The sequence below is a fragment of the Streptomyces sp. LZ34 genome (assembly GCF_053890475.1).
Map to the genome: position 1 here is coordinate 11,982,151 of NZ_CM132680.1, position 56,888 is coordinate 12,039,038.

A 56,888-nucleotide genomic window follows, 5' to 3' on the forward strand; every position below is an offset into this window, starting at 1 on the left:
GCAGGCCACGGCCGCCACCAGGGCCGCGTACAACGGGGTCTGCGGCAGCGGCTACAAGGTGGTGAACTCGGCGCCGATCGGCCAGAAGGGCACCGTCTACCTGACGTACAACTCCGCGAAGGGCAAGAACTGCGTGGTCACCGTCAGGAACGCCTCGGGTTCCGCGGTCCCGATGTTCGCCTACCTCTATGCGTACGATGGCGAGTACCAGGAGGACGTCGGCGAGTACACGTCCTACGCGGGCCCGGTGTACGTCTCCGCCCGCGGCAAGTGCGTGGATTGGGCCGGCGGCATCGACAACCAGGCGACCTGGACGTACGGGAGCAACTGCGGGTCGCTGAAGGAGCACCGGGTGACCAAGGGCTGGTGACCGGCGGCTGGTTCGCCGCCAGGGACGATGCCTCGCGCAACCGCGCGGTCGGGTGGGTGGTACGTTCCGACCGGGCACCCCGTGTGGTGTCGCACCTGCTTCCTGTGGAAAGGCTCTGACTGTGGCGGCCAGTCTCTCGGACGGCTTGAAGAAGTACCTCGATGAATCACGCGCCTTCGCGACCGTGGCGACCATCTCACCCGACGGTCGCCCGCATCTGACGGTCGTCTGGGTCATCCGCGACGGTGACGACCTGCTGTTCTCCACGACCGTGGACCGGCTGCAGGGCAAGAACCTCCGCCGTGACCCGCGGATAACCGTGATGATCAACCCGCCGGAGGACCCGTACCTCTACGCCGAGATCCGTGGCACCGCCACCGTCACCCCGGACAGCGACAAGGAAGTGCTGAACAAGGTGTCGCTGAAGTTCACGGGCAAGGAATACGCCACCTTCAACCCGTCCTCCAAGGACGACGGTGAGCGGGTCGTCGTACGGGTCACCCCGACCAAGGTCGTGGGCCGGCTCTGAAACACCGCACCCCCCGCGTCCCGCCGGGCGGCCCAGCGCCGATCGGGCGGGACGCGGGGGGTGTTCGGCTGCTCAGCTTCCCCGCAGGGCGGCCAGTGTGGCGTCGAGGTCGGCGGGGCGGGGCCGGTTGTGGGGGAGCCTGGCGAGAAGCGCGGCCATGCCGCAGGTGTCGGTGAGCGCCGAGAAGACCAGACCTCCCGCGATGCCCGCCGAGACCAGCTGCCAGGCCGGGTGCAGCAGCCCGAGGCCCAGACCGGTCAGCACGACGGCCCCGGCGGTGAAGCGGACCTGACGCTCCATGCTCCAGGCGGCGCGGGAGGCGGCCCTGGGGTGGTGCAGCTCATGGCCGCGGTCCGCCCAGGCGCTGGTCCCTCCGGTCAGGGTCGCGGCGGTCACCCCGTGTTCGGCGAGCGTCTCGCACGCCTTCGCGGAGCGTGCGCCGGACGCGCAGACCAGGAGTATCCCGCCCCTCCCGGCGGCCTCCTCGATCGCGGGCAGGGCACGGCCGAGCTGGTCCAGGGGGATGTTGTGGGCGCCGGGGAGATGCCCCGAGGCGTACTCGCCCGGCGTGCGGACATCGATGACCGTGAGGTCGTGCAGACGGGCGCGGGCCTGGTCGGCGGTGCAGGCGTGGGGAGCGTTCATGGTGGTGCACATCCAGAAGGTTGTCGACGGTGCCCCATGCGGGGGGTAAATTACCCCGAGGGGTATTGTGTGGAGGTGTTTTCGTGGAACTGGATCTCGCCGGCGCGGAGCTGAAGGCCGTCCTGAACCGGCTGCGGCGTGCCCAGGGGCAGATCTCCGGCGTGATCCGGATGATCGAGGAGGGGCGGGACTGCGAGGACGTCGTCACTCAGCTCGCCGCCGCCTCGCGCGCCTTGGACCGGGCGGGCTTCGCCATCATCGCCACCGGGTTGCAGCAGTGTCTGACCGACACCGCGGCGGGCGGAAACGCGGACGAGGACCGGGAGCAGATGCGCGCCAGGCTGGAGAAGCTGTTTCTCTCCCTCGCGTGACGCTCATACGATCACGTCGATCAGCATAAGCGCCGCCACCGCCAGCAGCACCGAGGCGAAGACGCGCCGGAGCACGCCACCGGAGACGTTGGCCGCGAGGCGTTTCCCGTCCCAGGCGCCGAGGATCGCGGTCCCGGTGAAGGGCGCGAGGACCGCCCAGTCGATGCCGTGGGCGCTGCCGCCGCGGGCGACCAGCGCGGCCAGCGAGTTGGCGGTGATGACCAGCAGGCTGGTGCCGACCGCGGCCCGCATCCGCAGGCCGAGCGCGCCCACCAGGGCCGGTACGGCGAGGAAACCGCCGCCCACGCCCAGGACGCCCGTCACGGCGCCGAGACCGGCCCCGGCCCCGGCGGCCCGGCCCGGTCGCACCGGGCGACTGCCCTCCCTTTCAGGGGTGTGCCGGAACATGCGCAGCGACGCGGCGCCCGCGACGAGCGCGAACGCCCCCGTCAGCAGGGCCGGCGGCAGATGGCCGGCGACCAGCCCGCCCAGGGCCGCGGGCGGCAGGCCCGCGGCCGCGAAGAGCGCTCCCGTACGCCAGTGGACATGGCCGTCGCGCGCGTGTGCGTACAGCGCGGTGGCGGACGTGGCGGTGACGATGATCAGACTCGCGGTGGTGGCCGCGGCGGGGGTGAAGCCGAGCAGATAGATCAGAGCGGGGACGGCCAGTACGCTGCCGCCGCCCCCGAGGGCGCCCAGCGCGAGGCCGATGACGGCCCCGGCGGCCAGGGCGAGAAGCGGTGTGCTCACGCTGTCCGGCCGCCGTCGCCCGGGCCGTCCGCCATCGAGCCGCCCGCCACCGCGCCGCCGTCGCCCGGGCCGTCCACCACCGGCAGGCCCGCCTCGGCCCAGGCCCGCCTCGGCCCAGGCCTGCATCCCGCCGCCGACGTCCACCGCGTCGATGCCACGCCCGACGAGCAGCTCGACCGCCTGCCGGGAGCGGTTGCCGGTACGGCAGATCACCACGAGCGGGCGGTCCTGGACGCCCTGGGGCAGCGGCGCCCCGGCGGTCAGCGCGGACAGCGGCGCGAGGACCGCGTCGGGTGCGTGTCCGGCGACCCATTCCTCCGGCTCGCGCACATCCAGCAGCACCGCATCGCCATGAACTCCGGTGCGGGTCCGGGCCCGCTCCGCGGTGATCCGCTCAGGACCGCGGCTGTAGAGACCGGAGACGCCGGAGAGGCCGGAGACGACCGGCAGGCCGGCCTTGCGCGCGGCGTGAACACGGGCATGCTCCCTTCGTGCGTCATTTACCCCCCGGGGTATATGGCCGACCCTAGCAGAATTACCCCCGGGGGTATCTGGGGGAGGTGTGAGAGGCAAGAAAGCGCTGTCCCTTGCTGCGATGGCAAGACCCGGGAAACGGCCACCGTCGGGTGCAATGTGTCGATGAACAAGCGGTGTTCGGTGCAAGGCGTGCGTGATGCCTTGACAGGTGACGTTGACAGCGCTTTCTATGACTCGGCCGCAGCGCGGCACCCATCCCGAGGAAGGGGTCGATGATGACACCTATGCACCCAGCCAGACGCGCCGGACACGGCCGGCTGCTCGGCCCGCTCGTCGCGGTCACCCTGGGCGCGCTCGCGCTGTTCGGGCAGCCCGCCACCGCCCGGGCAGCCGACTCGCCGGGCGGAACCACGTACTACGTGGATTCGGGCTCGGGGAACGACGGCGCTTCGGGCACCAGCGCCGCCAATCCCTGGCGGAGCCTCGACCAGGTCAACCGGACGACGTTCCGGCCCGGTGACCGCATCCTGCTCAAGGCCGGGGGCTCATGGCAGGGGCAGCTGTGGCCCAAGGGATCGGGTGAAGAGCACCGGCCGATCGTGATCGGCGACTACGGCAAGGGGCCGAAGCCGAGGATCCAGGGGGAGGGGCGCGTCGATGACGCGGTCCGTCTGTTCAACCAGGAGTACTGGGAGATCCGCGACCTCGACGTCAGCAACGCGGTCCCCGTCACCGGCACGCCCGGCGAGAACCTGCGCGACCTGCGCGGCATCCATGTGTCGGGGGACGACTCGCGACGGCTCGACCACTTCGTCATCGAGCGGGTGGACGTCCACGACGTCACGGGCGAGGTGAACTGGATCAGCGGCAGCGTCTCGAACAACGCCCCGGGAATCCACTTCAAGACGGGCTGGGACGGCTCGAAGAAGACCGGTGGCATCATCTTCGACACCACCGTGCCCGACATCACCGCGCCACCCGCCGCCCCGACCGTCCTCAACGACATACAGGTGCTCCACTCCACGGTGCGCAACACCTCGTTCGCCGGAATCGTGGTGAAGCAGTACACAGGTGACGGGAAGGACGCGAACGGCGACACCATCGCCACACCGACCGGCTGGGGCACCCGCACCTCGGCCGGCGACACCACCTTCACCCCGCACACCGATGTCACCATCCGGGACAACTACATCACCCAGGCCGGCACGGCCTACGGATGCAACGGGGTGTATCTGACCAATGTGCGGGGCGCCCTGGTCGATCACAACGTGGTCGACGCGACGGGGACCTCGGGCATCGAGACGTACTACTCCGACGACGTGGTGATCCAGCGCAACGAGGTGTACCGGACGCAGCAGAAGGCCGGGGGCGCCGACTCCAACGGCATCGACGCGGACAAGGGCACCACGCGGGTCGTCATCCAGTACAACTTCGTGCACGACAACGGCGACGGCGTCCTGCTCTGCCAGTTCGCGTTCGGCGATGTCGTGGTCCGCTACAACATCGTCAGCGGAAACTCCCGGTACCCCTTCTATCTGCACTCCGACAAGGCGGCCTCCGCGGAGATCTACAACAACACCGTGCACAACACCACGAGCCGCTACGTGGCGTACGGCTACGGGTCCTCCCTCGCCGCCCGGTACGACCTCCACGACAACGCCTTTTACTCGTCGGTGGCCGACGCGTCCCTGACCACCAGCCCCACCATCACCTACGACCGCAACTTCTACGGCGGCGCCACGCTGCCCGTCCCCGCGACCGACACCGCCGCCCGCACGGGCGACCCGCTGTTCCGGGACCCGGCCGTATCGGGCCCGTACGGCACGGCCGCCACCGGACCGCAGCTCGGGACGGCCCTGGGCTTCGCCCCGGCCAAGGGCTCACCGCTGATCGACAGCGGCGCGGCCACCCCGGACAACGGCGGCCGTGACTACATCGGCACCCGGCTGTACCAGGGCGCCCCGGACCTCGGCGCCGTCGAGTACCGGCGGTGACGGCCGTGCCCGGCCGGGGCGGCGGGACCACCGGCCGGGCACGCCACACCGGGTGCTGGTAGAGAGGGGAAGGTGACCCATGACCACCCCGAATCCGCCCCACGCGTCCCGCCCGGCCGGACCCGCGACCAGTGGCGCTCCGTACGAGCGGACCTGAACCGGCGGCGGTCCGACCTGACCGCCCGCGCCGCCGAGGCATTCCCCGCCCACCGGCGCGTGGCCGGCACCCCCCTTCTCGCCCGGCCGGGGTGGATCCCCGACCGGCCCCTTCCGCTGGAGCGGGTGCGCCTGGTGTGGACCGGCGACAGCCCCGCCACTCCGGTGGACGGGCACAGTCCCGCGCTGGACCCCATCCGGCCGCTGCGCGACGACGGCACACCGTATGCCTCCTACGCCGACGCCGTCGGTGAGCTGGCGCGCCCCCGCCTGTTCGAAGACCGCGCGTGCTACCGGCTGCTCCAGGTGAGGGGCGGTGGCGCGCCCACGCTCACCTTCGGCCGCGGCCGCTACTTCGACGTCATCGACATCTGCGAGGCCGCGGCGCATGAGTTCGCCGCGGCGGCCACGCCCGGCGGCGACCGGGCCCCGGACCCGGCCGGGACGCCGTTCCGCGCCCTCATCGGCGACCCGACCGATCTGAACCGCCGCCCGGTCATGGCGGCCGTCAGCACCCTCCTCCTGCGCCACGACCCGGGCCGCGCCCGGGGCTCCGTCCCGGAAGACAGCGCCGCCGAGTTCATCCTCCACTGGCGCGATCCGGCGAAGGTCGCCACCGGGGGAGGGCTCCACCAGGTGACGCCGGTCGGCATGTTCCAGCCGTCCCACGACGCTCCCTGGAACGAGGCCAACGACTTCGGCCTGTGGCGCGCGGTCGTCCGCGAGCTCAGTGAGGAACTGCTCGGCACGAGCGAGGACTACGGCAGCGACACCGCCCCCATCGACTACGACGGATGGCCCCTCAACCGGGCCCTGGGCGAGGCCCGCGCCTCCGGCGCGGCGAGTGTCCACTGGCTGGGGCTCGGCGTGGACCCGCTGACGTTCGTCACCGACATGCTCACCGTGCTCGTCCTGGACGCCGAGGTCTTCGACGAGCTCTTCCGGCACCTGGCCGCGACAAACGACGAAGGGCATCTCGTCGGTGTCGAGGACGGCACCGGCCGCTCGATGGGCGTGCCCTTCCGGGCCGACCACATCGAGCGGCTCACGACCGTCGAACCCATGCAGCCCGCCGGTGCCGCCCTGCTCAGGCTCGCCTGGCTCCACCGGGACGCGCTGCTGGGACGGGCTTGAGGCGGCCCGGCCCAGCAGACATCAGTGCCCGGCGGACATCAGCGGCGCAGCGTCAGCCAGTCGAGGGCGGCGACCCGGGGGCCGCCGGTGGCGACGAGATGGACATCGTGTGTGCCGGTGACGGTACGGGGGAGGGCCACCGACCGTTCCCGCCAGGTGTCGGTGGAGCCGGTGTCCGGCACCGGCAGGGTGGCGGCCACCCGGCCGTCCGGGGCGTCGAGCCGCAGCTGTAGCGAGCAGCCCCGTCCGCACCCGGCGGAGGCCAGCCGTACGGTCAGCTTGTCCGCGCCCGCGCCGAACCGCACCCCGCGGAAGCCGATCCGGTCGCCCGAACCGAGCACTCCGGTGGCCGCGTCGCCCCGCTCGGCCCCGCGCACCGAGGTGGCCTGTTCGGCCTGGAGGGTGGCCGCGGCGTCCGGGCCGTCCGCGTAGAGCCGGATCTCGTTCACCGCCCAGGGGACCTCGCCCGGGGCCGTCAGCTCGACGCGCAGATAGCGGGCGGTCTGCTGCGGGAACACCGCGTCCTGGGTGAAGGAACGGCCGCCGACCCGGGCCACGGGAGAACCCCAGTGGCTGCCGTCGTCGCTGACGGAGACGGCGAAGCCGTACGGGTGGCCGGTGGCGTCCATGCCGGCGTCGATCGACAGCCGGTCGAAGGTCTTCGCCGCGCCGAGGTCGAGCGTGAGCGACTGGCCCGGGCCTTGAGTGGCCGCGCCCTTCCACTGGGTGGTCTGGACGCCGTCCACGGCGGTCGAGGCGTCGGTGCCGTCGGAAGCAGTCGCCTTCCAGCCGTCGTTGCGGACCCGCGACTGGCAGCCCGGCAGGTTGCAGCCGGACGACCAGATCGGCGCGCCGTACTCATACGCACCCTGGTCGGGGCCCGCGCCCCGGACACCGGTGGTCACCCCGTCCACGGTCTCGCCGGCGTCGATGGCGGGCGAGCCCTCGCGCGGCCACAACTCGCCGTTGCGCGCGTCGGTGTAGCCCGGGTCGGCGGGCGGCAGCAGGTTGCTGCGCACCACCGGGGCCGGGTCGCCCGGCCCGCTGATCTCCATCGGCCCGAGCGCCACGTCGTTGCTGACGTAGGTGCCCGAGGCGTCGGTCGCGCCGCTCAGCCGGACGGCGGTGGAGACACCGAGGCCGTAGGAGGAGTTGTGGTCGCGGTTGCCGAGGCTGACGCTGCTGTGGCCGTTGAAGAAGGTGCCTCGGGAGCCGGTGTTGTACGCCACGTTGTGGTGCAGCAGGAAGTTGCCGGAGGAGTTGTCGATGTAGTAGCCGACCTGGCCGTCGGCGTCGTGGACGGTGTTGTGGTCGACGCTGGTGCCCTTGGCGTCCAGGTTGCAGCACACATAGAACGGGCTGCCGTCACGCGAGGTGCGCATGGCCTCGGACAGGTCGTTGTAGGCGATGCGGTTGTCGTGGAAGGGCACCCCGTTGAGCTGCCAGGCGGTGTCGATGCTCGCCCGGCCGGTGCGCCGGATCGTGTTGTGGGTGACGGTCTGCCCACTGCCGTTGACCTCGATGCCGGGCGTGTAGCTGCCCATCCAGCCGATGTCGTGGATATAGGTGTTGGTCACGGTGTTCTTGCTGCCGCGCAGCAGCACGCCGGTGCCCGCGGAGTACGCGATCTCACTGTCGCGCAGGGTGTTGCCGCTGCCGCGGATCTGCACCCCCGAGCCCAGCACCCGGGCGGCGACGATGTGCCCCTCGAAGGGCGGGATGGCCAGCTCGTCGTCGCGTGGCATGGGCAGGGTCGAGAACTCGGAGATATAGCGGGCCCGCAACCCCTCGACGAGCACACCGGTGCTGTCGTCGCCGGTGCGCAGCGAGGTGCCCCACAGGTCGAGCCCCCGGACGGTGACATACGAGCTCCCGGAGAGGTCCACGCCCCAGCTCTCGTACTTCGCGGTCACGGTGTGGCCCGCCAGGCCCCCCTTGGGCGGGACCAGGTACAGCCGCTTCGCGCCCTTGTCGTAGTACCACTCGCCCGGCTGGTCGAGGGTGGACTTGGCGCCGACCAGGTAGTAGTTGCGGTAGTTCTGGTCCCCCATGCACAGCGGGGTGCAGCGGTAGTTGCCACCCTTGAAGTCGAGCGCGCCGGAAGCGGTGGTGGTCACCGTGCCGGTCTGCTGGCTCCAGGGGTTGGACCCGGCCCACAGATGGACGGTGGCGCCGGTGAAGTCGCCGGCCGGCAGGTCGGGGTCGTCGATGTGCTGGTCGGTGGAGGTCCGCTCGGCGACGGCCCACGACGGGTTGAGCGGGTCGGGCCCCGAGTTGGGCCAGCGGCCCTCCATGGCGCGCTCGCCGTCGACGAACAGGGCGTTCTCGCTGGGGTCGAGCGGCAGGTCCACCTCGGTGGCGACCAGCCCGTCCCCCGCGTCCCGCCAGCCCGCCACGGTCCTGGTGCCGTCGACGGTGACGGTGCCGTCCCCGTACGCGGCGATGGTGATCGGCGCGTCCTTGGTGCCCGAGGGCGGGGCGACGCGCTCGCGGTAGCGGCCGCGGTGGACCAGACAGGTGTCCCCGGGCCGGACCAGCTCGGTGCAGCGGCCGATGGTGCGCAGCGGACGCGCCGCGCTGCCGCTGTCCCGGTCGGCGCCCCAGGTGGCGACGTGGTACGTATGGCCCCGGGACGAGCCGGCCGCGGTGTCGGCCACCGCGGCCCCCGGGAGCGACGTCGTGGCCAGGGCCGCCGCTGCCGCGGCGACCACGGACACGATCCTGAGCGCGGATCTCATGTACAGCCTCCAGTGTTGGGGTGTGCGGGTGGGCGCCTCCAGGCGGCCTCGCCCTCCGGCCCCGCGACGGTGCCGAGGACGGCGCAGCGCAGCCAGTGCTCGCCGGGCGCCAGGTGTCCGGTCAGCGTGGGCAGGGCGGTGCGCCGGGCGAGCACATTGGTCCCGGGCAGACAGTCGACGACCTGCCCGGTGCGCTGTCCGTCGCTGTCGATCAGCCCGGTCAGCCCGGCCGGCCCCCAGGCCCGGGCCCGCCCGGCGCAGGCCTGCCGGGTAAGGCCCGGGTCGCGGTCGACGGCGAAGCCGCCCTCGGCGGTGTGCAGGGCGCGCCCGGTGCGGATGCGGTGGGTGCGCAGATGCCAGGGCGGGGCGGCGGTCAGCCAGGTGGTGATCTCGACGTCCGGCCAGGGGTGCCAGGTGCAGCGGACGGTGTCCCCGTCCATCTGCGTGGCGGCGGGCTCCTCGCGGACGCGGTAGTGGGTGCCGTCGTCGCTGAGGGCGAGCATCGAGTCGTACGCCCCCTGCTCCAGGCCCAGCGGACCCGAGGGCAGGCTGAAGCCGAACCGGGTCGAGTAGGCGAACTTGGCGTACTTCTCCGCGCCGTGCCGCACCCACGCGTGGTGCTGCCGGCCGGCCAGCAGCGTGACCTCGCCGCCCGCGCGCATCAGCACCGCGCCGGCGTGGGGTTGGGGGCTGACCGGGGCGAGAGCGGGGGCGGGCAGCTCCGGCGCGGTCCAGAAGGGATGGCCCGCAGGGAGCGCGAGGGGCAGCAAGGACTTCATCGCCCAGTACGGGGAGCCGGGGGCGTTGTACTGCTCGGCGAGCGCGGGCTGCGGATAGCCGTAGCCGATGGACAGCAGGCCGTCGCCCACGGCCTCCGGGCGCCGCTGCCACCAGCGCAGATGGCGCAGCAGATGCCCCTTGACCACACCCCATGGCAGCGCCTCGACCCCGGCGTACGGCAGCGCGGCCCAGAACGCGGCCTGCGCGAAGCGGTAGGTGAGGCTGCGGCCGTACGGGACGGCGGCCCCGTCGTCCGCGAACCAGTGCTGGAGGTCCTTGGCGAACAGCGAGGCGCGCATCCGGAAGCGCACCGCGCGCTCGGGGTTGCGCTCACCGGCGAGCGCCGCGTACAGCAGCCCGTAGAAGTGCATCGCCCAGGGCACGTAGTAGTCGCGGCGTTCGGTGGGCCCGTCCGCGTACCAGCCGTCGCCGAGCGCGAAGGACTCCAGCCGGTCCAGTCTGGCCCGGATCGGGACGGGGTCGTAGGACACGCCGACCCGGTCGAGGCCGAGGCTGATCAGGACGGGGAAGAACAGCCAGTTGTTCTCGGTGGTGGGGCGGTCGAGGGCGGAGCGCAGCCAGCGCGCGACCCGGTCCCGCTCGGGCCCCTTGAGCGGGTCCCACAGCCGGTCGGGGGCCAGCGCGAGGGCGAAGCCGATGGCGGCCATCTCGACGATCCGCTGGTCGTGGGGGCCGGGTTCGCCCCAGTACTCGGGATGGTCGGGGTCCGTGCCGGCGGCCAGGCCCTGTGCCCAGTGGCCCCAGTGCTCGAAGGCCCCGCCGCCCGCGGCGAGCGGCGCGAGCCCCCACAAGGGCCGGGCGAAGGACTCCAGTTCGGCGGCCGTGTCGTCGTGGATGGCGGTGTTGACGCCGAGCCTGAGCCTGGCCCGGCCCTCGCTGAAGCGCGGCAGCAGCGGCTCGGTGAGGTGGCGCGCGAACCCCTGCAACGCGTTGCGGTCGGTCATCCCTTCTCGGCTCCCGCCATGAGTCCGGAGCGCAGAAAGCGCTGGGCGAATACGAATGCGATCAGGGTGGGCACGACATCAGCCCGAGCTGCAGGGTGAAGGCCCGGTCGGTTCATCGAAGACCACCTCAATGCCGGGGAGCTGGTGTTGCGATAGTTTTCGCAACACCGAGATCGCCCCGAAAGGTAGGAGAAACATCGGATGGGGTCAACGGCTGGGGACAAAATGGCTGGGGCGACTTTGGCCGAGATAGCGAAGGAGGCGGGCGTTTCGGTCTCTACCGTCTCAAAGGTGCTGCATGACAGATCCGATGTATCTTCAAAGACCAGAGCCAAGGTCCAACGGCTTCTGGAGCGGTACGGCTATCTCGCCCGGCACCGCCCCGCGGCCTCGGCGGTGCTGCGCGGCGGGCTGATCGACTTCGTCATCAACGAACTCGACAGCCCCTGGGCGGTCGAGCTGATCCGCGGCGCCGAGGAGGCCCTGCACGGCGTCGGCATGAGCCTGGTCGTCTCGGCCACCCACGGGCGCAGCCGGCTGGCCCGTCAGTGGCTGGGCTCCCTGGCCACCCGGCCCACCCGCGGCGCGATCCTGGTCGTACCCGAACTGACCACGGCGCAACACGAGGAGCTGCGCCGGCTCTCCATCCCCTTCGCGCTGGTCGCCCCGGTCGACGAGCCCGCGCCCGGCGTGCCGTGGGTGGGCGCCACCAACTGGCCCGGCGGGCTGGCCGCCACCCGCCATCTGATCGAGCTCGGCCACCGCCGAATCGCCATCATCAGTGGCCCGCGCCGCCGCCTCACCTCACGCGCCCGCGCCGACGGCTACCGCTCGGCGCTGGAGGAGGCCGGGCTGCCCTTCGACCCGGAGCTCGTACGCTACGGCGACTTCACCCACGACCTCGCCCACCGGCACGCCCTGGACCTGCTCGCGCTGGACCGGCGGCCCACTGCCATCTTCGCGGGCAGCGACCACCAGGCCCTCGGCACCTTCCGCGCGGCCGCCACCCTCGGCCTGCGCATCCCCGAGGACCTGAGCGTGGTCGGCTTCGACGACCTGCCCTTCGCCGACTGGGTGACCCCACGGCTGACGACCGTGCGCACCCCGCTCGCCGACATGACCGCGCTCGCCGCCCGGATGGTCCTCCAACTGCTCGCCGGCGAACAGCCCGAGACGACGCGGGTCGAGGTCGCCACGGAGCTCGTCGTCCGCGAGAGCAGCGGACCGCCGGGCGGCATCAGCCGTCGGACAGTTTGAAGTCGTAGTAGTCGGCCGGACCGGTCAACACGGCCTGGAAGTACAGCGGTTCGCCGTCGGTGTCCAACGGGACCTCATGACCGGCCACCCGGGTGAAGCCGAGGGAGAGCCCGGGCACATACGCGTAGCAGGTCTCGTCCAGCACCGTCAGGCCCAGCGCCGCCAGCCGCCCCAGCACCTCCCGGGCGGGGGTGCGGAAGACGTCGATGCCGCGGAAGTGGACCCGGAAGTCCTCGGAGCCGGGGCGGGGGATCCACACCTCCGCGGCGCCGAGGGTCTTGCCGTCCTCGAGATGGAAGACGATCTCGAACCGCGGGTGCAGCGCGAGCACCTTCATCGAGCGGAACTGCACCGCGGAGCCGTCGTTGGAGACCTTGATCCTGCCCAGCTCCGCGGCCGCGGCCTTGAGCTCCTCCGCCGGCATGCCGAGGGGGAAACCCGTGATGCCGTTCGGCGGGTCCAGCTCGATGTCCATGGCCCGCATCCTATGAGGCGGCGCCCTCGACGAGTTGCCTGACCCGCTCCGGCGCGTAGATGCCGTCGGTCAGCAGCTGGGACAGCCCGAGGATGCCGGCGTGCGGATCCAGTTCGCTGCGGACGATCTGGAGGTTGCGGGTGGCCAGCGGCAGCGAGCGGCCGTACACGACTTCCCGGATGCCGGCGAACAACTGCTCATCCGTGTGGGCGAGTTGACCGCCGATGGCGATGACCCGGGGGTTGAACATATTGACCGCGTCGGCGATGGCACCGCCGAGGATGCGCGCGGCGCGGCGCGCGAGCCGTACGGCGGTGATGTCGCCGGAGCGGATGAGCCGTACCGCGTCGTCGACCGTGGCCACCTCGTGACCGGCCTCCCTCAGGTCCCGGACCAGGGCCCAGCCGCCGGCGTAGGCCTCCACGCAGCCGGTGTTTCCGCAGCGGCAGAGCGGAGGTTCGGCGACGTCCTCGACGGTCACCTGGATATGGCCCACGTCCCCGGCCGCGCCGTCGGCCCCCCGGTGGATCCGGCCGCTGGCGATGATGCCGGTGCCCACGCCGGTGCCGATCTTGACCATGAGCAGATGGGCGGTGTCGGGATAGCGCAGCCGGTGTTCGCCGTACGCCATGGCGTTGACGTCCTTGTCCACCAGCACCGGGCAGTCGTAGCGGGGGGCGAACCAGCCGGGGATGTCATACCGGTCCCAGCCGGTCATGATCGGCGGGCTGACCACGCGCCCGGTGCCGAAGTCGACCGGGCCGGGCACTCCGAGGCCCACGCCGAGGACGTCCGTCTCGTCGTGTCCGGTCTCCTTGAGCAGCCGGCCGAACAGCTCGTCGACGAGGGCCAGAACGGCCGTCGGCCCGGCGGTCACATCCGAGGAGGCCTCGCGCTCCGCCCGTACCTCTCCGCCCAGGTCGCACACGGCGGTGCGCAGGCCGGTCGCGCCGATGTCGGCGACCAGCAGCACCCCGCGGTGGCGGTTGACGACGAATCGGCCTGCGGGGCGGCCGCGGGTGCGCGCGTCCTCCGGTGCGGGCACGAGGAGCCCAGCGCCGAGGAGGCTGTCGAGACGCTGGTTGACGGTGGTCCGTGAAAGGCCCGTCAGCCGTACCACATCCGCCTTGGTGAGGCCCTCGTCGACATCGCGGAACAGGGCGAGAACATCGCCGAGAGCGATCCCGGTCCGGAGAGCGCCTGCGTTGATGGTGTCCACTCGCACACTGTAGCCATGGGGGTGAGTGGACGGAAGATGGCACTCTTGTGACGGAAAAAGTTGAAAGAAGGGTTGCTCGAACTCGGAAATGGGGGCTACTTTCAGCCGAACCATCATCGGAAGGGACGCCTGATGCGGAGAAAAGCCACCGTGAGAAGAGGGGGCGTTGTCGCCACCGCTGCCGCCGTCGTGGCCGGAGCCCTGGTCCTGAGCGGCTGCGGATCCGGCGACACGGGCGCGTCGGGCAGCACCAAGGTCGCCGCTGTGATCAAGGGGCTGGACAACCCGTTCTTCCAGACCATGCGCCAGGGCATCGAGACCCAGGCCAAGTCGGGGAAGATGTCGACGACCGTGCAGGCCGCGAACTCGATCACCGACACCACCGGCCAGGCCGACAAGTTGAACGGCCTGGCGGGCCAGGACTACGGCTGCTTCATCGTCAACCCGATCTCCGGCTCCAACCTCGTCCAGGGGCTGGCCAAGCTCGCCGCGAAGAAGAAGACCATCGTCAACATCGACAACCCCGTCGACGCCAAGGCGGCCAAGGCGGCGAACGCCACCCCGGCCACCTACATCGGCACCGACAACGTGGCGGCCGGCGAGATGGCCGGCAAGCGGATGGCGGAACTGCTGCCCAAGGGCGGCAAGGTCGCCGTCATCGGCGGCATCGCCGGCGATGTCACCAGCGGAGCCCGCGTCGAGGGGTTCAAGAAGGGCGTCAGCGGCAAGCTGGAGGTGGTGCAGACGGTCGCCGCCGACTGGGACCGGCAGACCGCCCTCACCAAGGCCACCGATGTGATGCGTGCCAACAAGGACCTGTCCGGCTTCTTCGTGGCCAACGACGACATGGGCCTGGGCGTCTCGCGAGCCATCGCCAACGCGGGCAGGACCGGCAAGGTCAAGGTGATCAGCGTGGACGGGGTCAAGGACGCGCTGAAGGCCGTCGAGGCCGGCACCCTGGACGCCACCGTGGCCCAGTACCCGTACGCCATCGGCGTGATGGGCGTCGAGGCGTGCCAGGCGGCCGCCAAGGGCAAGAAGCTGCCCGCCGACGTCAAGGCCCCGGTGGAACTCGTGACCAAGGACAACGCAGGCAAGGCCCTGGCCGCCACGCCGAAGCCCTTCGGCACCTACGACGACCCGTTCAAGCAGCTCCTTCGCTAGGGCCGCCCCCAGCGGCGACGAATCCGGCGGACGGGTGACGTGCCACGCCACCCGCCATCGCCAGGAGGACACACATGGCAAACGCAACGCTCGCGGCACCCGACCGCGACACTTGGCCCACGCGCCTGCGTGACATCGGTTTCTGGGCCGACTGGGCGGCCCTGGTCGGGCTCATCGTTCTCGTGGTGGTCTTCCAGGCCGCCAACCCGACCTTTCTGAGCACCGGCAACATCCAGTCCATGCTGGAGGCCGCCGCGATCCTGATCATTCTGGGGGTCGGACAGACCTTCGTCATCGCCACCGCGGGCATCGACCTGTCCATCGCCTCCATCATGACCCTGGGCGCGGTCGGCTTCGGCCAGGCGTACTCGGCCGGCTGGGGGCTCGCGGCCTCCTGCGCCGTCGCTGTGGCCGCCTCGACCCTCGCCGGTCTGCTGAACGGCTTCGTGGTGGCCCGCGGCAAGATCACCGACTTTATCGTCACGCTGGGCATGCTGTCGGCGGCCTCGGGGCTCGCCCTCATAGTCTCCAACGGCAAACCCGTGACCGTCATCGAACCGGCCCTGCTGAAGCTGTCCACCAACGGGGTCGGGATCCTGGGCTGGATGTTCATCATCGCCGCGGCCGTCGCGATCGTGGCCCATGTGGTGCTCTTCCACACCCGGTTCGGCACGCATCTGCTGGCCACCGGCGGGTCGCCCGAGTCGGCCACCGCGATGGGCATCAGCACCGCACGGATCAAGATCGCGGTGTACGCCGTCGCCGGACTCCTCGCCGGCCTCGCCTCCATCCTGCTGGTGGCGCGGGTCGGGGCCGCCGAGCCCGCCGCCAACACCTCGTTCCTGCTGAACTCGGTCGCCGCCGTGGTCCTCGGCGGGGTCAGTCTGTTCGGCGGCCGGGCGACCGTCATCGGCCCGGTCATCGGCGCACTGCTGCTGACCGCGCTGGTCAACGGACTGACCCTGCTCGGCGTCTCCCAGTTCTACCAGCCGCTGTCCGTCGGCATCGTCGTGGTGCTCGCGGCCTTCCTGATGAGGTTTCAGCGATGACGACCGTCAAGTCCGAGGCCCAGCCCGCGGCCACCGCCTCGGAAGAGTTGCTGCGCTGCGAGGACGTCTCGCTGTCCTTCGGCAGCGTGCGCGCCCTCGTCGATGTCTCGGTGAGCCTGCGCCGTGGCGAGATCACCGCGCTGGTCGGCGACAACGGCGCGGGGAAGTCCACCCTCGTGCGGTGCGTGTCCGGAATCCACCGCCCGGACAGCGGCCGCATCCTCTTCGGCGGATCGCAGGCCGACTTCGGCTCGCCGGAGGACGCCCGCGAGGCGGGCATCGAGACCGTGCACCAGAACCTCGCGCTGGTGGAGGACCTCACCGTCTGGCAGAACCTGTTCCTCAACCGCGAGATCGTCCGCCGCTTCGGGCCGGTGTCCTTCCTCGACCGCAAGGCCATGCAGGCCCGCGCCCAGGAGATGGTCTCCACCCTGGCGGTGAACGTCCCGGCGGTCACCTCGCGGGTGCGGCGGCTGTCCGGCGGCCAGCGCCAGGCCGTGTCCATCTGCCGGGCGGCCGGATTCAGCTCGCAACTGGTCATCATGGACGAGCCCACGGCGGCCCTCGGTGTCCAGGAGACCGCACGCGTCGAGGAGCTCATCCTCAAGCTGCGCGACGAAGGCCACGCGGTGCTGCTGATCAGCCATAACTTCGCGCAGGTCATGCGGCTCAGCGACCAGGTCTGGGTGATGCGGTCCGGCCGCTGCGTCGCCGGCCGCCGGACCGGGGAGACCACGGGCGAGGAGATCGTCGCGCTCATCACCGGGGCCCAGGCCGCCTAGCCCCTGGCCACCCACCCGACCAGCCACGCAAAGGAACACCGTTCATGACCACCGTGACCCAGGCCAACCCGATCGGCGTGCACGCCCTCGTGTGGGCGGGCGACACCTCCCCCGAATCGCTCGCGTACGCCATCGACAAGACCAAGGCCACCGGCTTCGACCTCCTCGAACTCTCGCTGCACGACTCGGACTCGCTCGACGTCCCCGCCGCGCGCCGCCGGCTGGAGGACGCCGGACTGAAGGTCGCCTGCTCCCGCGGCCTCGCCTTCGACGCCGATGTCTCCAGCGAGGACCTCGCCGTGGTCGAGCGCGGTGAGCAACTCCTGCACAGCTCCCTCGCCGTGACCCACGGCCTCGGCGGAACACACTTCACCGGCGCGCTCTACAGCGCGCTCGGCAAGTACGCCGGCCCGCTCACCGCGGCCGGCCGGCACAACGCGGTCACCGTGCTGAAGCGGCTCGCCCAGGAGGCGGCGGGACTCGGCATGACGCTGGGCCTGGAGATCTGCAACCGCTACGAGACCAATGTCATCAACACCGCCCGCGACGCCCTCGCGCTGGCCGATGACATCGGTGAGGACAACGTCCTGATCCACCTGGACACTTACCACATGAACATCGAGGAGGACGATCTCATCCGGCCGGTGCACGAGGTCGGCGAGCGGCTCGGCTACGTCCACATCGGCGAGAACCACCGCGGCTACCTGGGCTCCGGACACCTGGACTTCACCGCCTTCTTCCACGCGCTCGCCGACATCGGCTACCGCGGCCCGATCACCTTCGAGTCCTTCTCCTCCGCCGTGGTCGCCCAGGGCCTGTCCAACGACCTCGCCGTCTGGCGCGACCTGTGGTCCGACGGCGAGGACCTGGCCCGCCACGCCCACACCTTCATCACCAACCAGCTCGCCGTGAGCGGCCGCGCCCGATGACGCCGACGACGCCGTCGACGACGATCGAGGAACTCGCGGCGCGCGCCCGCGCCCTGGTGCCGCCCGGGCGGCGCGCCGTTCTCGGGATCACCGGAAGCCCCGGGGCCGGCAAGTCCACCCTCGCCGAGCACCTCCTGACCGCGCTGCGCGACGGCCCCGCCGAGGAGGGGGGAGACGGTGCCGGCGACTGGGTCGCCCATGTACCGATGGACGGCTTCCACCTCGCCGACATCGAGCTCGACCGCTTGGGCCGCCGCGACCGCAAGGGTGCCCCGGACACCTTCGACGCGGCGGGCTACGCCGCCCTGCTGCGCCGGCTGCGCCAGGACGAGGACGAGGTGGTGTACGCGCCGGGCTTCGAACGGGAGCTGGAGCAGCCGATCGCGGGCAGCATCCCCGTATTGCGCGCGGCCCGGCTGGTCATCACCGAGGGCAACTACCTGCTGCACGACGAGGGGGACTGGGCCCGAGTACGGCCGGAGCTCGACGAAGTCTGGTACTGCGAGCTGGACGAGGCCGAGCGGTTGCGCCGGCTCGTCGCCCGCCACGAGCGGTTCGGCAAGGACCATGCCGCGGCGGTGGCCTGGAGCCTGGGCACGGACCAGCGCAACGCCGACCTGGTGGCCGGCACCCGGCACCGCGCGGACCTCGTCGTCACCGGGGATGTCGGGGGCGTCGCCGCCGCAGGGTGACGGCCACGCCCGCGCCGACGGCGAGCACCGCCGCGCCACCCGCGTACAGCGCCAGCGGGGTGTCGTCGGCGCTGTCCCCCTTGCTGCCCGCCTTGCTGTCCGTGTTGTTGTCCGTGTTGTTGTCCGCGTTGCCGGTACGAGCCGTGCTGCCGGTGTTGTCGGCACCGCCCCCGCTGCGAGCGCTCGGTGTGCTGTCACCGGAGCCGCCGGCGCTGTCCGCGCCGGCGAACACCACATCGGAGCAGGAGTAGTAGGTGTCCGGGGTGCTGGTGTTCCGCCAGATGGTGAAGAGGAGCTGACGGCCGGTCCGGTCGGACGGCAGCCTGGCCTCGATGTGATAAGCGTCGTCGGCCAGGGCCGGGTCGGTGGCCGTCGCGAACGGCTTCGCCTCCAGGTCGGACCACTTCAGCGGCCGCGTGGGGTCGTAGCCCTCCTTGGTGAGGTACAGCTCGAACGTCCCGGTGTGGGGGATGGTCGAACGGTAGGTGAGCGTGAGGTCCGCACCCGCGGTCAGCCGTGTCGAGGGCCAGTCGGCGCGGGCCAGGTCAAGGCCCTTGTACGCGTCGAGCCCCCCGCTGCACAGCTTCCCGTCGGGAATCCGCTGCCGGTCCTTGCCCGCCACCCCGGCCACCCGAAGATTGTCCCACTCGTCCGGGACCCCACCGGCGGCGACGGCCGCCCGGCACGCGGCCGACCGGGAGTTCTCGCCCCCCTCGGGGGAGCAGGCCACTGTCCGGCTGACCGGGTCCGTCGGTGCGCCATGCGCCTGGGCGGGCCCGGCGGCCAGCGCCGTGAGCAGGACCGGGGCCGCCCCGAGGAGGGCGGCCACGGCGGTGGTGCGGTGTGCGGTCATCCGACGCGATCCTCCTGGCCCTGGCGGCGGGCCGATGCGCCCGCGCCATGGAGTACGTCGCGCACCGGCGACGCGTTCAACGCCCCTGCCCGGCGGCGTGAGAGCCACGCGAGCCACCCGGCGAGCGCGGCCACCGGAACCGTGGTGAGAAGCATGGTCGCGATCGCGCCGAGGCCGTCGGCCCCGCCGCTCAGCAACTCGCCGGTGAGCAGGAAGAGCACCATGTTGTTCCCGGCGTGCGCCAGGCTCGCCACCCAGACGGTACCGCTGCGCAGATACAGCCACGCCAGGACGGCTTCCTGGCACAGAAGGGACACCGTCCAGACCAGCAGGCCGAGCGCCACGTTCTCGAAGTCGGCATAGCCGATGAAGGCGAGCGGGTAGTGCCACATCGCCCAGATGACGCCCGTGGCCACGACGGACGGCAGGGCGCGGCCACCGAACAGCCGCGGCCTGAGATAGCTGGTCCATCCGAACTCCTCGCCCCAGTACACCGGGGTGAGCAGCGGGACGACGAGCATCAGGACGAGCAGCGCCGGCCACCTCGCCACCCCCGGTGCGAGCTCGTCGAGCGGGGACAGATCCGGTCGCCACACACCCAGGACGGCCGCGAGCGCCATGGTCACCGCGGCCAGTGCGAGCGGGCCGAGCCAGGCGGCGAGGTAGTACGGCCAGGCGGCCCGCAGGCGCGGCCTGAGTCCCGCGTCGGCGAAACCCTCCCGGGTGACCCAGCGCCGTACGACCAGGGCCGCGAGCCCCGGCATGCAGAAACCCGGCAGCTGGAGCAGCGGGTTCAGCGCCGACAGCCCCAGGACGCCGTGGGCCACCCACAGCCACAGCCACGTACTGGCGAAGGACAGGGCGAGAAACGCCACGACCCCTCTGTTCCTCTTCGTTTTCGACATACGCGCCTTTCCTTCGCGACCGAACCTGCGCACCAACGTGTCATTCGCCGGTACGGGCCCACATCGCTGCGCGGAGCGAAATCCGCTTCCCCCGGTGGCGGGAGGTGACACTGGCTCGTACGGGGGAGGCGCCAGGGCCGGTAATTCGGTCGGTGTCCAGGGCCGTCGTCGTTACAGTGGACGCGTCCAGGTGCACAGGGGGAAATACTCATGGCTCGCTTCAACACCCGTGCCGCGCGCCCGGTGGCCGTCTCGCCGATCGCCACCACCGGGGAGCGGACGGCCACCCATGAAGGTGCGACGGGATACCTCCGCGACGACAAGAGCGAACTCTTCCTCCTCGCCGTGTCCAACATGGTCGGCACCGACACCTTCTACGAGCAGGGCGACGACCGCGACGACCGCTATCGCCGCCTGGTGCGGAAGCTGGCCGTCGAGGACCCGGAGTGGACCGCCCGGCTGCTGGGCTGGCTCCGTGGCGGGGGCAATATGCGCACCGCGTCCCTGGTGGGGGCCGCCGAGTACGTCAAGGCCCGCTTGGACGCGGTGGTGTCCGGCCACTCGCGGCAGGTCGTGGACTCGGTGCTACAGCGCGCGGACGAGCCGGGGGAGCTGCTCGGCTACTGGATCGGCCAGTACGGCCGGGCGCTGCCCAAGCCCGTCAAGCGCGGCATCGCCGACGCCGTCCGGCGCCTCTACGACGAGCGGTCGCTGCTCAAGTACGACACCGCTTCCAAGGGTTTCCGGTTCGGCGATGTGCTCAATCTCGTACACGCCCGGCCGGCGGACGACAAGCCGTGGCAGGGTGACCTGTTCAAGCACGCGCTCGACCGGCGCCACGGCCGGGACACGGAGATCCCGGAGCGCCTGACCGTGCTGCGGGCCGCCGCGGCGCTCTCCGCGCTCCCGGTCGAGGAGCGCCGGGCGTATGTGCTCGACCCCTCGCTGGTCACCACCCCGGGCGGGCTGGCCGGCGCCGGGTTCACCTGGGAGCGGCTGGCAGGCTGGCTGCGGGGGCCGATGGACAAGGCGGCCTGGGAAGCGGTCATCCCGTCCCTGGGCCTCATGGGGCTGGTGCGCAATCTGCGCAACTTCGACGAGGCCGGTGTCTCGGACGAGGTCGCCGAGCGGGTGGCCGCGCGCATCGCCGACCCCGCGCAGGTCGCCAGGTCGCGCATGTTCCCGTTCCGGTTCTGGGCGGCGTACAAGCACACCCGGTCGCTGCGCTGGGGCCACGCCCTGGAGAAGGCGCTGAACGCTTCGCTGTCCAACCTGCCCGCCCTGCCCGGCCGGACGCTGATCCTCATTGACCGTTCGCCGTCGATGTTCCCCGGCTACGGGTACTCCACCCCGAACACCTCGGACATCTCGCTCGCCGAGCAGGCCGCGGTGTTCGGCGCGGGCCTCGCGGTACGTGCCGAGGCGCCGACGCTGGTCGAGTTCGGCATGAGCAGCCGGCGGCTCGAGGTGCCCAAGGGCGGCAGCGCGCTGCGGCTGATGGAGGAGTTCGGGCGGATCAACGGCACCGACATCCCCTCCGCGGTCAAGGAGCACTACTCCGGCCACGACCGGATCGTCATCGTCACCGATGAGCAGACCCGCCCCGGCTGGCTGCCGTCGAACTGCCACGGGCAGTGGGGCGGTATGCCCGAGACCCACATCGACGACCTGGTGCCCGCCGAGGTGCCGGTCTACATGTGGAACATGGCGGGCTACCGGGCCGGGGCGATGCCCTCGGGTGGCGGCAACCGCCATGCGTTCGGGGGCCTGACGGACCACAGCTTCCGCATGATCCCACTGCTGGAAGCCGGCCGGAGCGCCCGCTGGCCCTGGGAAGCCTGAGGGCCGGCCCAGGCGGCGCAGCCGACCGTGGCCCCGGGGCTGTTCGCCCCGGGGCTTCTTTCTGGCCCCGTTGGGCGGCCTCTCGCGCATTTATATAGGTGTGTGATACAAGTGAATGCGTGGTCGATGCAGATATAGAGCACGGGAACCCGGTCGGCCGCGAGAGGCGCGAGGAGATCGCCGACGTCCTCGAGCAGTTCGCGGTGCTGGCGGTGCGTCAACTCGCCAAGCGGGACATCAGCATGACCGCCGCCTCCGCCCTCGGTCGGCTGGCCCGCGAGGGTCCCACCCGGCTCACCGCCCTCGCCGCCGACGAGGGAGTGAGTCAGCCCGCCATGACCCAGCTGGTGCAGCGCCTGGCCAAGCAGGGGCTGATGGCCCGGGGCGCCGACCCGGACGACGGCCGGGCCGTCCTCCTGTCCATCACCGACGCAGGGCGGCGGCTGCTCGCCGAGCGCCGCCGGGACCGTGTCGCGCGGCTGTCCGATCTGCTGGCCGCGCTCCCGCCCGAGGATCAGGCGACGCTGGCCGCCGCGGTCCGCTCGGCCGCGCCCGCCCTGCGGCGCCTCGTGGCGACCGCGGCGGCCCCGGGCAATCAGCCCGTGGCGCCAGCCATGTGACGGGGCGTCATGCGCGACCTCGCCACCTGCCGTCACTCACCCCCGCCCCATCCACCGCGAGAGCGCATTCGAAGAACATTCGACCTGGAGTACACCTTGTCCGCTCACGTCAGCGCCCCGAGTCCGTTCCGGCAGCCGAAGGCCGTATGGGCCGTGGCCTTCGCCTGTGTGATCTCCTTCATGGGCATCGGGCTCGTCGATCCCATCCTGCCCGCCCTGTCCAGCCAACTGCATGCCACGCCGAGCCAGGTGTCGCTGCTGTTCACCAGCTACCTGGTGGTCACCGCCGTCGCCATGCTGGTCACCGGCTTCGTCTCCAGCCGCATCGGCGCCAGGCGGACCCTGGTGGCGGGCCTGGCGATCATCGTGGTGTTCAGCGCGCTCGCGGGCGCGTCCGGGAGCATCGGTGGCATCGTCGGCTTCCGTGCGGGCTGGGGCCTGGGTAACGCCCTGTTCATCGCCACCTCGCTCGCCGTGATCGTCGGATCGGCGAGTGGCGGCTTCGCCGGGGCGATCATCCTCTACGAGACCGCGCTCGGCGTCGGCATCGCCGTCGGCCCGCTGCTGGGCGGCGAGCTGGGCGGGATCAGCTGGCGCGGGCCCTTCTTCGGCGTCGCCGTGCTGATGGCGATCGCGCTGATCGCCACGCTGGCCCTCGTCGAGCCGACCCCGACCCCCGCCCGCCGCGCCTCGCTCCTCGACCCGCTCAAGGCGCTCCGCCACCGCGGGCTGCTCACCATGGGTCTGATGGCGCTCTGCTACAACTGGGGCTTCTTCACCGTCCTCGGCTACTCCCCGTACCCGATGGAGCTGGGCACCCACCAGCTCGGCTACGTCTTCACCGGCTGGGGCGTGCTCGTCGCCGTGTTCTCCGTCTTCGTGGCGCCCTGGCTCCAGGCCCGCTTCGGCATAGCCCGCGCCCTCTACCTCAACCTGGCGCTGTTCGCCCTGGACATCCTGGTCATCGGGTTGTTCACCTCGTCCCGGACGACGCTGATCGCCGCGGTGATCGTGGCCGGCGCCTTCATCGGCGTGAACAACACCATCACCACCCAGGCGGTCATGACCGTCTCCCCGGTCGAGCGCTCGGTGGCCTCCGCCGCCTACGGCTTCGTCCGGTTCATCGGCGGCGGCCTGGCGCCGTACGCCGCGGGCCGGCTGGCCGAGCACTACGACGTGCATATGCCGTTCTACGTCGGGGCGGCGGCGGTCCTGGTCGGTCTGGCCGTCCTGTCGACCGGCCACTCCCTGCTCGCCGACGCCGAGAAGGCCCAGGCGGCCGAGGCGGCGCTGCACACGCCCGCCGAGAACCGCGAGGAGCGCCTGGAGCGGGACGCGCTCGCCGAGGACGTCGGCTCCGCGAGCTGAGGCGGATTGTGGCAGACGGTAACATTTCACGTTCGGTGTCATATGAATCCGGGTCGCAAGGGGTGCGCCGTATCGTGTCACCCGTTCGGCGGTCCCCGTCCCGCCCCCGCGCGGCCTGGTGCGCCGCGACGCGGGCCGGTGGCCACCGGCCCGCGGTCCCGGGACGGCGTGTCCACTCCTTGGGAATCAACGCGCACGGCGTTCTGGATCTCGTTAACCTGGCGACACATCCGGTTCAGCCGACACTAGGGAGTGTGCGGTGACCCCCGAGAAGACACAGAGCGACGATTCGCCGACCAGGGGCCGCGAGAGGTTCGCGGAGCCGTCGGAGGTGGGCAGCCTGGAAGTCTGGGCGAGATCGGCCCCGATCCGGCTCGCCGGGTACGAGGACGACCTGGCCGAGCCGCATATCCTCCAGAGCGTGGACTGACGCGGCGAGCACCCCTGAACTCACGCGCCCGGCGCGGCAGTACGAGGCTTTTCCCTCTTGTGCCCCCTTTCGCCGCTCACGCTCCTCAACTGATGGTTAAGTCCGTCCCGGCCACGATCGGCCGGGGGCGGGCTGGTGTGCTGCCCGATGCCCATGGCAGGATGCATCGCGCGGCCGAGTCCGCCTTAACCATCCGTGAGTGAACGCGCCGTGACCAGCAGGAGGGGGTGCAGATGGCAGTGGGGACCCATGGGTCGCCGGACGCCGACGGCAGCCCGCTGGCGCGGCGGCTCAACTACCTGTTCGCCGCCATGCACCCGCCGGGCGCGCCCTATACCAACGCCCATGTGGCCGAGGCCATCAGTGGCGGCGACGAGTACGGCGGGGTCCGCCTGACCGAGCAGTACCTGTCCATGCTGCGCAACGGCAAGCGCACCAACCCGAGCCCGGACGTGCTGCGGGCGCTGGCCAAGTTCTTCGGCGTGCCCGTCGGCTATCTGCTGGGGGACCTGTCCCCGTCGCAGGCCGAGCGGGTCGAGGAAGAGGTGCGGTTCCTCGTCGCGATGCGCGACAAGCGGGTGCGCGGCATCGCGCTGCGCTCGGTGGGCCTGCCACCGGAGGTCCAGGACAGCCTGACCGCGATCATCTCCCAGTTCCGACAGCAGATGAACCTCCCGCCCGACCCGGCCGACGCCGGCGGTCCGGGCGACCCAGGGGATCCCGACAACGGGACGCCCAGTGGCCGACGGTGACCAGGAGCGGCTGTTCTACTCCTGGCAGCGGATCGGATACGAGGACGGTGCGGGCATGCGAGTGGGGCGGATACGGCGGCGGTGCAAGCAGCTCATCAAGGAGCTCGGGCTGCCGGCCACGACCGATCTGCGGGGGCTGTGCGACCTCGTGGCGGGCCGTGTGGGCCGTCCCGTCCACTTGGTGCCGATGAGCCTGGGCGGCGTGGTCTCGGGCATGACGGCCAGCACCGACGAGGGCTTCTGGATCTTCTACGAGCTGCGGACGTCCCCCTGGCACCAGACCCACATCGTGCTGCACGAGGTCGGGCATCTGCTGCTCGGCCACGACCAGGATCCCGCCGTCACCGAGGACGCGCTGCGCATGTGGGCGCCGTCGGTCGATGTCACCACCGCCATGCGCCGGTTGGGGATGACCGCGGACTTCGCGCGCCACCACTGCTACGACGACCTGACCGAGCGTGAGACCGAGGTGCTGGGCACCCTCCTCATGGAGCGCGTGGTGTCGGCCTCGCCCGACGACGGGCTGCCGCTCGAGGGGCGGGCGGCCGAGCTCGCCACCGCGCTCGGGCCCGCGCTGCGGCATGTCCGCGGCGCGCGGTCGGGCGGGGCGCAGGGCGGCGCCGAGAGCGGTGGAGGGGGCGGGGGCGAGCGTGTTTGACGTCGTCTACCTGTGCTTCGGCGCCGCCGCGTGGGCGATCGTCGCGTACAAGGCCCGCGCCTGGTTCCGCGACCGGCAGAACGCCGACCTCGGCCTGACCTGCGTCATGACGGCCGGTGTGGCGAACGTGTTCCTGCTCTCCGCCCCGAGCGTCTACCGCTGGTTCGACCGCCTGGTGGGCGTGGCCAACCTGGCCATGGTCTTCCTCTACTCCTCGGTCGTGGTGTTCGCCACCGGCGCCCTGGTGCTGATGCTGCGCTGGACCGGGTCGGCGGTGCGGCCCCGTACGGTGGTGACCGCCGTCGGCGCGGCGTGGTCGGTCGCCGTCGTCGGCTTCGCCGTCGGCCGCCCCGATGCCGTCGAGCACCCCCGCGACTTCTCCACCGCCTACGCGGACGCGCCCGGCGTTGTCACCTTCCTGGTGCTGTATTTGGCCATTTTCGGTTCGGGCTTGGCCGGGCTCGGGGTGCTGTGCCGGCGCTACGCGTCCACCCTGCGCGGCTCCTGGCTCGCCCGGGGGCTGCGGGTGTTGGCCGCCGGGTGCTGGCTGGGTCTGGCGTACTGCGCCTGCAAGGTGATCGGCTTTCTCTTCTCCTGGGCGGGCCGGGACCTGCCCTGGCTGTCCAACGGCGTGGCGCCGCTGACCGCCTCGGTCGCGGCCCTGCTGGTCCTGGCCGGGTTCGCCATCCCGGCGCTCGGGCCGCGCGCCGCCGCCTGGCGCAGGCTCCGCCGGCTGAACCCGCTGTGGCGGGAGGTCACCGCCCAGGCGCCCGAGCTGTCGATGGCGACGTACATGGGGCGCCGCCGCTGGACCGGCTGGTGGCCTTTCGCCGACCTGGAGTGGCGGGCCAACCGTCAGATGGCGGAGATCCGGGACGCACAGCGCGGCGTCCGCCGCCATGTGGAGGCGGACGCCCTGGAGATCGCCCGTGTCAAGGGGCGTGCTGCCGGACTCGGGGATTGGCAACTTGTTGCATTCATGGAGGCGGCGGCGCTCCGACGCGGTTTGCTGAACCAAGCGGCCGGGCGCGTGCCGGTGCCCGGCGCTGACAGCGTGGTGGTGGAGACGGGCGCCGGGCCGGGCCAGGAGCATGAGCACCTGGCGCGCGTCGCAGACGTGTACCACCTGCCGCTCGTCGACGAGGTGCTTGAGGAGCTGGGCGAACGGACCGCCGCCCAGCGGCAGTGAAGGGGGACCGAGAGCGAGGTGGCCCTGGACGGGGGTCGGGGCCGCCCGTGGCACAGGGCGGCGCCGGGGAGATTCAGCCCCGGCGCCGCCTCTCGGCCACCATCCGGCACACTGCCCGGACCGGGCTCGGAGGCCGGTGTCGAGAGACCGGCTCCGACCGGCCGGGGCTCACGGATCGGGGCCTAGAGTCGGGAGCCATGCAGAACTCCGCGAACACCGCTGATCCCGGCCCGCCCGAGCCGCTCGACACCCGTGCGCTGCTGGAGGATCCGCACGCCGCGTACGCCGAGCTGCGCGAGGCGGGCCCCGTCCACCGGATCTCGGGTCCGGACGGGCAGCCCGCCTGGCTGGTGACGCGCTACGACGACGTGCGGCGGGCGCTCGCCGACCCCCGGCTGTCCCTGGACAAGAGCAACGCGCTGCCCGGCAACTTCCGCGGCTTCGCCCTGCCGCCCGCCCTGGACGCCAATCTGCTCAACATGGACCCGCCGGACCACACGCGGGTGCGCCGCCTGGTGGCCAAGGCCTTCACCCCCGGGCGGGTCGAGCGGATGCGGGAACCGGTCCGGCGTGCCGCGGACGCACTCCTCGACGCCGTCGAGCCGGCCGGCCGAGCCGATCTGATCGCCGCGTACGCCGGACCGCTGCCCATCACCGTGATCTGCGATCTGCTCGGCGTCCCCCCGCGGGACCGGCGGGACTTCCGCGCCTGGAGCGACGCGCTCATCGCCCCCGATCCGGCGCGGCCGCACCTGGCGAAGGAAGCGGTCGGCAGCATGCTGCGCTTCTACACCGGCCTGATCGCGAGCAAGCGCGAGGAGCCCGGCGACGATCTGCTCTCCGACCTGATCGCGGTACGTGATGACGCAGGAGACGGCGCCGGTGGCGACCGGCTCACCGAGGACGAACTGACCTCGCTGGCCTTTCTGCTGCTGCTCGCCGGGTACGAGAACGTGACCCACCTCATCGGCAGCGCGGTGCTCGCGCTGCTCGACCACCCCCCGCTGCTGCGGGAGCTGCGCGAGCGGCCCGCCGGCATCGCGGCGGCGGTCGAGGAGTTCGCGCGCCACGACGGCCCGGGGCCGCTGGCGATCCGCCGCTTTCCGCTCGAGGACGTGGAGATCGGCGGGGTGACGGTCCCGGCGGGGGAGACCGTGCTGCTCTCGCTGGCCTCCGCCAACCGCGACCCCGGCCATTTCAAGGAACCGGACCGACTTGATCCGAATTTTGGCCGATTGGGACATCTTGCCTTCGGCCACGGAATCCACTATTGCCTTGGCGCCCCGCTGGCCCGTCTGGAGGCCGAAACGGCGCTGGCCACCCTGTTGAGCCGCCTCCCGGGGCTGCGTCTCGACATTCCGCGCGCACAGCTGCGCTGGCGGCCGACGATTCGTGCACGTGGCTTGTTCTCGCTTCCTGTCGCGTGGTAGCGGGGAAAAGCGAACAAGCTTTTGATGCATAACTGCGCTTCGATGCGGTAAAAAGGTCCTGAGCCCGCCCGGTGTGCATCCCCCGTCGCACCGGGCGGGCCTTCGCCGTCACAGGGCCGGATGGGCTAGAGATCGAGCTAGAGAGCAAGGTCACAGAGGGAGACACTGCTGTCGCTTTAGACCGTCGCACTAGCCTCCTCCCATGACGGTCCTGCCTGACGACCTGCCGCTCGCCGCCGACTTCCCGGAGGCGACCCGAGACCAGTGGCACCACCTCGTCGAAGGAGTGCTGCGCAAATCCGGCACTGTGGATGCCGTGGGCGCGCAGGCCGCGGCGGCGCTCGCCACCGTGCTCGAGGACGGAATCTCCGTCCGCCCCCTCTACACCGCCGAGGACGCACCCCCCGACCCCGGCTATCCCGGGTTCGCGCCCTTCGTTCGCGGCGGGCGGGCGCAGGGCTCCACGGTGTCCGGCTGGGACGTACGCCAGCGCCACGCCCACCGGGACCCCGGCCACACCAACCGCGCGGTGCTCGCGGACCTGGAGAACGGGGCCGGCTCGCTGTGGCTGGCGGTCGGCGCGGCCGCCCTGCCCGTGGAGGCGCTGCCCGAGGCCCTCCAGGGGGTCTATCTCGACCTCGCTCCCGTCGTCCTGGACGCGGGCGCCGACTTCGACGCCGCCGCCCGCGCGCTGCTGCGGCTGTACGCCGACCGCCAGGTGCCGCCGCGCGCCGCCCTCGGCAACCTCGGTGCCGACCCGCTGGGCCTGGCGGCGCGCACCGGTGACCACACCGGCCTCGCGGCCCACCTGTCCGCCGCCACCGAGCTCGCGGCGGTCTGCGACCGCGACCACCCGGGGGTGCGGGCGTTCACCGTGGACGCCCTCCCATACCACGAGGGCGGCGGCTCCGCGGCACAGGAGCTCGGCTGCTCGCTCGCCGCGGGCGTGGAGTATCTGCGCGCGCTGACCGACGCCGGGCCGCTGTCGGCCGGAGCGGCCTGCGCCCAGCTGGAGTTCCGCTACGCGGCCACCGCCGACCAGTTCCTCACCATTTCCAAGCTGCGCGCCGCCAGGCGCCTGTGGGCGCGCGTGGCGCAGGTGTGCGGGGCGCCCACCGAGGCGGCGGCCCAGCGGCAGCACGCGGTGACCTCCCCGGTGATGATGACCCGCCGCGACCCCTGGGTGAACATGCTGCGCACCACCGTCGCGGCCCTGGCCGCCGGGGTGGGAGGGGCCGACGCCGTCACCGTGCTGCCCTTCGACTCCGCGATCGGCCTGCCCGACGACTTCGCCCGCCGGATCGCCCGTAACACCTCCACGATCCTGCTGGAGGAGTCGCACCTGGCGCGGGTGATCGACCCGGCCGGAGGCTCCTGGTACGTCGAGAGCCTGACCGACGACGTGGCCAACGCGGCCTGGGCCTTCTTCCAGGAGATCGAGCGCGCCGGGGGGCTGGCGCGGGCCCTCGCCTCCGGTTTTGTGGAGCGGCAACTGGCCGCCACCTGGGAGCGCCGCGCGAAGGATCTCGCCCGCCGCAGGGAGCCGATCACCGGCGTCAGCGAGTTCCCGAACCTCGCGGAGCAGCCGGTGGAGCGCGAGCCCGCCCCCGTACCGCCGGGCGGCGGCCTGCCGCGGGTGCGCCGCGACGAGGCGTACGAGGCGCTGCGCGCCCGCGCCGACGCCCACCTGGCGGCGGAGGGGACCCGACCCCGGGTGTTCCTGGCCGCGCTCGGCCCCGCGGCCGCGCACACCGCGCGCGCCGCGTTCGCCGCCAACCTCTTCCAGGCGGGCGGCATCGAGGCGGTGCACGAATCCGCCACGGTCGACGCGGATTCGGTCGCCGAGGCGTTCGCCGTCAGCGGCGCCCGCGTGGCCTGCCTGTGTTCGAGTGACAAGGTGTACGAGCAGGAGGCGGTAACCGTGGCAGAGCGGCTGAAGGCCGCCGGAGCACTGCGCGTCTACCTGGCGGGCAGGCCCGGTGAGCGGCGCGGGGAGTTGCAGCGGGCCGGGGTGGACGAGTTCGTCTTCGCCGGCTGTGACGCGGTCGGGGCGCTCACCTCGGCCCTCGAGACGATGGGGGTGGCGTGACCGTGAGCGGGATTCCTGACTTCTCCACGGTCGACCTCGGGACACCGGACGAGGTGTCCGGCGCGGCGGGGGCAGCGGCGTGGACGGAGGCGCTGCAGAGCGCCACCGGCAAGGACGCCCTGGACCTGGTGTGGGACACCCCCGAGAGCATCGGGGTCAAGCCGCTGTACGGCGCCGAGGACCTGGCCGGGCTCGACTTCCTGGGCACCTACCCGGGCATCGCGCCGTATCTGCGCGGCCCGTACCCGACGATGTACGTCAACCAGCCCTGGACCATCCGCCAGTACGCGGGCTTCTCCACCGCCGAGGAGTCCAACGCCTTCTACCGCCGCAACCTCGCCGCGGGCCAGAAGGGCCTCTCGGTCGCCTTCGACCTGCCCACCCACCGCGGCTACGACAGCGACCACCCCAGAGTCACCGGCGACGTCGGCATGGCGGGCGTGGCCATCGACTCCATCTACGACATGCGGCAGCTCTTCGACGGCATCCCGCTGGACCGGATGAGCGTGTCGATGACGATGAACGGCGCGGTGCTGCCCGTACTCGCCCTCTACATCGTCGCCGCCGAGGAACAGGGCGTGGCGCCCGAGAAGCTGGCCGGGACCATCCAGAACGACATCCTCAAGGAGTTCATGGTCCGCAACACCTACATCTATCCGCCGCAGCCGTCGATGCGGATCATCTCCGACATCTTCGCCTTCACCTCGCAGCGGATGCCGCGCTACAACTCCATCTCCATCTCCGGCTACCACATCCAGGAAGCGGGCGCCACGGCCGACCTGGAGCTGGCCTACACCCTCGCCGACGGCGTGGAGTACCTGCGGGCCGGGCTCGACGCCGGGATGGACGTGGACGCCTTCGCGCCCCGGCTCTCGTTCTTCTGGGCGATCGGCATGAACTTCTTCATGGAGATCGCCAAGCTGCGGGCGGCCCGGCTGCTGTGGGCCAAGCTGGTCGGCCGGTTCGACCCCAAGAACCCCAAGTCGCTGTCGCTGCGCACCCACTCCCAGACCTCCGGCTGGTCGCTGACCGCCCAGGACGTGTTCAACAACGTGGCCCGCACCTGCGTGGAGGCCATGGCCGCCACCCAGGGCCACACCCAGTCGCTGCACACCAACGCCCTCGACGAGGCCCTCGCGCTGCCCACCGACTTCTCCGCGCGCATCGCCCGCAACACCCAGATCCTGCTCCAGCAGGAGTCCGGCACCTGCCGGGTGATCGACCCGTGGGGCGGCAGCGCGTATGTGGAGCGGCTCACCCACGACCTGGCCCGGCGCGCCTGGCAGCACATCCAGGAGGTCGAGGCCGCCGGCGGCATGGCCAAGGCCATCGACGCCGGCATCCCCAAGATGCGCGTCGAGGAGGCCGCGGCCCGCACCCAGGCGCGGATCGACTCCGGCCGACAGCCGGTGATCGGCGTCAACAAGTACAGGGTCGACAGCGACGAGCAGATCGACGTCCTCAAGGTCGACAACTCCGCGGTCCGCGCCCAGCAGTTCGAGAAGCTGCGCCGGCTGCGCGCCGAGCGCGACGAGGCCGTCTGCCAGGACGCGCTGCGCGCGCTCACCGCGGCCGCCGAGTCCGGCCAGGGGGCCGGCCTGGAGGGCAACCTCCTCGCGCTCGCCGTGAACGCGGCCCGCGCCAAGGCGACCGTCGGCGAGATCTCCGACGCGCTGGAGAAGGTGTACGGGCGCCACTCCGGCCAGATCCGTACGATCTCCGGTGTGTATCGAGACGAGGCCGGACCCTCCTCCGGCGTGGACCGCACCCGGGCGCTGGTGGAGGAGTTCGAGCGCGCTGAGGGCCGCCGCCCGCGCATCCTGGTCGCCAAGATGGGCCAGGACGGGCACGACCGGGGCCAGAAGGTGATCGCCACCGCCTTCGCCGACCTGGGCTTCGACGTGGACGTCGGCCCGCTCTTCCAGACGCCCGAGGAGGTCGCGCGGCAGGCGGTCGAGGCCGATGTGCACATCGTCGGCGTCTCCTCGCTCGCGGCCGGCCACCTGACGCTGGTGCCCGCGCTGCGCGAGCAACTGGCCGAGGCCGGGCGGGAGGACATCACCGTCGTGGTGGGCGGGGTCATCCCGCCGCAGGACGTGCAGACCCTGCACGAGGCGGGCGCCGCAGCGGTGTTCCTGCCCGGCACGGTCATCCCCGACGCCGCGTACGAGCTGGTGCGGACGCTGGCCGCGGACCTCGGCCACGAGCTGTAGGCCCATGCCGGCGAAGAAGAGACCAACTGCCCCCCGAGTCGATGTCGACACCTACGCCAAGGGCGTGCTCGACGGCTCCCGCGCCTATATCGCCCGCGCGATCACGCTCGTCGAGTCCACCCGCCCCGACCACCGCGACCTCGCCCAGCGGCTGCTGATCGAACTGCTGCCGTACGCGGGCGGGGCGCGCCGGGTGGGCATCAGCGGCGTGCCCGGGGTGGGCAAGTCCACCTTCATCGACGCGCTCGGCTCGCTGCTCACCGGGCTCGGCCACAAGGTCGCGGTGCTCGCCGTCGACCCCTCCTCCAGCCGCACCGGCGGCTCCATCCTGGGCGACAAGACCCGGATGGAGCGGCTGGCGGTCGACCCGGCCGCCTTCGTCCGTCCCTCGCCCAGCGCGGGCACGCTGGGCGGGGTGGCCCGTGCCACCCGCGAGTCCATGGTGGTCATGGAGGCCGCTGGCTACGACGTGCTGCTGGTCGAGACGGTGGGCGTGGGCCAGTCGGAGACCGCCGTGGCCAACATGGTCGACTCCTTTCTGCTGCTCTCCCTCGCCCGCACCGGCGACCAGCTCCAGGGCATCAAGAAGGGCGTCCTGGAGCTCGCGGACGTCGTCGCCATCAACAAGGCCGACGGCCCGCACGAACGCGACGCCAGGTCCGCGGCCCGCGAACTCGCGGGCGCGCTGCGGCTGCTGCAACCCCCGGACGCGCCCTGGAACCCCCCGGTGCTGACCTGTAGCGCACGCGAGGGCACCGGGCTCGACGGAGTGTGGGAGCGGCTGGAGCAGCACCGCCGGGTGCTGGAGGCGACCGGCGCGCTGGACGCCAAGCGGCGCGACCAGCAGGTCGACTGGACCTGGTCCATGGTCCGCGACCAGCTGCTGACCCGGCTGCGGGAACACCCCGAGGTGCGGCGGCTCGGCCCCGCGCTCGAACAGCAGGTGCGCGACGGCACGCTGACGGCGACGCTGGCCGCCGACCGGCTGCTGGAGGCGTTCGGGACGCCGACCCGCGCCGATGGATGACAAGCCGCCGCCGGCGGCCGAGGTGGGGCCGTTTTTCGCCCTGCGCACCGACCCCGTCACCGGCGATCCGCGCGAGCAGGGTTACGCACCGCGCGAGCAGGGTTACGCGCTGATCGGCGGGGCGTACCGGCTGACGAGCGAGGGGGCCGCCGCGCCGCTGCTGCGCGCCCGCGTCGAGACGGTGGCCGCGACGCTGGGCACCGATGAGCCGAGGGTCGCGGCGTCGCTCGCCTTCCAGGGGTTGGCCGCCCGGGTGTGGTCGCTCGCCCTCGGTCAGGCGGTCCTCTCCGGCAGCGTCTCCCGCCTCCGCTCCGACGGGCTGTGGTGGAATCCCGCGCGCACCGCCCCCGACGACCTGTGGTGGCCCGGCGTGCCGTCGGTCATGGGCGAACCCGGAGGGCTCGCCGGCCAGGTGGGCGACGCGGCGTACACGCATCTGCTGCCGCTGCACGCCGCCGTCGCCCGGGCGTACCGGGTCTCCGGGCGGCTGCTGTGGGGCAACGCCGCCTCGGCGCTGGCCGGTTCGCTGCGGGTACTGCACGACTGGTGCCAGGCGCACGGCCATCCTGAGGCGGCGGAGCGGGCCACTGAGCTGGCCCGCGCCCAGCTGGCCCACCCGCCGCTGCGCGACGCCGGCACCCTGACCTCCGCCCCGCCCGCCTTCCGGCGCCGCAGCTGCTGCCTCTACTACCGCGTGCCGGGCGGCGGCCTGTGCGGCGACTGCGTCCTGCGCCCACCGGCCCCCCGCCGCTGACCCGGGGCGGGGTCCCGCCGCAGGTCACAGTAGAGTTCCGGGCGTCGCCTTGCCCACCGAAAGGTCGCTACGCCGTGAACCCCGCTCACCCCCCGGTCACCGTCGTAGGGCTGGGAGCGGACGGCTGGGACGGGCTGGCGGCGGCGGGGCGCGAGGCGCTGCTGGCGGCCGAGGTGGTCATCGGCGGTCCGCGCCAGCTGAACCTGCTGCCCCCCGGCTGCACCGCCGAACGCGTGGCGTGGCCGTCGCCGCTGCGCCCCGCCGTGCCGGGGCTGTTCGCGGCGTACGCCGAGCGGCGGGTGGCCGTGCTGGCCAGCGGCGACCCCATGTTCTTCGGCATCGGCCGCGCCCTGGCCGAGGAGCTGGGCCCCGACCGGCTGCGGGTGCTGCCCCACCCGTCATCCGTGTCCCACGCCTGCGCACGGCTGGGCTGGCCGGTGGAGGAGACCGAGGTGACCAGCCTCGTCGGACGGCCCACCGCCTCCCTGGCCCGCGCCCTGCACGCCCGGCGGCGGCTGCTCGTCCTCAGCGCGGGCGCCGCCACCCCCGCCGAGGTCGCCGCGCTGCTGCGCGACCGCGGCTTCGGCCCCAGCCGGATGCGGGTCCTGGAGCAGCTGGGCGGCGGGCGCGAACGGCATCTCGAAGGCACCGCGGACCACTGGCACCACGCGCCCGGCGACCCCCTCAACGTCATCGCCGTCGAGTGCGCCCCCGCCGCGGACACGCTGCGCCTGTCAGCCGTCCCGGGCCTGCCGGACCAGGCGTACGAGCACGACGGCCAGCTGACCAAGCGCCATGTGCGCGCCGCCACGCTCGCCGCGCTGGCCCCCGCCCCCGGAGAGCTGCTGTGGGACGTCGGCGGCGGCTCCGGCTCGATCGCCGTGGAGTGGATGCGTACGCACCGTGGTTGCGCCGCGGTGTCCGTCGAGCGGGATCCCGTACGGGCCGAGCGCATCGGCCGCAACGCCGCCGCGCTCGGGGTGCCCGGGCTGCGCGTCGTCACCGGCGCCGCCCCGGACGCCCTGGCCGGACTGCCCACCCCCGACGCGGTGTTCATCGGCGGCGGCCTGACCGCGCCCGGCCTGCTGGAGGACTGCTGGAGGGCGCTGCCCACCGGTGGGCGGCTCGTGGCGAACACCGTGACGCTGGAGTCGGAGGCGCTGCTCGCCGGCTGGTACCGGCGGCACGGCGGGGAGTTGGTCCGGATCGCCGTCGCGCACGCCGCCCCGGTGGGCGGCTTCACCGGGTGGCGGCAGGCGATGCCGGTCACCCAGTGGGCGGCGGTCAAACCCGCGGTCGAACCCGCGGTCGAACCCGCGGTCGAACCCGCGGTCGAACCAGCTGCCGAACCCGGGGCCGAACCAGCGGTCGAACCCGCCGAAGGAGAGACTTCCCCATGACCGTGTACTTCATCGGCGCGGGCCCCGGCGCCGCCGACCTGATCACCGTGCGCGGCGCCCGCACCCTGGCCCGCTGCCGGGTGTGTCTGTACGCGGGCAGTCTGGTGCCGCGCGAACTCCTCGCCGAGTGCCCGCCGGACGCCCGCCTGGTCGACACCGCCCGGCTCAACCTCGACCAGATCACCGACGAGCTGGTCCGGGCCCACCAGGCGGGCGAGGACGTGGCCCGGCTGCACTCCGGCGACCCGTCGGTGTTCAGCGCCGTCGCCGAGCAGATGCGGCGGCTGGACGCACACGGCGTGCCGTACGAGGTGGTCCCCGGCGTCCCCGCGTTCGCCGCTGCCGCGGCCGCGCTGGGGCGCGAGCTCACCGTGCCGACCGTCGGCCAGACCGTCGTCCTCACCCGCGTCGCCCAGCAGGCCACCCCGATGCCGGACGGCGAGGACCTCGCCACCCTCGGCCGCAGCCGGGCGCTGATCGTGCTGCACCTGGCCGCCCGATATGTGGACCGGGTGGTGGCCGAACTCCTGCCGCACTATGGCGGCGACTGCCCGGCGGCGGTGGTCGCCCGGGCCAGCCGCCCCGACGAACTGGTGCTGCGCGGCACGCTCGGCGATATCGCGGAGCGGGTGAAGGAGGCGGGGGTGGTGCGCACCGCGGTCATCATGGTGGGCCGCACGCTGGGCGCGGAGCAGTTCCGCGACAGCCACCTGTACTCGGCGCGCCGCGAGCGGACTTAGATGACCCGGGCCTGGTCCTCGGCCGCGATCGGGGCGTCCCGGCCGTCGCCGAACGGGAGCGGCAGTGTTGCGTCCAACTTCTTCGACGACTCGTGCATGACGACTGCTCCAGGGCTCGGGCCTCAGACTTGGGCCATACCGCCGTCGACGCTCAGGTCCATGCCTGCGCAGAAGCTGCTCTCGTCGGATGCGAGGAAGAGGGCGGCCGCGGCGACTTCCTCGGGACGTCCCATGCGCCCGAGGGGGATGGCCGATGCGAAGGCTGCTCTGATCGCGTCCGCGCCCTCCTTGGAGTCTGCTTGGCTGTCCATGATCGGCGTGTCGATCGGGCCGGGGCTGAGGGTGTTGACCCGGATGCCGCGGTCCTTGAGCTCCTTGGTCCAGGTGCGGGCATAGGAGCGGACGGCGGCCTTGGTGGCGCTGTAGGTGGTGTACCCCTCTTCGCCGGTGTAGGCGGCGATCGATCCGACGAGGATGATCGAGCCGCCGTCGTTCATCAGTGGCAGCGCTTTTTGGGCGGTGAAGAGGGTGCCACGGGCGTTGAGGTCGAAGGTGCGGTCGAAGCTCTCCTCGGTGATCCGGCCGAACTCCTGCGGTTCGACCAGACCCGAGTTGGCGACGACGACGTCGATCTTCCCCTTCTCCTTCTCGACGGTCTGGAAGAGCCGGCCGAGGTCGGCGGAGACAGTGACATCGCCCTGAACTGCCGTGACGTTCCTGCCGATCTCGGCCTTCGCCTTGTCCAGTTCGGGCTGGCGCCGCCCGGTGATGAACACATAGGCGCCTTCCTCCACGAACTTCTGCGCGATCGCGAGTCCGATACCGCTGCTGCCGCCGGTGACGAGGGCGACCTTGCCGTCCAGCCTGTTCATGGCTGTGACCTTTCATGTGTGAGTCGTGGGAGATCTGGTAGCCGGTCCCCGTGGGCCTTTTGCCTGCTCCGGCCTCGTACCACTTCGCCGAGGGGCGGCCCCGCCCGGGGCGAGGGCGACGAATCCGGGGCGCGCGCCCGAGGCGACGTCCCTGCCGAGTACCTCGGCCCGGAAGCGGGCGGGTTTCTCGGCGTCGGCGGCGTCGACGCTCAGGCTGTACACGGCGTCGCTCATCAGTGTTGTGTCCTCCTATGGCAGGCAGGTTCAGATGGCGGTGCGGCCGCCGTCGACGGCGATGGTCGCGCCGGTGATGTAGCCGGCCTTCGGCGAGGCGAGGAATGCGACGGTCTCGGCGACCTCGGCGGGCTGGGCGGCGCGCTTCATGGCGGTGGTCTCGGCGAGCGCGTCGAACAGGTCGCGGGCCTCGGGCCGGGTGTAGACCGGACCGGGGGCGACGGTGTTGAAGCGGACGCCGCGGCCGCTGTACTCGGCCGTCCAGCCTCGTGTCAGTGACGCCAGTGCGGCCTTGGTCGCGCCGTAGGCGGCGCCGTTGGCCAGGCCGAGGCTGCCGGCCATGCTGCCGATGTTGATCACGCTGCCCGATCCCTTCGCCGCCATCGCCGGGGCGAATGCGGCCACGAGGAAGAACGGTGCACGGACGTTGGCGGCGAACATCGCGTCGTAGTCGGAGACCTTCATCTCCTCGGTCGGAGCCCAGACGGCGTGCCCGGCGTTGTTGACCAGGACGTCGACTTCGCCGATCTCCGCGGCCAGCCGGTCGATGCCGGCCGGGTCCTCCAGGTCCGCCTCGACGAACCGGGCGCGGCCACCGGCTGCGGTGATCTCGTTGACGGTCTCGGCGCCGCGCTGGGCGTTGCGGCCGGTCACGACGACGGACATGCCGTCGGCAGCGAGTCGCTTGGCGACCGCCCGGCCGATGCCGGAAGTGGCCCCGGTGACCAGGGCGGTCCTGGGATGCAGGGTGAGGTGGTCTTCGCGCTCCAGAGACATGGGACGTACCTTCCGGAACTATTATCCAGACCGGTCTGTCTGTCTATATCTCCAAGCTAGGCAGGCGTGTCTGGATATGTCAATGATCACAGATGGTCATTGAAGACAGACAGACCTGTCTGTTATCTTGCAGGCATGTCTGCGAAAGTGCTCTCACCGCGGGAACGCAGCGCGGCCGCGCGGGCGAGGCTCCTGGCCGCCGCCGACGAGCTGTTCTACGCCGAGGGTGTCCAGTCGGTCGGGATCGACCGGGTCATCCAGCACGCCGGGGTCGCGAAGGCAACGCTGTACAGCGCCTTCGGCAGCAAAGACGGCCTGGTCCGCGCCTATCTACAGGCACGGCACGCCGCGACCGTCGAGCGCATGACACGCGAGCTCGAAACACGTTACGAGACCCCGAAGGAGCGCCTGGTCGGCGTGTTCGAGGTGCAGGGGCTTTCGTTCATCGAGCCGGGATTCCGTGGCTGCGCGTTCATCAGCGCGAGCGCCGACGCCTCACCCGGCGGCGTCGTCGAACAGGCTGCGAACGACTACCGCACCTGGTTGCGCGAACTGTTCTTCGGCCTCGCCCAGCAGGCAGGCGCCAAGGACGCGAAATCACTCGCCCAGCAACTGGTACTGCTCTACGACGGCGCTGGGGTCAGCGCCTGGCTGGATCGCGACCCCAGCGCCGAAACAGCCGCCCGTACCGTAGCCGCCGGCCTGGTCGACGCCGCCATCCCGGACTGAGCCGGAGAGCACTGCCCGCAGCGGCCTCGCAGGGCGGAGCGTCGCCCTCGTACTGGGCGCCGCGGTCGATTTACCGCTACCGCGGCGTGGGGGCGATGCGACAACGCAGCCGGGGGCACCTCCCAGCGGTAGCTGGGGGCGCCGCCCGCCGCGGTAGCGGCTGATGTCACTGCGGCGTCGGGAGCAGGGCGCCCCCTTTGACGACAGGCCCTAGCCCGAGAGCGCGTCGGGCGACCGCTCCCGAGGCCCGCGCGCCGCCGCGCGGCCGACGATCGTGCCCGCGCGGTCGATGCAGATGACGTCCACAGCCACCGGCGCCCCGCGCAGCACCCCGAGCGCCGTCTCCCGGGCCGCCGCCGCGACCAGATCGCCGAGCGGCACCCCGCGCGCCGCGCACAACTGCACCGTCTCCAGACCGGTGTTGGCCGCCGCCACCGCCGCCGCCAGCTCCTCGTCGGCCCCGCCGCGGCGGGCGAGGTCGGCGAGGAAGGCCTTGTCCACCTGCGAGCGCGAGGAGTGCAGATCCAGATGGCCCGCCGCGAGCTTGGAGAGCTTGGCGAAGCCCCCGGCGACGGTCAGCCGGTCCACCGGATGACGGCGCAGATACTTCAGCACCGCCCCCGCGAAGTCGCCCATGTCCAGCAGCGCGTCCTGCGGCAGCCCGTGCACGGCCACCGCGACCTTCTCCGAGGTCGACCCCGTACACCCCGCCACATGGGTGCGCCCCGCCGCGCGCGCCACGTCCACGCCGCGCCGGATGCTGTCGATCCACGCCGAGCAGGAGTACGGCACCACGATGCCCGTCGTCCCGAGGATCGACAGCCCGCCGAGGATGCCCAGGCGCGGGTTCCAGGTGCTGCGGGCGATCTCCTCGCCGTGGTCCACCGCGATCTCGACCTCGACGTCGCCGGTGCCGCCGAGCCGGGCCGCCACCGAGGCGATGTGATCACGCATCATCTGCCGGGGCACCGGGTTGATAGCGGGCTCGCCCACCGCGAGCGGCAGACCGGGGCGGGTCACCGTGCCGACGCCGGGCCCGGCCCGGAAGACCACACCGCTGCCGGGCGGCAGGAGCCGCACCGTGGCGCGCACCACCGCGCCGTGCGTGACGTCCGGGTCGTCGCCCGCGTCCTTGACCACCGCGGCCATCGCCCGGTCCGCCGTCAGCTCCTCGCCCGCGAGCGCGAACGCGGGCCGCTGCCCCTTGGGCAGTTCGATGGTCACCGGGTCCGGGAACTCGCCGCACAGCAGCGCGGTGTACGCGGCCGTGGTCGCGGCCGTCGCACACGCCCCGGTGGTCCAGCCGTGCCGCAGTCCCGAACGCTCCAGCTGCGCACCGCGCCCGCCGGCCGCCTTGGTCGTCGTCTCCGCCTCAGCCACGGGACGCGCCGCCCCTCGCCCACGCGCCGCCCCCGCGCCGGGCACGGCCTGGGAGCCGCCCGGCGGCGCTCTCCCCTGACCCGCCCCTTGCCGCGGTATCGATATGCGGCTCCGCCGCGCGGGGGGCTCTGTCCCGGACTCCGGGCCCTGGGCCCGGCGCCGGGTGGCCGCCCACGCTCATGGCAGGGTTGACCGGGCGCGGCCGGCCGGCCGCGGACCGGCACGGCACCACGCACCACGGGAGGCACCCCATGACACCGACCCCGGCGGAGGCCGCCCCCGGGACCCTGCCGCACCCGCCCCGCCATGTGCTCATCCTGGGCGGCACCACCGAGGCGCGCCGATTGGCCGCCGAAGTGGCCGACGCCCCAGGGCTGCGCGTCACCAGCTCGCTGGCCGGGCGTGTCGCCGAGCCGCGGCTGCCGGCCGGGCAGGTGCGGATCGGCGGGTTCGGGGGGCCCGAGGGCCTGGCTCGCTGGTTGCGCGAGCAGCAGGTGGACGCGGTCATCGACGCCACCCATCCTTTCGCCGGCACGATCAGTTTCAATGCGGCCCGGGCGGCCGCCACGGCCCATGTTCCCCTGCTCGCCCTGCGCCGCCCCGGCTGGGTGCCGGGCCCGGGGGACCGGTGGCACTGGGCCGGGTCGCTGGACGAGGCGGCCGGGCTGCTGCCCGCCCTGGGGCAGCGGATCTTCCTCACCACCGGGCGGCTGGGCCTGGCTTCCTTCGCCCATCTCACCGAGCGGTGGTTCCTGGTCCGCTCCGTCGACGCGCCCGAGCCACCGGCCCCGCCGCAGATGGAAGTGCTGCTGGACCGCGGCCCGTTCACCGTGGCAGGGGAGGCGGAGCTGCTGCACCGCCACCGCATCGACGTCGTGGTCACCAAGGACAGTGGCGCCAGTGCCACCGCCGCCAAGCTCACCGCGGCGCGCGAGGCCGGGCTGCCGGTCGTCGTCGTCCGGCGCCCCGCGGCCCCGGACGGCGTGCCCGTCGTGCCCGACCCGGCGGCCGCGCTGGCCTGGCTGAGCACCACTCTCGGCTGACCCGCTGACCCGCTGACCCGCTGACCCGCTGACCCGCTGACCCGCTGACCCGCTGACCCGCTGACCGTCCGCGCCGCGGGTCAGCGTTCGGGGTAGCGGCGCGGCGTCCAGACGACCTCGGTGCCGTCGCCGCGCCGGGCCGTACGGGTCTGGGAGGAGCCGACCAGCAGGATGGTGCGCATATCGACCAGGGCCGGATCGAGATCGGCCAGCCTGACGATCCGTATCCGCTCCTCGGGGCCGCCCACGTCCCGGCCGAGCACGACGGGCGTGTCCGGCGCGCGGTGCTCGAGCAGCAGCTCCCGCGCCTTGCCGACCTGCCAGATCCGGCTGCGCGAGCCGGGGTTGTACAGGGCGAGCACCAGGTCGGCCGCGGCCGCGGCGCGCAGCCGCTCGGCGATGACCTCCCAGGGCTTGAGCCGGTCGGACAGCGAGATCACCGCGTAGTCGTGGCCGAGCGGGGCGCCCACGCGGGCGGCGGCCGCGTGGGCCGCGGTCATGCCGGGCACCACCCGGACCGGCACCTCGCGGTACGGGTCCTGGCCCGCCGCCTCCAGCACGGCCGTGGCCATGGCGAACACGCCCGGGTCGCCCGAGGAGACGACGGCGACCCGCCGCCCGCGCCGGGCCAGGTCGAGCGCGAACTCGGCGCGCTCGGCCTCCACCTTGTTGTCCGAGGCGTGCCGCCGCTGCCCTGGGCGCACCGGCACCCGGTCCAGGTAGGTGGTGTAGCCGACCAGATCCTCGGCGGCGGCCAGCTCGCCCCGCGCCTCGGGGGTCAGCCACAGCGGGCCCGCCGGGCCAAGACCCACCACCACGACCTCGCCCCGGCCGGCCGGGGCCTTCGCGTCGATCCGGCTCGGCAGCACCGCCACCGAGAAGTAGGGCACCGACTCGGGGTCCACCTCGGCCAGTGGCGCGATGCGCTCCGCGCCCATCGTGGCCCGCTCCACGTACTGGGCCTCCGCCAGCCGGCCCGAGCGCTCCAGCGCCCGCCGCACCGCCGGGAAGGTGCGGCCGAGCTTCATCACGGCGGCCGCGTCGGTCGTGGCCAGACGAGCCGTCAGCTCCTCCTCCGGGAGCGTGCCGGGCAGGACGGTCAGCACCTCCTCGCCCTCCACCAGCGGCGCCCCGATCCGGGCGGCGGCCGCGCTCACGGAGGTGACGCCGGGGACGACCTCGGTGGGGTAGCGGTCGGCCAGGCGCTTGTGCATATGCATATACGAGCCGTAGAAGAGCGGGTCGCCCTCGGCGAGCACCGCGACCGTGCGCCCCGCGTCCAGATGGGCGGCCAGCCGGGCCGCCGCGTCCGCGTAGAACTCCTCCATCGCGCCGCGGTAGCCGCCGGGGTGGTCGGTGGTCTCGGTGGTGACCGGATAGACCAGTCGCTCCTCGATGTGGTCGGGCCGCAGATGGCGCTCGGCGATGGAGCGCGCGATGCTGCGGCCGTGCCGGGCGCTGTGATACGCGACGACATCGGCCTCGGCGATGACCTCCACGGCGCGTACGGTCATCAGTGAGGGATCGCCGGGGCCAAGACCCACGCCGTAGAGCCGGCCCGTCTGCTGCTCGCTCACTCTTCCTCGCTCGCAATCGCGTTGACCGCGGCCGCGGCGATGGCGCTGCCGCCACGCCGGCCGCGCACCACCAGGTGGTCGAGCGCGGCCGGATGCCCGGCCAGCGCCTCCTTCGACTCGGCGGCGCCGATGAAGCCGACCGGTACGCCGATGACGGCCGCCGGGCGCGGCGCGCCGGCCCCACCCTCTTCGATCATCTCCAGCAGGCGGAACAGCGCGGTGGGCGCGTTGCCGATGGCCACCACCGCGCCCTCCAGCCGGTCCCGCCACAGCTCCAGCGCGGCGGCGCTGCGCGTGGTGCCCATCCGGCGGGCCAGTTCGGGCACCGCGGGGTCGGACAGGGTGCACACCACGTCGTTGTCCGCGGGCAGCCGCTTGCGGGTCACGCCGCTGGCCACCATGTGCGCGTCGCAGAGCACGGGCGCGCCGGCGCGCAGCGCGGCGCGGGCGCGGGCGACCACCTGGGGGGTGTACGCGAGGTCCTGGACGAGGTCGACCATCCCGCAGGCGTGGATCATCCGCACCGCGACCTGGCTGACGTCGGCGGGCAGACCGCCCAGGTCCGCCTCGGCGCGGATGGTGGCAAAGGAGGCGCGGTATATGGCCGCGCCGTCCTTCTCGTAGTCGAACACTGTGCCCTCGATCATGTCGTTCCACGGGCCGCCGCCACGGCGCCGGCCAATTGCTCTGCTGTCACGTCCACGCCCCGCGCGGACCCTGCGGCACCTCGTACGGTGACCTGGTAGCCGTCGCCCGTCGCCAGCACGTCGACCCAGCGGCCGCCGGGATGGCCGCAGCGCCGCTCGCAGCCGGAGAGATACACCGGTAGCCGGCCCGGCAGCGGGCCCGGGCCGCCCTCGGCGGGCGCCTCGCCCGCCACCGCGCGCGCCGCGTCGGCACGCACATCGGCCAGGGACTTGGCGCAGCCGGGACGTCCCGTGCAGGCGCCGACCCCGAGCCAGGGGGAGTGCGGCGTGGTCACGAGCCCGGCGTCGGCGAGCTCGCGCAGCGAGGCCCGGGCGCCGCCGTGGGAGAAGCCGGGCAGCACCACGCCGCGCCAGGGTGTCACACGCAGCTCGCCCGAGCCGCCCCGGGAGGCGAGCTCGGCGAGCAGCCGCCACCGCGCGGCGGTGAGCCGCCCCAGCGGGACGGCGACGGAGACCGCGCACCGCTCGTCCGGCCCCGTGATCAGCCCGGTCGCGGGCGCGGTGGGTTCAGGGGAGGGCGCCGATCGCGCCCGCGGTGGCACCGGCGGGGTGGTGTCCGTGTGGCGCTCGCCCGGCCGCGGGTCCGGACCCAGCGCGGGACCGGCTGATCCGCTCGCGCCGGAAGTGCCGGGCCGTCGCCGGGTTTCGGCCGTTTCCGTGGTGGCCGCCGCGGCTTCCGCCGGTGGTACCGGCGCCGGGGGCCGGTCGCTCGGCCGGGGGCCGGGCTCAGGTCCGGGGCGCGCCGCCGGGATTCCGGCCTCCGCGAGCCGCCGGGCCAACGCGTCCGCCGTCACCGCGTGTCGCGTCGGCAGATCGCGAACCCGCCACGCCCGGGTGTCGCTTGTGCGCGCCGCCTCCAGAAACGCCAGCGCCGCCACCGCGGCGGCGCGCGGCGCGTCGTCGGCGCCGACCCGCAGCTCGGCGCCCGGCGCGCCCACCGGCCCGGCCGGAGGATCCGGGCGGCTCAGTGGCCGCGTGGCGCCCGGCGTGTCGTCACCGCCCGCCGGGCCGCCCCGCCGCGCCGGGCCGTCGCCTGTGCCCCGGGGGCCTGCCACGCCGGGGCCGTCCGGCGCCGGCGGCGCACCGGATTCCGGCCCTGCCTCAGCGCGCGGCCGTGCCCGCTCCCCGCCGGAGCCGAGCCGCAGCACCGCCTCGCCGTCCGGCGCTGCGATCAATGTCACATCCGCGCCCAGCGCCGCCACATCGCCGCGCCCGTCGTCGAGCGCGAACAGGAACCGGCCCGACAGCCCCGCCAGTTCGGCGAATCCGGAACCCGCGGGCGCGTCGTCGCACAGCAGGGCGTCCAGCTCCCTCGCCCACGCCGGGACATCCGCGTACCCCGCCCCGTCCAGCCCGGACAGCGGGGACGCCACGATGTTGCGCACCCGGTCGTGCCGGTCCGACGGGAGCAGCCCGGCCGTCCGCAGCCGGGCCGCGAGCCCGGCCCCGCACTCCGCATCGAGGCCGCGCAGTTGCAGATTGCCCCGGGAGGTGAGGTCCAGCCGGCCGTCTCCCAACTCCTCGGCCGCGAGCGCCAGCACGAGTGCCTGACGTGCCGTCAGGATCCCGGCGGGCAGCCGCACCCGGGCCAGCGCGCCGTCGTCCGCCGGGTGCAGGCGCAGCGCGCCGGGGCAGGCGTCGGCGCGACCGCGCACGGGGGTTTCATCCCCTGGTGGGGCGGTTGTCGGGGGGAGGGGCATGGCGGCGAGCATACCGACGATTGCCTTCGGCTCACCGCCCCGCGGCAGGTCAGGAACGCCTACTATGCTCACCGGCGGGTCGGTCCCGACCCGCCACCACACACGACGGCAAAAAGGGTAGGAAGCCGGTGGAAATCCGGCGCGGTCCCGCCACTGTGAGCGCGGCAGCCGGTATGCGACGGCCGCGCGAGCCAGGAACTCCCGCCGTCTTCAACCCGCCCGGGGCGCGGACCCCGAGGAAGGCCTGCCGTCGCATGATCCTTTTGCTGTCGACGTCCGACACCGATCTGCTCAGTGCCCGCGCGGCACAGACCCCGGTGCCCTACCGGCTCGCCAACCCGGCCCGGCTCCCGCTTGACGACCTCCCCGCGCTCCTCGACGGCGTCGAACTCGTCGTCGTACGGCTGCTCGGCGGGGTGCGCGCCTGGCAGGAGGGGCTCGACACGCTGCTCGCCGGGGACCGCCCGGTCGTCGTGCTGACCGGCGAACAGGCCCCGGACGCCCAGCTCATGGAGGCCTCCACGGTCCCGGTCGGGATCGCCGCCGAGGCCCACGCCTATCTCGCGCACGGCGGGCCCGGCAACCTCGGCCAGCTGGCCCGCTTCCTGTCCGACACCGTCCTGCTGACCGGCCACGGCTTCGAGCCTCCCGCGCCCGCGCCCTCGTGGGGCCCGCTGGAGCGCACCGCACGCGAGGGCGTCACCGGCCCGCGGGTCGCCGTGCTCTACTACCGCGCCCACCACATGAGCGGCAACACCGCCTTCGTCGAGGCGCTCTGCCGGGCCGTCGAGGACACTGGGGGCCGCCCGCTGCCGCTGTACGTCGCCTCGCTGCGCGCGCCCGAGCCCGAGCTGCTGGAGGCCCTCGCGGAGGCCGACGCGGTGGTGACCACCGTGCTGGCCGCGGGCGGCACCCGGCCGGCCGAGGCGTCGGCCGGCGGGGACGACGAGGCGTGGGACGCGGGCGCGCTGGCCGCGCTGGACGTCCCGGTGCTACAGGCGCTGTGCCTGACCGGCCCGCGCGCCGCGTGGGAGGAGAACGACGAGGGCCTCTCGCCCCTGGACGCGGCGACCCAGGTCGCCGTCCCGGAGTTCGACGGGCGGCTGATCACCGTGCCGTTCTCCTTCAAGGAGACCGACCAGGACGGCCTGCCGGTCTATGTCGCCGACCCCGAGCGCGCCGCGCGTGTCGCGGGGATCGCGGTACGACACGCCCGGCTGCGCCACATACCGGCGGCCGACAAGCGCCTCGCGCTCGTCCTGTCCGCCTACCCCACCAAGCACTCCCGCATCGGCAACGCCGTCGGCCTGGACACGCCCGCCAGCGCCGTCGCCCTGCTGCGCCGGCTGCGCGCGGACGGCTTCGACCTGGGCCCCGAGGAGGGGCCCGAGGCGCTTCCCGGCCTCGCCTCCGGCGACGGCGACGAGCTGATCTACGCCCTCATCGAGGCGGGCGGCCACGACCAGGACTGGCTCACCGAGGAGCAACTGGCCCGCAACCCGATCCGGATCCCCGCCGCCGACTACCGCCGCTGGTACGGCCGGCTGCCGCAGGAGCTGCGCGAGGCGGTGGAGGAGCACTGGGGGCCGCCGCCGGGTGAGATGTTCGTCGACACCAGCCGCGACCCCGAGGGCGAGATCGTGCTCGCCGCGCTGCGCCGCGGCAACCTCCTCGTGGTCATCCAGCCGCCGCGCGGCTTCGGCGAGAACCCGATCGCCATCTACCACGACCCCGACCTGCCGCCCTCCCACCACTACCTGGCCGCCTACCGCTGGATCGCCACCCCCCAGGCCGACGGCGGATTCGGCGCCGACGCCATGGTGCACCTGGGCAAGCACGGCAATCTGGAGTGGCTGCCCGGCAAGAACGCGGGCCTGTCCGCCGCCTGCGGCCCCGACGCCGCGCTGGGCGACCTGCCGCTGATCTACCCGTTCCTGGTCAACGACCCGGGCGAGGGCACGCAGGCCAAGCGCCGCGCCCACGCCACCCTCGTCGACCACCTCGTGCCGCCCATGGCCCGCGCCGACTCCTACGGCGACATCGCGCGCCTGGAGCAGCTGCTGGACGAGTACGCCGCCATCTCCGCGATGGACCCGGCCAAACTCCCCGCCATCCGGGCCCAGATCTGGACCCTCATCCAGGCCGCCAGGCTCGACCACGACCTCGGGCTGGAGCGGCGGCCGGACGACGACGGCTTCGACGACTTCCTGCTGCATGTGGACGGCTGGCTGTGCGAGGTCAAGGACGCCCAGATCCGCGACGGCCTGCACATCCTCGGCGCCGCCCCGTCCGGCCCGGAGCGGGTCAACCTCGTTCTGGCGATTCTGCGCGCCCGGCAGATCTGGGGCGGTACGACGGCGCTGCCCGGGCTGCGCGAGGCACTCGGCCTCGACGAGTCGGCCGCCGGCCGCACCGACGCGGACGAGGCGGAGGACCGCGCCCGCGCCCTCGTCCAGGCGATGGAGGACGCCGACTGGGCGCCGGAGGCCGCCGAGAAGGCGAGCCTGGGGCTGCCCGAGGAGCAGCGCGACGCGGTGACCGCGATCCTCGACTTCGCCGCCCGCGAGGTCGCGCCGCGGCTGGCCGCCACCACCGACGAGATCGACCACGCCGTGCACGCCCTGAACGGCGGCTTCGTGCCCGCGGGACCCTCCGGCTCGCCGCTGCGCGGACTGGTCAACGTCCTGCCGACGGGCCGTAACTTCTACTCTGTCGACCCCAAGGCCGTGCCCAGCCGGCTGGCCTGGGAGACCGGCCGGGCGCTCGCCGACTCGCTGCTGGAGCGCTACCGCCGCGACAACGACGGTGCGTGGCCGCGCTCCGTCGGCCTGTCGCTGTGGGGCACCAGCGCGATGCGCACCTCGGGCGACGACGTGGCCGAGGCGCTCGCGCTGCTGGGCGTCCGCCCGGTGTGGGACGACGCCTCGCGACGAGTCACGGGACTCGAACCCGCGACACTCGACCAGCTGGGCCGCCCCAGGATCGATGTCACTCTACGCATCAGCGGCTTCTTCCGCGACGCGTTCCCGCATGTCGTGGCGCTGCTCGACGATGCCGTGCGCCTCGCCGCCTCCCTCGACGAGCCCGAGGCCGACAACTACATCCGCGCCCACGCCCAGGCCGACCTCGCCGAGCACGGCGACGAACGCCGCGCCACCACCCGCATCTTCGGCTCCCGCCCCGGCACCTATGGCGCGGGCCTGCTCCAGCTCATCGACAGCCGCGACTGGCGCACCGACGCCGACCTGGCGGAGGTCTACACGGTCTGGGGCGGCTACGCGTACGGCCGCGGCCTGGAAGGCCGCCCGGCCCGCACGGAGATGGAGAGCGCCTACCGCCGGATCGCGGTCGCGGCCAAGAACACCGACACCCGCGAACACGACATCGCCGACTCGGACGACTACTTCCAGTACCACGGCGGCATGGTCGCCACCGTGCGAGCCCTCAAGGGCACCGCCCCGGCCGCGTACATCGGCGACTCCACCCGCCCCGAGACGGTCCGCACCCGCACCCTGCACGAGGAGACCTCCCGGGTCTTCCGCGCGCGCGTGGTCAACCCGCGCTGGATCGAGGCGATGCGCCGCCACGGCTACAAGGGCGCCTTCGAACTCGCCGCGACCGTCGACTACCTCTTCGGCTACGACGCCACCACGGGCGTGGTCGCCGACTGGATGTACGACAAGCTCGCGCAGAGCTATCTCCTCGACCCGGAGAACCGCTCCTTCCTCCAGGAGGCCAACCCCTGGGCGCTGCACGGCATGGCCGAGCGGCTGCTGGAGGCGGAGAGCCGCGGCCTGTGGGAGCAACCCGACCCCGAGGTCCTGGCGGCGGTGCGCGAGCTGTATCTGGAGACCGAAGGCGGCCTGGAGGGCGGGGAGGACGAAGCCGGGTGACCGAGTCGGGGAGTGAGCAGGCGACCGGGGCGGCGCCCCTGGAGTCGGTGGGCTGGGTCTGCGTACGCGACGGGCGGCTGCTGGCCGTGCGCACCCGCGGGCGCGACGCGTTCTACCTGCCGGGCGGCAAGCTCGAACCGGGGGAGGACGGGCCGCGGGCGCTGGCCCGGGAGCTCGCCGAGGAGCTCGGCCTGACCGCCGCGCCCGCGGCCCTGGCCGCGCTGGAGCCCTTCGTCATCGAGGACGAGGCACACGGCCAGGACGGCCGACGGCTGCGGATGACCTGCTACACGGGCGCGGCGGAGGGCGAGCCCGTCCCGGGCCGGGAGATCGCCGAGCTGGCCTGGCTCACGGCGGACGGGGCGGGCCGCTGCGCCCCCGCGCTGCGCCAGGTGCTGCACCGGCTGGTGGCCGAGGGCCGCGTCCGCCGCCCGTGACGCGGCGCCGGGTCAGGAGCGCTTGAGGGGCGCCGGGGGAGCGGCGGGCCGGGAGGCGGAGCGGACCCGCTCGGGCCAGGGCGGGCAGTTCACCAGCTCGGCCCACTCCCGGTCGTAGCGCCCCGGCACGGCCCGGCCCGCGGAGGCCCAGCGCTCGACCAGGGCGGCGTAGATGGGCACGCAGGTGCTCTGATGGAGCGTTTCGCCGCCCGCGGTGCTCCGGTCCAGCGCTCTGCTCGGCTGCGAGAGAGAACGGCGTCGCATCGTCGTCGTCATGTCAGGCCAACGCGCCGGGCCCGGCGCGGTCACCGGCTCTCCGTGGAGCTCACCCGGACCGGGGCGTTCTCGCACATATCATCGACCGCGCCCGACAATGAAAAGCATTGCCGAATTCAGAAAGGTAATCCGTATCGCCGCCGGCGCCACGTGATTCCGGCACTTGATAACCGTGTCCATTGCAGCCTTTGGATTATTTTCCGATGTGCTGTTCAATTGCGCTGTTCCGATGGGCGATTCGAGGAGGAGCGGGTGGGCACCCACACGCACGGGCACGGGGAGGGGCATGCCGGGCACAGCCATAGCGTGGCGGAGAACGCCGACCGCCGCTGGCTGCTGGCGGCGCTCTCGCTGATCAGCGGCTTCATCGTGATCGAGGGCGTCATCGGCGTGGTGGCGCGCTCGCTGGCGCTGCTCTCCGACGCCGCCCACATGCTCACCGATGCCGCGTCGATCGTTCTCGCGCTGTTCGCGATCCGGCTCGCGGCCCGCCCCTCGCGCGGCGGCTACACCTACGGTCTCAAACGCGCCGAAATTCTCTCCGCCCAGGCCAATGGGCTCTCGCTGCTGCTCCTCGCGGTGTGGCTGGGCTATGAGTCGGTGGAGCGTCTGATCGACCCGCCCGATGTGAATGGCGCCCTGGTCCTGGCCACCGGGATCGCCGGAGTGGCCGTCAATATCGTGGCGGCCTGGTGCATGTCCAAGGCCAACCGCAGTTCGCTCAACGTTGAAGGCGCCTACCAGCACATCCTCAACGACCTCTACGCCTTCATCGGCACCGCCGTCTCCGGTGTCGTCGTCCTGACCACCGGCTTCGCGCGGGCCGACGCGATCGCCTCGCTCGCCGTGGTCGCGCTCATGATCAAGGCCGGCGTGGGGCTGGTCCGCGCCTCCGGCCGGGTGCTGCTGGAGGCCGCGCCGAACGGGGTCGAGCCCGACGAGATCGGGGACCGGCTGGTGTCCCATACGGCCGTGGCCGAGGTGCACGATCTGCATGTCTGGCAGATCACCTCGGGGGAGGTCTCGCTCTCGGCCCATGTGCTGGTCGCGGCCCCGGACGGCGACTGCCACGCCGTCCGCGAGGACCTGGAGCGGGTGCTGAGCGAGCACTACGGGATCACCCACACCACCCTGCAGGTCGACCACCTCGGCGACCGCCGGCCGCCGCGCGGCGCGGACGGTCCGGCACGGGAGGGCGACGCGCGCGACGAGCACTGCCTCGCCGCCCATGGGCCGGTGCACCGCTCGGCGCCGCACGGCCATTGACGAATGCGCGGTGCGGGTAATCCGCCACCCCGGTTCAGAAATATATGCGTCGAACTGACCCGCGATTTTTAGCGTGTATGGGCGGTCCCGGTTCCGGTCTCCTGGGCGCGTGCGGCTCATGAATCGATTCGCGTATCAACAGGCACAGATGCGATTGAGCCGAAATATGGTGCGGATCTACTGATCATGCAGGCCGGAGGTATGCTCGGCTGAGACCTGAATACGGGGGCACGGACAGGGCCTTATGGCGCCACAATGAACCGGGGGAGTTCGCGTATGAGGTTTCAGGTTCTGGGAAACTTCGAAGTCCTGAGCGACACCCGCGCCCGGACGCCGAGCGCCCCCAAGCTCCGCCGGGCCCTGGCCCTGCTGATACTGCGGCACAACGAGGTCGTGCCCACCAAGGCCCTCATCGACGAACTCTGGGGAAGCAGGCCCCCGGACAAAGCGATTCGCGCCGTACACACCTATATCTACGAACTCCGCCGCAGCCTGGCCCGCCCGGGCGGCGGCGGAGAACTGTTCCTCCAGACCCGGCCGAGTGGCTATACCGTCCGCGTCCCGGAAAGCGCGATCGACCTCAATTCCTTTCGGGTCCTCGTCAAAGAAGGCAGGGAGGCGCTTGCCGCGGGGGACCCGGGACACGCCCGGGAAGTGCTGAACCGGGCCCTGGGGCTGTGGCAGGGCAGCGCCCTGGGCAATGTGGACTGCGGGGAACTGCTCGAAGCACACGCGACCGAGCTGGAGGAGAGTCGGCTGCGCGCCCTGGAGATGCGCATCGAAGCCGATTTCCAGCTCAGCCGGCATCATGAATTGACCGGTGAGCTCAAGGCGCTGGCCGCCGCCCGGCCCCTGCACGAGGGCATCCACGCCAAACTGATGCTCGCGCTCTACCGCTCGGGGCGGCGCGGCGAGGCGCTCAAGGTCTTCCACGACCTGCGCCGCCATCTGGTCGACGAGCTGGGCCTGGAGCCGGGCCCGGAACTCCAGCGGCTTCAGTGCTCCATGCTCGCCGGGGACCCCTCGCTCGACCCGCCGGCCGCCGTCCCGCCCCCACCGCCCCGCCGCGCGCAGCCCCCGGCCCCGCCCGCCCAACTCCCCCGGGACACCGTCGACTTCACCGGGCGGCAGACCGTGCTCGACGAGGTCGGCGGCCTGCTCGCGGCCCACGGCGACGGCACGGGCCTGCCCGTGGTGGCGCTGGTCGGCATGCCGGGCGTCGGCAAGACGGCCACCGCCATCCACCTCGCCCACTCGGTCCGCGCCCGCTACCCCGACGGACAGCTGTACGTACCGCTGGGCGGATCGCAGCCCGCCGCGTCAAAGGTGTCCGCGGCGGAGGGGATGGAGCACATTCTGCGGGGGATCGGCGTGGCGCCGCGCGACATCCCGCCCACGCTGGGCGGACGGATGGCGCTGTTCCGCACCTGGAGCTCCGACCGCCGGGTGCTGCTGGTGCTGGACGACGCAGACTCGCCGCAGCAGGTCGAACCGCTGCTCCCCGGCGGCACCGGCTGCGCCGTGCTGATCACCGGCCGCTCCCTGCTGTACGGGCTGCGCGGGGCGCGGACCGTGGCGCTGGGCTGCCTGTCCACCGCGGAGGGCGGTCAGCTGCTCACCCGGCTGATCGGGCGGGAGCGGACGGACGCCGAGCCCGAGGCCGTCGCCGATGTGGTGCGGCTGGCGGACGGGCTGCCGCTGGCCATCACCTTCCTCGGCGAGCGGCTGATGGCGTTGCGGCCGGTCAGTATCTCCTGCGTACTGGCGAAGATACGATCCGCCAAGGGGCAGCATCGGCTCTCCGAGCTCTCGGCGCTGGGGCTCGACCTGTACGACCGGCTGGACAGCTGCTTCCGCAAGCTCGACGAGGACGCCCAGGAGGCCTTTCTGCGGCTCGCCCTGATGCCGCGCCGGCTGTTCACCGCCGGGCAGGGCGCCCGGGCGCTGGGCACCGACACCACCACGGTCGACGTGGTGCTGATGCGGCTGGTCGACGCCTCACTGGTGGAGGTCGCGGGGGAACGGGCGGCGGGCCGGCGGCATTACCGCTACCGGGAACTGGTCCGCGAATACGCGCTGGAGCGGATGGCGGTGACCCGCACGGCGCCGTCGGTGCGCCACTTCATCGGCTTCTGAGCCCCTGCCCCCGAAAGGCCGCGGGCGGCGCGTTCAGGGGCCGTCCGCGGCCGGGTGTCCGGCCCGCAGCGCGGGCAGCACCACCTGGTCGACCATGGCCTCGATGGCCCGGTCGTCCGGCGGGGTGCCGTTGAGCAGATAGTGCATCATCACCTGCGCGGGCCCGGTCCTCGCGGAGAACGGGCTGGCCGACTCCCCGGGGATCTCGCCGCGCTCGGCCGCCCGCCGCAGGATCTCCGCGATGGCCTCCAGCCGCGGCTCGATGAACCGGGTGCGGAACACCGCGATCAGCTCGGGGTGGCGCAGCAGATCCCCCAGCAGCACCATCGCGGGCGGGCCGGTGCGGCCGGTGAGGGAGTCGGCCATCCGCCGCAGCGCCGCCACCAGCTCCTCGCGCAGATCGCCCGTCTCGGGCAGCTCCTCGCTGGGCAGCAGGACATGCTCGAAGGCGTCGAGCAGCAGGTCCTGCGGGGTGCTCCAGCGGCGGTACAGCGCGGCCTTCCCGGTGCGCGCCCGCTCCGCGACCCCCTTGAGCGTCAGCCTGCCGTAGCCCAGTTCGGCGCACTCGGCGATCGTCGCCTCGTAGATGGCCCGCTCCAGGGCGGCGCCCCTGCGGCGGGTCCGTACCGGCGGCGCCGGTGCCTCCTCCGCGCTCATCCGGCCGCCTCTCTTCCCGACGAGCACTGCTCCGAAAAGCACCTTCAAGCCCCTTTGCGGACTGTATCAGCGGGGTCTACCCTGCGAATAAGGAACAGATTGGTCTACTATGCGCCGGCGACGCATCGCCGCGCCCTCTGCGCACGAGGGGCGAACGAGCATGCCGCCGAGCCCGCGACACGGCAGGAGGCGGCCACCCGTACCCCGGGCTGACCCGGGCCGACGCCCGCCCTTGTGAGAAACCTGTCCGCTTCCTGAGCGTCGGTGTGCAGGCTCGCCGCATCGGCTCTTTCCGGTTCCCCGGACGCGACCCGGTCCCCGGGCCGCGCTGAGCCGACCACACAGCCGCACACACAGGGGGAGTGGTACGGATGGAGCGGGTCGCTCTGGGACTTCCGGTCGGACCGGGCAACGAAACGCGGGTGGCACGGCTGCTGCGCCGCCTCGCCCCGGCCCAGGCCGGCGAGGTGCGCACCGAGACGGTGGCGACGTTCACCGCGCCCGGCCGGGTGCTGCACATCGCCGACACCACCGGCGGTCTCGACGGCCTCGTCGCCGACCTCACCGCGCACCCGGACGTCGCGGCCGGGCTGCGCGAGCTGTGCGGCATGCCCCACCGGCTGACGGCGGCCTCGTCTCTCATCGGGGCCAGGCTCACCCGCTGGGCCCACTACGCCCGGCCGCACCCGGCGCACCTCCCGGTGCACCGCCGCGCCCTGCTCTACCCGGTTCGGCCGGGCAAGGGCGAGGAACTGCGCCGGCTGCTGGCCGCCGGAATCGCCCCCGGCACCTCCCAGAAGCTCGCGTCCGCCCTGATCAGCAGCACCATCTTCGCCCGCCAGGACCTCGTCGTCCGGTTCTGGGAGGCCACCGCGGACCCGGCCGAGGAGCTCGACAACATCGCCCGCGTCGTCCCGCGTTCCGGGCTGGGGGCGAAACTCAACCGCCTCCTGGACGTCGAGCAGGACCTGACCACCGACGCCGGATTCCGGGCGTTCTTCACGGGCTGCGCGATGTCCCCCGCCCCCGGCGCGGGCGCCTGGGCCCGGCCGTAGCCGCGCCACGGACCGCGCCGGCACCACCCACCTCACCACCGTCACTTCCCAGGAGGAAGCGTGACCGCACAGCCTGTCCCCGTCGTCTCGCTGGACGACGCCTTGCCCAATCGCCGGCGCGGCGGAGATCTGCGCACCCTGCTCAGCCCCAAGACGGTCGGTGCCACCTCCGGCTTCCTCGGTGTGGCGATCATCGAGCCCGGCGAGTACGTGGCCGAGCACTACCACCCCTACTCCGAGGAGTTCCTGTACGTGGTGTGCGGGGACCTCGTGGTCGACCTCGACGGCACACCGCGCGAACTCCACGCGGACCAGGGGCTGATGGTCCCGATCGGGATGCGCCACCGCGTGCGCAACACCGGAGCCGTTCAGGCCAGGATCGTCTTCCATCTCTCGCCGCTGGCCCCGCGCCCGGAACTGGGCCATGTGGACACCGAGACGGTCCAGTCCCCGGCCGCCGGCGCGCTCGCCCGGGACACGCGGTGAGTCGCACCGCCGTCATCACCGGGATCGGGGTGGTGGCCCCCGGCGGGGTCGGCACCAAGGGTTTCTGGGAGCTGCTCACCGCCGGACGCACCGCCACCCGGCGGATCTCCCTCTTCGACCCCACCGGGTTCCGCTCCCAGGTGGCCGCCGAGTGCGACTTCGACCCCGCCGCGGAAGGGCTGAGCCCCCAGGAGATACGCCGGATGGACCGGGCCGCCCAGTTCGCGGTCGCCGCGACGAGGGAAGCGCTCGCCGACAGCGGGCTGACCCCCGCCGAGGTGCCCGCGCACCGCACCGGCGTGAGCCTGGGCAGCGCCGTCGGCTGCACCACGGGACTGGAGGAGGAGTATGTCGTCCTGAGCGACGGCGGCCGGCTCCACCTGGTCGACCACCGCTACGGAGTCCCCGAGCTGTACGGGTACATGGTGCCCAGCACGCTCGCCGTCGAGACGGCATGGGCGTGCGGTGCCGAGGGCCCGGTCGGCCTGATCTCCACCGGCTGCACCTCGGGTCTCGACGCCGTCGGCTACGGCGCCCAGCTCATCGCCGAGGGCTCGGCCGACGTGATGGTCGCGGGCGCCACCGACGCGCCCATCTCGCCCATCACCTCGGCCTGCTTCGACGCCATCAAGGCGACCTCGCCCAACAACGACGACCCGGCCCATGCCTCCCGCCCCTTCGACCGCCTGCGGGACGGCTTCGTCCTCGGCGAGGGCGCCGCCGTGCTGGTGCTGGAGGAGCGCGGCCGCGCCGAGGCCCGGGGCGCGCATGTCTACGCCGGGCTCGCGGGCTTCGCGAGCCGCAGCAACGCCTTCCACATGACCGGACTGCGCCCCGACGGCCGGGAGATGGCCGAGGCCATCCGGGTCGCCCTGGACCGGGCCCGCCTCGCACCGGGCGACGTCGACTACATCAAC

General features: G+C 72.7%; 50 protein-coding genes, 1 pseudogene and 1 riboswitch (2 of these 52 only partly in view). Of the genes and pseudogenes, 34 read left to right on the top strand and 17 right to left on the bottom strand.

Features of this window, described 5'->3' with window-relative positions:
* Positions 1-370, top strand: the 3' portion of a protein-coding gene (locus ACWY4P_RS51320; RefSeq protein WP_456207691.1) for a spore-associated protein A. It extends 74 nt beyond the left edge of the window; 370 of the gene's 444 nt are visible here — the last part of the coding sequence; its start codon lies beyond the left edge, outside the window; the stop codon is at positions 368-370.
* Between the two features lie 121 nt (positions 371-491).
* Positions 492-899, top strand: a complete 408-nt coding sequence (locus ACWY4P_RS51325) for a PPOX class F420-dependent oxidoreductase (protein ID WP_456207692.1) — start codon at positions 492-494, stop codon at positions 897-899.
* A gap of 72 nt (positions 900-971) precedes the next feature.
* Here the strand turns inward: ACWY4P_RS51325 and ACWY4P_RS51330 are convergent, their stop codons facing one another.
* A complete protein-coding gene (locus ACWY4P_RS51330) occupies positions 972-1,544 on the bottom strand; it encodes a rhodanese-like domain-containing protein (protein WP_456207693.1) in 573 nt (190 codons plus the stop codon).
* An 83-nt stretch (positions 1,545-1,627) separates the two neighbouring features.
* Here ACWY4P_RS51330 and ACWY4P_RS51335 point away from each other — a divergent pair, with 83 nt between their 5' ends.
* On the top strand, positions 1,628-1,915 hold the full coding sequence (locus ACWY4P_RS51335) for a metal-sensitive transcriptional regulator (RefSeq protein WP_456207694.1): 288 nt from the start codon (positions 1,628-1,630) through the stop codon (positions 1,913-1,915).
* 3 nt (positions 1,916-1,918) lie between these two features.
* Here the strand turns inward: ACWY4P_RS51335 and ACWY4P_RS51340 are convergent, their stop codons facing one another.
* Positions 1,919-2,665 carry a sulfite exporter TauE/SafE family protein gene (locus tag ACWY4P_RS51340; protein WP_456213329.1) on the bottom strand — a complete coding sequence of 249 codons (747 nt, stop codon included), beginning with the start codon at positions 2,663-2,665 and terminating at the stop codon, positions 1,919-1,921.
* A 168-nt stretch (positions 2,666-2,833) separates the two neighbouring features.
* Positions 2,834-3,424 (bottom strand): annotated as a pseudogene (locus tag ACWY4P_RS51345) (rhodanese-like domain-containing protein); the annotation flags it as partial.
* A 2-nt stretch (positions 3,425-3,426) separates the two neighbouring features.
* Between ACWY4P_RS51345 and ACWY4P_RS51350 the strand changes: the two are divergent.
* Together ACWY4P_RS51350 and ACWY4P_RS51355 are read left to right on the top strand one after the other, a co-directional pair.
* On the top strand, positions 3,427-5,136 hold the full coding sequence (locus tag ACWY4P_RS51350; protein WP_456207695.1) for a right-handed parallel beta-helix repeat-containing protein: 1,710 nt from the start codon (positions 3,427-3,429) through the stop codon (positions 5,134-5,136).
* 72 nt (positions 5,137-5,208) lie between these two features.
* Positions 5,209-6,426: a hypothetical protein gene (locus ACWY4P_RS51355; RefSeq protein WP_456207696.1), complete on the top strand. Its 1,218-nt coding sequence runs from the start codon at positions 5,209-5,211 to the stop codon at positions 6,424-6,426.
* Between the two features lie 38 nt (positions 6,427-6,464).
* On the opposite strand, the gene ACWY4P_RS51360 is transcribed toward ACWY4P_RS51355, so the two are convergent.
* Both ACWY4P_RS51360 and ACWY4P_RS51365 read right to left on the bottom strand, forming a co-directional pair.
* Positions 6,465-9,164, bottom strand: coding sequence for a carbohydrate-binding protein (locus tag ACWY4P_RS51360; RefSeq protein ID WP_456207697.1), 2,700 nt, complete (start codon positions 9,162-9,164; stop codon positions 6,465-6,467).
* Positions 9,161-10,909, bottom strand: a complete 1,749-nt coding sequence (locus ACWY4P_RS51365) for a DUF2264 domain-containing protein (RefSeq protein WP_456207698.1) — start codon at positions 10,907-10,909, stop codon at positions 9,161-9,163. The genes ACWY4P_RS51360 and ACWY4P_RS51365 overlap by 4 nt, the downstream gene beginning before the upstream one ends.
* Positions 10,910-11,134: 225 nt before the next feature.
* On the opposite strand from ACWY4P_RS51365, the gene ACWY4P_RS51370 reads away from it, so the two are divergent.
* Positions 11,135-12,166: a LacI family DNA-binding transcriptional regulator gene (locus ACWY4P_RS51370; RefSeq protein ID WP_456207699.1), complete on the top strand. Its 1,032-nt coding sequence runs from the start codon at positions 11,135-11,137 to the stop codon at positions 12,164-12,166.
* On the opposite strand, the gene ACWY4P_RS51375 is transcribed toward ACWY4P_RS51370, so the two are convergent.
* Positions 12,147-12,641, bottom strand: coding sequence for a hypothetical protein (locus ACWY4P_RS51375; protein WP_456207700.1), 495 nt, complete (start codon positions 12,639-12,641; stop codon positions 12,147-12,149). The genes ACWY4P_RS51370 and ACWY4P_RS51375 overlap by 20 nt on opposite strands.
* 10 nt (positions 12,642-12,651) lie before the next feature.
* On the bottom strand, positions 12,652-13,860 hold the full coding sequence (locus tag ACWY4P_RS51380) for an ROK family transcriptional regulator (protein ID WP_456207701.1): 1,209 nt from the start codon (positions 13,858-13,860) through the stop codon (positions 12,652-12,654).
* Between the two features lie 150 nt (positions 13,861-14,010).
* On the opposite strand from ACWY4P_RS51380, the gene ACWY4P_RS51385 reads away from it, so the two are divergent.
* From ACWY4P_RS51385 to ACWY4P_RS51405, 5 genes are all read left to right on the top strand, one after another.
* Positions 14,011-15,024 carry a sugar ABC transporter substrate-binding protein gene (locus tag ACWY4P_RS51385; RefSeq protein WP_456207702.1) on the top strand — a complete coding sequence of 338 codons (1,014 nt, stop codon included), beginning with the start codon at positions 14,011-14,013 and terminating at the stop codon, positions 15,022-15,024.
* A gap of 74 nt (positions 15,025-15,098) precedes the next feature.
* On the top strand, positions 15,099-16,073 hold the full coding sequence (locus ACWY4P_RS51390) for an ABC transporter permease (protein WP_456207703.1): 975 nt from the start codon (positions 15,099-15,101) through the stop codon (positions 16,071-16,073).
* A complete protein-coding gene (locus tag ACWY4P_RS51395; RefSeq protein WP_456207704.1) occupies positions 16,070-16,855 on the top strand; it encodes an ATP-binding cassette domain-containing protein in 786 nt (261 codons plus the stop codon). The genes ACWY4P_RS51390 and ACWY4P_RS51395 overlap by 4 nt, the downstream gene beginning before the upstream one ends.
* A 44-nt stretch (positions 16,856-16,899) precedes the next feature.
* Positions 16,900-17,784 (top strand): sugar phosphate isomerase/epimerase family protein, encoded by an 885-nt coding sequence (locus tag ACWY4P_RS51400; RefSeq protein ID WP_456207705.1) that lies wholly within the window; start codon positions 16,900-16,902, stop codon positions 17,782-17,784.
* Positions 17,781-18,476 (top strand): nucleoside/nucleotide kinase family protein, encoded by a 696-nt coding sequence (locus ACWY4P_RS51405; protein ID WP_456207706.1) that lies wholly within the window; start codon positions 17,781-17,783, stop codon positions 18,474-18,476. The genes ACWY4P_RS51400 and ACWY4P_RS51405 overlap by 4 nt, the downstream gene beginning before the upstream one ends.
* Here ACWY4P_RS51405 and ACWY4P_RS51410 read toward each other — a convergent pair.
* The gene (locus ACWY4P_RS51410) at positions 18,439-19,329 is read right to left on the bottom strand and encodes a lytic polysaccharide monooxygenase auxiliary activity family 9 protein (RefSeq protein WP_456207707.1); all 891 of its coding nucleotides are present in this window, start codon (positions 19,327-19,329) and stop codon (positions 18,439-18,441) included. The genes ACWY4P_RS51405 and ACWY4P_RS51410 overlap by 38 nt on opposite strands.
* On the bottom strand, positions 19,326-20,204 hold the full coding sequence (locus tag ACWY4P_RS51415; RefSeq protein WP_456207708.1) for a CPBP family intramembrane glutamic endopeptidase: 879 nt from the start codon (positions 20,202-20,204) through the stop codon (positions 19,326-19,328). Before ACWY4P_RS51415 ends, ACWY4P_RS51410 begins: the two co-directional genes overlap by 4 nt.
* Before the next feature lie 240 nt (positions 20,205-20,444).
* Between ACWY4P_RS51415 and ACWY4P_RS51420 the strand changes: the two genes are divergently transcribed.
* The 14 genes from ACWY4P_RS51420 (at position 20,445) to cobM (ending at position 36,746) form a co-directional block, all read left to right on the top strand.
* Entirely contained in the window at positions 20,445-22,076 is a 1,632-nt protein-coding gene (locus tag ACWY4P_RS51420) for a TROVE domain-containing protein (RefSeq protein WP_456207709.1), read from the top strand.
* A 119-nt stretch (positions 22,077-22,195) separates the two neighbouring features.
* A complete protein-coding gene (locus ACWY4P_RS51425; protein WP_456207710.1) occupies positions 22,196-22,696 on the top strand; it encodes a MarR family winged helix-turn-helix transcriptional regulator in 501 nt (166 codons plus the stop codon).
* A 96-nt stretch (positions 22,697-22,792) separates the two neighbouring features.
* Positions 22,793-24,064, top strand: a complete 1,272-nt coding sequence (locus tag ACWY4P_RS51430) for an MFS transporter (protein WP_456207711.1) — start codon at positions 22,793-22,795, stop codon at positions 24,062-24,064.
* Between the two features lie 259 nt (positions 24,065-24,323).
* Positions 24,324-24,494 carry a hypothetical protein gene (locus tag ACWY4P_RS51435; protein WP_456207712.1) on the top strand — a complete coding sequence of 57 codons (171 nt, stop codon included), beginning with the start codon at positions 24,324-24,326 and terminating at the stop codon, positions 24,492-24,494.
* A 233-nt stretch (positions 24,495-24,727) separates the two neighbouring features.
* Complete coding sequence (locus tag ACWY4P_RS51440; RefSeq protein ID WP_456207713.1) at positions 24,728-25,246, top strand: helix-turn-helix domain-containing protein; 519 nt, start codon at positions 24,728-24,730, stop codon at positions 25,244-25,246.
* Positions 25,233-25,904, top strand: a complete 672-nt coding sequence (locus ACWY4P_RS51445; protein ID WP_456207714.1) for a hypothetical protein — start codon at positions 25,233-25,235, stop codon at positions 25,902-25,904. Before ACWY4P_RS51440 ends, ACWY4P_RS51445 begins: the two co-directional genes overlap by 14 nt.
* Complete coding sequence (locus tag ACWY4P_RS51450) at positions 25,897-27,093, top strand: MAB_1171c family putative transporter (protein WP_456207715.1); 1,197 nt, start codon at positions 25,897-25,899, stop codon at positions 27,091-27,093. Before ACWY4P_RS51445 ends, ACWY4P_RS51450 begins: the two co-directional genes overlap by 8 nt.
* A gap of 197 nt (positions 27,094-27,290) precedes the next feature.
* On the top strand, positions 27,291-28,523 hold the full coding sequence (locus ACWY4P_RS51455; protein ID WP_456207716.1) for a cytochrome P450 family protein: 1,233 nt from the start codon (positions 27,291-27,293) through the stop codon (positions 28,521-28,523).
* A 202-nt stretch (positions 28,524-28,725) separates the two neighbouring features.
* Positions 28,726-30,612 carry a methylmalonyl-CoA mutase small subunit gene (gene mutA / locus ACWY4P_RS51460; RefSeq protein WP_456207717.1) on the top strand — a complete coding sequence of 629 codons (1,887 nt, stop codon included), beginning with the start codon at positions 28,726-28,728 and terminating at the stop codon, positions 30,610-30,612.
* Positions 30,613-30,665: 53 nt separating this feature from the next.
* Entirely contained in the window at positions 30,666-32,825 is a 2,160-nt protein-coding gene (gene scpA / locus ACWY4P_RS51465; protein ID WP_456213330.1) for a methylmalonyl-CoA mutase, read from the top strand.
* A gap of 4 nt (positions 32,826-32,829) precedes the next feature.
* Entirely contained in the window at positions 32,830-33,852 is a 1,023-nt protein-coding gene (meaB, locus tag ACWY4P_RS51470; RefSeq protein ID WP_456207718.1) for a methylmalonyl Co-A mutase-associated GTPase MeaB, read from the top strand.
* On the top strand, positions 33,845-34,606 hold the full coding sequence (locus tag ACWY4P_RS51475; protein WP_456207719.1) for a (2Fe-2S)-binding protein: 762 nt from the start codon (positions 33,845-33,847) through the stop codon (positions 34,604-34,606). The genes meaB and ACWY4P_RS51475 overlap by 8 nt, the downstream gene beginning before the upstream one ends.
* Before the next feature lie 74 nt (positions 34,607-34,680).
* Positions 34,681-36,006: a precorrin-6y C5,15-methyltransferase (decarboxylating) subunit CbiE gene (gene cbiE / locus ACWY4P_RS51480; protein WP_456207720.1), complete on the top strand. Its 1,326-nt coding sequence runs from the start codon at positions 34,681-34,683 to the stop codon at positions 36,004-36,006.
* Positions 36,003-36,746 (top strand): precorrin-4 C(11)-methyltransferase, encoded by a 744-nt coding sequence (gene cobM / locus ACWY4P_RS51485; RefSeq protein ID WP_456207721.1) that lies wholly within the window; start codon positions 36,003-36,005, stop codon positions 36,744-36,746. Before cbiE ends, cobM begins: the two co-directional genes overlap by 4 nt.
* 122 nt (positions 36,747-36,868) lie before the next feature.
* On the opposite strand, the gene ACWY4P_RS51490 is transcribed toward cobM, so the two are convergent.
* Together ACWY4P_RS51490 and ACWY4P_RS51495 are read right to left on the bottom strand one after the other, a co-directional pair.
* On the bottom strand, positions 36,869-37,618 hold the full coding sequence (locus ACWY4P_RS51490) for an SDR family NAD(P)-dependent oxidoreductase (RefSeq protein WP_456207722.1): 750 nt from the start codon (positions 37,616-37,618) through the stop codon (positions 36,869-36,871).
* Between the two features lie 264 nt (positions 37,619-37,882).
* Complete coding sequence (locus ACWY4P_RS51495) at positions 37,883-38,629, bottom strand: SDR family NAD(P)-dependent oxidoreductase (protein ID WP_456207723.1); 747 nt, start codon at positions 38,627-38,629, stop codon at positions 37,883-37,885.
* Positions 38,630-38,764: 135 nt separating this feature from the next.
* Here ACWY4P_RS51495 and ACWY4P_RS51500 point away from each other — a divergent pair, with 135 nt between their 5' ends.
* The gene (locus ACWY4P_RS51500) at positions 38,765-39,358 is read left to right on the top strand and encodes a TetR/AcrR family transcriptional regulator (RefSeq protein WP_456207724.1); all 594 of its coding nucleotides are present in this window, start codon (positions 38,765-38,767) and stop codon (positions 39,356-39,358) included.
* A 210-nt stretch (positions 39,359-39,568) separates the two neighbouring features.
* Here the strand turns inward: ACWY4P_RS51500 and ACWY4P_RS51505 are convergent, their stop codons facing one another.
* Positions 39,569-40,738 (bottom strand): cobalt-precorrin-5B (C(1))-methyltransferase, encoded by a 1,170-nt coding sequence (locus ACWY4P_RS51505; protein ID WP_456207725.1) that lies wholly within the window; start codon positions 40,736-40,738, stop codon positions 39,569-39,571.
* Between the two features lie 251 nt (positions 40,739-40,989).
* Between ACWY4P_RS51505 and ACWY4P_RS51510 the strand changes: the two genes are divergently transcribed.
* On the top strand, positions 40,990-41,781 hold the full coding sequence (locus ACWY4P_RS51510) for a cobalt-precorrin-6A reductase (protein ID WP_456207726.1): 792 nt from the start codon (positions 40,990-40,992) through the stop codon (positions 41,779-41,781).
* 80 nt (positions 41,782-41,861) lie between these two features.
* On the opposite strand, the gene ACWY4P_RS51515 is transcribed toward ACWY4P_RS51510, so the two are convergent.
* The 3 genes from ACWY4P_RS51515 to ACWY4P_RS51525 are packed head-to-tail and all read right to left on the bottom strand — an operon-like array spanning position 41,862 to position 45,720.
* Positions 41,862-43,358: a precorrin-2 C(20)-methyltransferase gene (locus tag ACWY4P_RS51515; RefSeq protein WP_456207727.1), complete on the bottom strand. Its 1,497-nt coding sequence runs from the start codon at positions 43,356-43,358 to the stop codon at positions 41,862-41,864.
* Positions 43,355-44,005, bottom strand: coding sequence for a precorrin-8X methylmutase (locus ACWY4P_RS51520; RefSeq protein WP_456207728.1), 651 nt, complete (start codon positions 44,003-44,005; stop codon positions 43,355-43,357). Before ACWY4P_RS51520 ends, ACWY4P_RS51515 begins: the two co-directional genes overlap by 4 nt.
* Positions 44,002-45,720: a nitrite reductase gene (locus ACWY4P_RS51525; protein ID WP_456207729.1), complete on the bottom strand. Its 1,719-nt coding sequence runs from the start codon at positions 45,718-45,720 to the stop codon at positions 44,002-44,004. Before ACWY4P_RS51525 ends, ACWY4P_RS51520 begins: the two co-directional genes overlap by 4 nt.
* Before the next feature lie 108 nt (positions 45,721-45,828).
* Positions 45,829-45,988, top strand: a riboswitch (cobalamin riboswitch).
* Positions 45,989-46,019: 31 nt separating this feature from the next.
* Between ACWY4P_RS51525 and cobN the strand changes: the two genes are divergently transcribed.
* Both cobN and ACWY4P_RS51535 read left to right on the top strand, forming a co-directional pair.
* Complete coding sequence (cobN, locus tag ACWY4P_RS51530) at positions 46,020-49,658, top strand: cobaltochelatase subunit CobN (RefSeq protein WP_456207730.1); 3,639 nt, start codon at positions 46,020-46,022, stop codon at positions 49,656-49,658.
* Entirely contained in the window at positions 49,655-50,095 is a 441-nt protein-coding gene (locus ACWY4P_RS51535; RefSeq protein ID WP_456207731.1) for an NUDIX hydrolase, read from the top strand. The genes cobN and ACWY4P_RS51535 overlap by 4 nt, the downstream gene beginning before the upstream one ends.
* A gap of 12 nt (positions 50,096-50,107) precedes the next feature.
* Here the strand turns inward: ACWY4P_RS51535 and ACWY4P_RS51540 are convergent, their stop codons facing one another.
* A complete protein-coding gene (locus ACWY4P_RS51540) occupies positions 50,108-50,359 on the bottom strand; it encodes a hypothetical protein (protein ID WP_319690614.1) in 252 nt (83 codons plus the stop codon).
* Between the two features lie 264 nt (positions 50,360-50,623).
* Here ACWY4P_RS51540 and ACWY4P_RS51545 point away from each other — a divergent pair, with 264 nt between their 5' ends.
* Both ACWY4P_RS51545 and ACWY4P_RS51550 read left to right on the top strand, forming a co-directional pair.
* Positions 50,624-51,637, top strand: a complete 1,014-nt coding sequence (locus ACWY4P_RS51545; RefSeq protein ID WP_456207732.1) for a cation diffusion facilitator family transporter — start codon at positions 50,624-50,626, stop codon at positions 51,635-51,637.
* A 276-nt stretch (positions 51,638-51,913) separates the two neighbouring features.
* Positions 51,914-53,773: a BTAD domain-containing putative transcriptional regulator gene (locus ACWY4P_RS51550; protein ID WP_456207733.1), complete on the top strand. Its 1,860-nt coding sequence runs from the start codon at positions 51,914-51,916 to the stop codon at positions 53,771-53,773.
* A gap of 33 nt (positions 53,774-53,806) precedes the next feature.
* Here the strand turns inward: ACWY4P_RS51550 and ACWY4P_RS51555 are convergent, their stop codons facing one another.
* The gene (locus tag ACWY4P_RS51555; RefSeq protein WP_456207734.1) at positions 53,807-54,430 is read right to left on the bottom strand and encodes a TetR/AcrR family transcriptional regulator; all 624 of its coding nucleotides are present in this window, start codon (positions 54,428-54,430) and stop codon (positions 53,807-53,809) included.
* A 371-nt stretch (positions 54,431-54,801) separates the two neighbouring features.
* Here ACWY4P_RS51555 and ACWY4P_RS51560 point away from each other — a divergent pair, with 371 nt between their 5' ends.
* The 3 genes in view from ACWY4P_RS51560 to ACWY4P_RS51570 are tightly spaced (at most 60 nt apart) and all read left to right on the top strand, a layout consistent with a single transcriptional unit that may run on beyond the window.
* The gene (locus ACWY4P_RS51560; protein WP_456207735.1) at positions 54,802-55,485 is read left to right on the top strand and encodes a SchA/CurD-like domain-containing protein; all 684 of its coding nucleotides are present in this window, start codon (positions 54,802-54,804) and stop codon (positions 55,483-55,485) included.
* A gap of 60 nt (positions 55,486-55,545) precedes the next feature.
* Positions 55,546-55,971 carry a cupin domain-containing protein gene (locus ACWY4P_RS51565; RefSeq protein WP_456207736.1) on the top strand — a complete coding sequence of 142 codons (426 nt, stop codon included), beginning with the start codon at positions 55,546-55,548 and terminating at the stop codon, positions 55,969-55,971.
* A protein-coding gene (locus ACWY4P_RS51570) for a beta-ketoacyl-[acyl-carrier-protein] synthase family protein (protein WP_456207737.1) crosses the window boundary here: on the top strand, positions 55,968-56,888 show its 5' portion. The gene runs 345 nt beyond the window's last position; only the first 921 of its 1,266 coding nucleotides appear in the window; the start codon lies at positions 55,968-55,970; its stop codon lies beyond the right edge, outside the window. Before ACWY4P_RS51565 ends, ACWY4P_RS51570 begins: the two co-directional genes overlap by 4 nt.

Excerpts from the sequence above, each read along its gene's own strand:
- ACWY4P_RS51365 (WP_456207698.1), bottom strand. The coding sequence starts at position 10,909 with ATGACCGACCGCAACGCGTTGCAGGGGTTCGCGCGCCACCTCACCGAG.
- ACWY4P_RS51550 (WP_456207733.1), top strand. The coding sequence starts at position 51,914 with ATGAGGTTTCAGGTTCTGGGAAACTTCGAAGTCCTGAGCGACACCCGC.
- ACWY4P_RS51510 (WP_456207726.1), top strand. The coding sequence starts at position 40,990 with ATGACACCGACCCCGGCGGAGGCCGCCCCCGGGACCCTGCCGCACCCG.
- cobN (WP_456207730.1), top strand. The coding sequence starts at position 46,020 with ATGATCCTTTTGCTGTCGACGTCCGACACCGATCTGCTCAGTGCCCGC.
- ACWY4P_RS51455 (WP_456207716.1), top strand. The coding sequence starts at position 27,291 with ATGCAGAACTCCGCGAACACCGCTGATCCCGGCCCGCCCGAGCCGCTC.
- ACWY4P_RS51410 (WP_456207707.1), bottom strand. The coding sequence starts at position 19,329 with ATGACCGCACACCGCACCACCGCCGTGGCCGCCCTCCTCGGGGCGGCC.
- ACWY4P_RS51370 (WP_456207699.1), top strand. The coding sequence starts at position 11,135 with ATGGCTGGGGCGACTTTGGCCGAGATAGCGAAGGAGGCGGGCGTTTCG.
- ACWY4P_RS51520 (WP_456207728.1), bottom strand. The coding sequence starts at position 44,005 with ATGATCGAGGGCACAGTGTTCGACTACGAGAAGGACGGCGCGGCCATA.
- ACWY4P_RS51440 (WP_456207713.1), top strand. The coding sequence starts at position 24,728 with ATGGCAGTGGGGACCCATGGGTCGCCGGACGCCGACGGCAGCCCGCTG.
- ACWY4P_RS51350 (WP_456207695.1), top strand. The coding sequence starts at position 3,427 with ATGCACCCAGCCAGACGCGCCGGACACGGCCGGCTGCTCGGCCCGCTC.
- ACWY4P_RS51475 (WP_456207719.1), top strand. The coding sequence starts at position 33,845 with ATGGATGACAAGCCGCCGCCGGCGGCCGAGGTGGGGCCGTTTTTCGCC.
- ACWY4P_RS51405 (WP_456207706.1), top strand. The coding sequence starts at position 17,781 with ATGACGCCGACGACGCCGTCGACGACGATCGAGGAACTCGCGGCGCGC.
- ACWY4P_RS51555 (WP_456207734.1), bottom strand. The coding sequence starts at position 54,430 with ATGAGCGCGGAGGAGGCACCGGCGCCGCCGGTACGGACCCGCCGCAGG.
- cobM (WP_456207721.1), top strand. The coding sequence starts at position 36,003 with ATGACCGTGTACTTCATCGGCGCGGGCCCCGGCGCCGCCGACCTGATC.
- ACWY4P_RS51560 (WP_456207735.1), top strand. The coding sequence starts at position 54,802 with ATGGAGCGGGTCGCTCTGGGACTTCCGGTCGGACCGGGCAACGAAACG.
- ACWY4P_RS51400 (WP_456207705.1), top strand. The coding sequence starts at position 16,900 with ATGACCACCGTGACCCAGGCCAACCCGATCGGCGTGCACGCCCTCGTG.
- ACWY4P_RS51420 (WP_456207709.1), top strand. The coding sequence starts at position 20,445 with ATGGCTCGCTTCAACACCCGTGCCGCGCGCCCGGTGGCCGTCTCGCCG.
- ACWY4P_RS51495 (WP_456207723.1), bottom strand. The coding sequence starts at position 38,629 with ATGTCTCTGGAGCGCGAAGACCACCTCACCCTGCATCCCAGGACCGCC.
- ACWY4P_RS51490 (WP_456207722.1), bottom strand. The coding sequence starts at position 37,618 with ATGAACAGGCTGGACGGCAAGGTCGCCCTCGTCACCGGCGGCAGCAGC.
- ACWY4P_RS51395 (WP_456207704.1), top strand. The coding sequence starts at position 16,070 with ATGACGACCGTCAAGTCCGAGGCCCAGCCCGCGGCCACCGCCTCGGAA.
- ACWY4P_RS51390 (WP_456207703.1), top strand. The coding sequence starts at position 15,099 with ATGGCAAACGCAACGCTCGCGGCACCCGACCGCGACACTTGGCCCACG.
- ACWY4P_RS51540 (WP_319690614.1), bottom strand. The coding sequence starts at position 50,359 with ATGCGACGCCGTTCTCTCTCGCAGCCGAGCAGAGCGCTGGACCGGAGC.
- ACWY4P_RS51360 (WP_456207697.1), bottom strand. The coding sequence starts at position 9,164 with ATGAGATCCGCGCTCAGGATCGTGTCCGTGGTCGCCGCGGCAGCGGCG.
- ACWY4P_RS51375 (WP_456207700.1), bottom strand. The coding sequence starts at position 12,641 with ATGGACATCGAGCTGGACCCGCCGAACGGCATCACGGGTTTCCCCCTC.
- ACWY4P_RS51330 (WP_456207693.1), bottom strand. The coding sequence starts at position 1,544 with ATGAACGCTCCCCACGCCTGCACCGCCGACCAGGCCCGCGCCCGTCTG.
- mutA (WP_456207717.1), top strand. The coding sequence starts at position 28,726 with ATGACGGTCCTGCCTGACGACCTGCCGCTCGCCGCCGACTTCCCGGAG.
- ACWY4P_RS51500 (WP_456207724.1), top strand. The coding sequence starts at position 38,765 with ATGTCTGCGAAAGTGCTCTCACCGCGGGAACGCAGCGCGGCCGCGCGG.
- meaB (WP_456207718.1), top strand. The coding sequence starts at position 32,830 with ATGCCGGCGAAGAAGAGACCAACTGCCCCCCGAGTCGATGTCGACACC.